The following is a 57,671-nucleotide window of genomic DNA, read 5'->3' on the forward strand; positions in this document are numbered from 1 at the left end:
GAAGCCCCACGACCCCGCATCCTCCACCGCCGTCGAACCCACCGCCCGCAGCGCGGCCAGGGCGGTGTCCATACCGGATTGCCCGACCGGGGCTGCACCCCGCTCCGTGCCCTCCGCCTCGTCCCCGCAGACGGTGAAATCCCTGATGAATTCCCTGACGGCTTCCATGGCTCGAGTCTATTTGAGGGCTCCGACAAAAGTGATGGGCACGGTTCCGCCTCGGAATGACTCCGGTACGGCGCACTCGGCCGAACCCCAAACGAACTGTGACCACGCACCCCGTTGGGTGCGTGGTCACAGTTGCGCGCCGAAAACAGCTGCGCGGGGCTAACGAACTAGAGCTTCAGGATGCCCGTGAGCCTCTCGGTGTCCTGCCGCGTCCGGGCCCTGCCGAGGTACACCACGGCCGCGATCGAGGCCGCAGTGCCCAAGACCATCGGCAGGATCCATGGGATCCAGGTCAGGCCCGGCTGGTAGCCGAATCCGGCCGCTATGAAGATGATCCAGCTGAGCATACCGACGGATGCAGCGACTCCCGCGGGGACGGCGACGCCGTACTTCTGGTGCCGCTTGTCGTTGGCCCACACCACGAAACCCGCAGCCACGGTCACCATGGCGACCACAATCAGGGAAAGCATTCAGGACACCTCACGATGTAGAAACTGCGATGAAGGACGGTGGTGGGAAGAACGGGGCTAGAGGGCACCGAAGCCGACGCGGCGGGCCTCTTCTGCGCCGATTTCCACGTAGCCCAGAACATTGGCGGGGACGATCACCAGGCGGCCTTTGTCGTCCGTCAGCCGCAGTTCGCTGCCCTTGGCGATCGCGTCGCCAACTACCTTGGCGACGGCTTCGGCATCCTGCGCCGATTCGAGGACAATTTCGCGGCCAATGTTTTGAATACCAATCTTTACTTCCACAGCAAGGCCTCCCAGCCAATCAACGTCCAAAAAATGTCTAAGGTCAATCTCTAGTTGTAGTCTAGGTCTCTTTGGGGAAGCGGGAGATTCCGCGCCAAGCTAAACGGTAGATGAGGTCACTGGCTACATCGAGATCCAGGTTCCCGTCCGTTTCCAGCCAATACCGTGCGCTCACGTGGGCCATGCCGGCGAGTCCGCGGCCCAGCAGCTGGGCCTCCAGCTCAGGCAGTTTGGTGTCCTCGGCGATGACGTGCGCGACGGCGTCGGCGAAGGTCTTGTTGAACGTTTCCAGCCGCGCGCTGACGTCGGGATCGTTAATCAGGTCCGACTCGAAGACGAGCCGGTGGGCCTGGTCGTCGTGCGCGATGAAGCGGAAGTAGGCGCGCATGACGGCCTGGACGCGCTCGTCATTGTCGGTGGTGGAGTTCAGGGCGCCAAGCAGGAGGTCGGTCAGCTTGCTGAGGTGGCTGTCCAGCAGAGCCAGGTAGAGGTCCCGCTTGGAGGGGAAGTGCTGGTACAACACCGGCTTGCTGACGTGGGCGGTCTCGGCGATCTCGTCCATGGCGGCACCGTGGTAGCCGTTCGCCACGAAAACTTCCTGCGCGGCCGCCAGCAGCTGAGCCCGGCGTTCGTCGCGGGGGAGGCGGGCCGAGCGTTGTCCGCTCCGGGGCTGCCCTGCCGTCGGCTTGCCGGACTCGTCCCGCTCCAACGGTGCCTGATGAACCACTGTCGGCCTTCTTTCCCTTATCCACCCCATTGCGCGCAATGGCAATCATTTGCATTTTGTACTGAACTACCTTGCACTCAATTACACCTTACGCGCGGGTAATATGACCTGGTGGTATCTTCGGGCATAGATTGAAGTATGGCTTCCAAGTTCACCGCCGCCGGTGCCCCCGCAACCCCCCAGACGAAGCTGGATCCGCAGCCCGGACCGCTGGTCGACCCGGCTGCGGACCTCAGGCCGGACGAGGTGGAACGCTACTCGCGGCACCTGATCATTCCGGAGATCGGCGCGATCGGCCAGCGACGCCTCAAGAACGCAAAAGTCCTGGTGATCGGTGCCGGTGGCCTCGGCTCCCCGGCCCTGCTCTATCTCGCCGCCGCGGGGGTCGGCACCCTTGGCATCGTCGATGACGACGACGTCGACCTCAGCAACCTCCAACGCCAGATCATCCATGGTGTCGAGGATGTGGGCCGGCCGAAAATCGAGTCCGCCCGCGACGCCATTAAGGCCCTGAACCCGCTCGTGGACGTCCGGCTGCACAACGTCCGGCTCGACGCGTCCAACGCACTGGAGCTCTTTGCCGGCTACGACCTGATCCTCGACGGCGCCGACAACTTTGCCACGCGCTACCTCGTCAACGACGCCGCCGCCATCCTCGGCAAGCCCTACATTTGGGGATCGATTTTCCGTTTCGACGGCCAGGTCAGCGTCTTTTGGGAACAGTTCGGGCCCACCTACCGGGACCTCTACCCGGAGGCACCCCCGCCCGGATCCGTGCCGTCCTGCGGCGAAGGCGGCGTGTTCGGCATGCTGTGCGCCGCCGTCGGAGCGCTGATGGTGACCGAGGCGGTCAAACTGATCACCGGCGTCGGCCGGTCCCTGCTGGGCCGGCTGGCGCTCTATGACGCTCTGGGCGGCACCTGGCGCGAGATCAAGGTGACCAAGGACCCGGCGGCAGCACGAATCACCGAACTCACCGATTACGAGGCCTTCTGCGGGATCACTCCAACGGCGGATGCCGGTACCGAGCACACCGTGACGGCGACCCAGCTCGCCACCATGCTGGCCTCCCGCAAGGCCGGCCTCAAAGACTTCCACCTCGTGGACGTGCGGGAGCAGGGAGAATACGAAATCGTCTGCATTGAGGGGTCGGAGCTGATCCCGCAAGGCCGCATCCTTGCCGGCGAGGCGTGGCAGGAACTGCCCCAGGATGCCGAAATTGTCTTCCACTGCAAGGCCGGAACACGATCCGCCGCCGTCCTGTCCGCAGCCCGCGCCGTCGGGTACGAGCGCGTCAGCCACCTCGAAGGCGGCATTCTCGCCTGGGTACGGGACGTGGAGCCCGGGAAACCGGTGTATTGAGCCGCGGCGGCCCATATGGCCAGCAAGGCCGCGATACCGCACAACATGCTCCGCCGAGCGGCGCCCTAAAACGAAAGGCCTGGTCATGAGCGAGGAAAATACAGTGACGTCCCAGCGCAAGATTGGCTCCGGGTTCGGCCGGGATTCGACGGCGGCCGACGTCATTGCCGGCATCGACCTGACCGGGAAGACCGCTATTGTCACGGGCGGCTACTCGGGGCTGGGCCTGGAGACCGTGCGGGCGCTGGCCTCCGCCGGCGCCGCCGTCGTCGTGCCGGCCCGGCGGCCCGAGCATGCCCGCGACGTCCTGGCCGCGGCGGGGCTGACGCCGGCAACGGCTGGCGGCGGCGTCAGCGTTGCCGAACTGGAAGTTGCCGAATTGGACCTGGCGGACCAGGACAGTGTGAAGGAGTTCGCCGCCGGCTTCCTGGCCGGTCCGGCACCTGGCGCGGCGCCGGGCTCAGGCCGCAGCCTGGACATCCTCATCAACAACGCCGCCATCATGGCAAGTCCGGAGCAAAGGGTGGGACCCGGCTGGGAATCACAGTTCGCCACGAACCACCTGGGCCATTTTGCCTTGACCAACCTGCTGTGGCCGGCGCTTGCCGCGGCGCAGGGAGCCCGCGTGGTCTCGCTGTCCTCGACCGGCCACAAGCTCTCGGCCATTCGCTTCGATGACATCAATTTCGACGCCGGCTACGACAAATGGCGTGCCTACGGCCAGGCCAAGACGGCGAACGCGCTCTTCGCCGTCCAGCTCGATGCCCTGGGCCGGAACTTTGGCGTGCGCGCCTTCGCAGTACATCCCGGCGGGATCATGACGGAGCTGCAACGGCACCTGCCGCGGGAGGAGATGATCGCCGCGGGCTGGATGGACGAGCACGGCAAGCTCGACCCGCGCTTCAAGACACCCGCGCAGGGCGCCGCCACCTCGGTCTGGGCCGCGACGGCGCCGGCGCTCGAAGGGATGGGGGGCGTCTACTGCGAGGACTGCGACATCGCCGAAGCCACGGTGCCGGGATCGCCCGAAGCCAGGATCAGGGGAGTGGATGCCCACGCCGTGGACCGGGAGGCGGCCACACGGCTGTGGCAGGTGTCGGCCGAAATGACCGGGATCAACGCTTTCCCCGGATAATCCAGGGATAAGCCGCGGTGCGGGGACGCGCGGGGCAGCTACGCGGTTTCGCGGATGTCGCCCGCTGCGGGGCCGGGGTTATGGGCACCGGGGTTGTGGACAGCGGCATTGTGGTCCACAGGGCAAGCCCCGGAACCGGCGGCACCTGCAACCGTTGCGCCGGCGGTGGGCTCCACCGTGATGCCGTACAGCGCCTCAAGACCGGCAATGTAGGCGTCCTGCTGTCCGTTGGAGGCCAGTTCGCGGGCCCGGACGGTGGGGACGTGGAGAAGCTGTTTCACCATGCGGCGCAGGGCAAATTCGACTTCTTCGGCGGCGGCCGTGCAGCCGTGCCGGGCCCGGACCTTTTCCATTTCCGCATCCAGGACGTTCATCGTGTGGCGGCGCAAGGCGACGATCGCCGAGTCGACGCTCCTGGCCTCGCGCTCCTGCTCGAAGGCGCTGGCCGCCCCGGCCACGATGCTGCTGGCCTGTTCGAGCGACTCGGCCTGTTCCTGCGGTGCGGCCAGCCGGACCGATTCCAGCGTCAGCAGTTCGACGCCGTCGAGGTCGCCGACGGCGGGGTCGAAGTCATGGGTCAAAGCGAGATCGATCGCGATCAGCGGCTGGGGCGAGTTCGCCCGGATCCGGGCGAGTTCGTCCGCTTCGACCCGGCTGTCGGAGCCGCTGCAGCCGATCATGACGTCGGCACCGGCAACTGCGCCCGGAAGCGTGTCCTCGTTCAGTGCCGTGCCGCCCCGGGTGGCGACGAAGCTGGCGGCGCGGCCGGAGGAGGAATAAACAGAGACATCGGTGCAGCCTCGTTCACGCAGCAGGGACATGGTGGCACCGGCGTAGGCGCCGGTCCCGAAGACGACGGCTTTCTTGGCGGACCAGTCCGGGTTTTCCGACAGGTCAGTGGCGAGGTCCAGGGCCACGGAGACGATGGAGAGCCCGCGCGAACCCAACGCCGTCTGGGCGCCGACGTCCTTCGCGGTCTTGGACGCGGCCTGGAACAGCCTGACCAGGCCGGAGCTGGCGGTGCCCTCGTGCTGGGCCGTGATCAAGGCGCGGCGCACCTGCCCGGCAATTTCCCGTTCGCCCACCACGGCGGAGTCCAGACCGGAGCTGACCGAGAAGAGGTGCTGGCTGACCTCGGCGCCGGTGCGGGTGCTGAAGGCGCGGGAGACGAGCTGATCGTTGAGTCCGCTGGCGCCGCTGATGTGGGTGATGAGGGCCGCCCGGGCGGCGGCGACGGCGTCCGGATGGGGGGCTTCGCCGTAGATTTCAAGGCGGTTGCAGGTGGCAAGGACAACGGCACCCGCCACGGCCGGCGATCCGGCGAGGGCGGATGTGGCGATCCCTGAAGCACCGGTGCTCAACTGAGCAACGGTTTCGAGGTCGATGTCGGCGTGTGTAGCCACCAATGAAAAAAGAACCACAGCATCACCATCATAGCTTTTTCGCGTCCGTGTAGAACAACTGTCCGGGCGTGGGCTCAGGCACCCTGGCCTGTGATTCCCGCCACGACGCGGCACTCGGGGCCGGTGTCAGAGCCGGCGTGACAGGCTGTCGTTATCTTTTAGGCACAAATTTGGGCACAATCGAAGTCATGACTCCAAGCGCTGCGGCACGTGCCGGCACGACCACATTCAGTACGTCCGACAACGGCGCAGCCGGCAATGCAGCCATTGACGGCGCCGCCCGCGGCCTCGATGCCGGCCACCCGCTGATGGACGGCCGCACCGCGGATTCGCCGCTGATCACCGCCTACCGCGGCGGCAAGCCCTCCCGCCGTCCCGTCTGGTTCATGCGCCAGGCCGGCCGCTCACTGCCCGAATATCTCAAGGTCCGTGAGGGCGTCGCGATGCTGGACTCGTGCCTGCGCCCCGAGCTCGCTTCCGAGATCACCCTGCAGCCGGTCCGCCGCCACGACGTCGATGCCGCCATCTTCTTCTCGGACATTGTCATCCCGCTCAAGCTGGCCGGCGTCGGAGTGGACATCGTGCCCGGCGTCGGACCCGTCCTGGACAAACCGGTCCGCACGGCCGCGGACGTTGCCGCCCTGCCGCAGCTGACCTGGGAGGCCTTGGAGCCCATCCGCGAAGCCGTCCGGCTCACGGTGGCCGAGCTCGGCAGCACCCCGCTGATCGGCTTCGCCGGTGCGCCCTTTACCCTCGCCGCGTACATGGTGGAAGGCAAGCCTTCCCGCGACCACCTCGGCCCGCGCACCATGATGCACGCCGACCCCGAAACCTGGACTGCCCTGGCCAACTGGGCCGCCGATGCCTCGGGGATGTTCCTCCGCGCACAGCTGGAAGCCGGCGCCTCCGCCGGCCAGCTCTTCGACTCCTGGGCCGGTTCGCTGGGACTGGCCGACTACCAGCGCTTCGTTGCGCCGGCGTCGTCCCGTGCCCTGGACCATGTCCGGCACCTGGGCGCACCCCTGATCCACTTCGGCACCGGCACCTCGGAACTGCTCGTCGCGATGCGCGACGTCGGCGTTGACGTCGTGGGGGTCGACTACCGGCTGCCGCTGGACGAAGCCAACCGCCGCCTCGGCGGCACCGTCCCGCTGCAGGGCAACATCGACCCGGCACTGCTTTCGGCACCGTGGGAAGTCCTCGAAGCCCACGTCCGAGAGGTGATCGCGTCCGGCTCCGCGGCGCCCGGGCACGTCCTGAACCTCGGCCACGGCGTGCCGCCGGAGACGGACCCTGAGGTGCTCACGCGCGTCGTCGAACTCATCCACTCCATCGCTCCGGAGTAGGGGCGTGGACGCAGGCGCCGCCGGGACTCCCGTGGAAGGTACCGCCGTCGTGATCGGGGGCGGGATTTCCGGACTGCTTGCGGCACGGGAATTCGCCCGGGCCGGGGTCCGCACCACCGTCCTGGAGGCCGGCGAGGCCTGGGGCGGCTGCGTCGGCAGCCATGTCGTGGCCGGACTGACCCTGGACAGCGGCGCGGAGTCTTTCGCCACCCGCACCGCCGCCGTAGCCGATCTCGCCGCGGAGCTGGGGCTGGCCGGCGAGATCGTTGCGCCGAACCCCGGCGGGGCCTGGGTCCAGTTGCCTGACGGCCCCCGGGAACTGCCTAAGACCGGTGTGCTGGGCATCCCGGCGAGCCCGTGGGACCCGGAAGTCCGCCGGTCGTTGGGCCTGCTGGGATCCCTCCGCGCCTCCGTCGACGCCGTGCTGCCGGCCTCGCTGGGCACCGCTGCCGGGGCAACGAGCGTGTCAGCCCTTGTCCGCAGACGGATGGGAAGGCGGGTCCTGGACCGGCTCGTCGCACCGGTGGTCGGCGGCGTCCACTCGGCCGACCCTTCAGTGCTCGACGTCGACATGGTGGCCCCCGGTCTGCGGGCCGGCATCCGCCGGCACGGTTCCCTCGCCGCCGCCGTCGCGGCCCAGCGCAGGGGAGCGGCGGCCGCCACGGGCAGACCCCCCGGACCAGCCGGACCGTCCGGAACAGGCCAGGCCGGCGGGCTCCAGAAGGCCGGTTCCGCCGTCGCCGGGCTGCGCGGCGGCATGCACACCCTCGTCGCCGCCCTGCTGGCCGATCTGCGTCAGCGCGGAGTCACCCTGCTGCCCGGCACCGCGGCCCGGTCAGTGCGGCGCACAGCCGACGGCTGGCGCGTGGCCACGGACGAGGCCACTTTCGACGCCGGGCTCCTCGCGGTTGCGGTCGAGGGTCCCGCCGCCGTCGGGCTGCTTGAGGAGTCCCTGCCGGAACTTGCCGGCCACCGCCCCGATGCCGGACCCGACGTCAGCCTTGTCACGCTCGTGGTGGACCTCCCGGCCCTTGACGCGGCGCCACGCGGCACCGGCGTGCTTGTTGCGCCGCAGAGCCCGGGTGTGCAGGCCAAGGCGCTGACGCACGCCACCGCCAAATGGGCGTGGCTGGCGGAGCAGGCAGGCCCGGGACGGCATGTGCTCCGGCTCTCCTACGGGCGGAGTGCAGCTCCAGGGGCTGTTACTCCCGGGGCGTTGCCCGAGCCCCGAGGCGGCGGACTGGCCGCGGCGCCGCGCTCCGACGATGAACTTTTCCGCGCAGCCCTGGCTGATGTGTCGGCCCTGCTGGCGGTGCCAGTCGGCGCCGGGGACGTGGCCGATTGGGACGTGGTCCGCTGGGCCGGCGCGCTGCCGTTTGCGTCCCTGGGCCACAGGCAGCGCGTCGCGGCCGTCCGGAGCGTCTGTGCCGCGGACGGCACGCTTGCCGTGGTGGGCGGCTGGCTGTCCGGCAATGGCCTGGCAGCGATCGTGGCCGACACCCCGCAGCAGGTCCGCGCCCTGTTGTCCTGAAAGTTGTCCTCAACGTCGTCCTCAACGTGGCTGCGCTGAATGTGGTTGCCTCAATGTGCCTGCGCTGAATTTGGTGACCCTGAATATGGCTGTCCGGAACGAGGTTCCTGAGTCCCAAGCACACCTTCAGTCACAGGAATCACAGCGGTTCCAAAGGCACCCTGAACCCCTCCGGTCCCGGCGGTTTCGTGCCGGAAATTCGCGGTTTTTGCAAGTTTTTCCTGCTGGTCGATTCCGGCTAGGCTCGATGACCATGTTTATTTTCAGGTCCAAGGTGTCAACAACGAAGACCGGCCGCCATCGGGGCCTTCGAAGCGGCGCGGCGGCGGTCGCGCTCGGGGCCGTACTGGCTGGCACCGCCGGGGCACCTGCCTCGCAGGCGGCCGCAGGGTTGTCCGCGGCGGCGTCCACCGCACCGTCCGCGCAGGGTTCGCTGACCCTCGGCCTCGGCGACGTGCTGGACAGCCTGCTGGGTTCCTCGACGACGCCGAGCCCCTCGCCGTCCGCCGGCTCGGGCGAGTCCTCCCCGTCGCCGTCGCACGGCAGCAGCCCGGAGCCCAGCGACCCCGAGCCCAGCGACCCGGAACCCAGCGACCCCGAGCCCACGGCCCCGCGCACCAGTACCCCACCGGCGTCGAGCACCCCGCCCGCGAAGGTTGCGCCGCCCGGCGGGCCGCAGGACCCCGCCGCGCCGCCCGCCGCCCCGTCTCCGGGAGCTCCCGCCGCAGGCGGATCCGCCGGGTCTGCTCCCACCGGACAGGCCCCGGGCCCGCCGGCACCGGGCAGCGCGGCCGCCGACCCGGCCGCCGATCCACAGTCCGGCACCGCGGTGCCGGCCGCGGGCAACGGTGCCGGCGCGCAGGCGTCGGCCTCGAAGTCGGCCACACCGCACCCGTCCCCAACGGGTTCAAACACAGCCGGCTGGACCCAGGCACCGGCTCCGGCCAAGGGCCACTCCGGCAACTCCTCCCTCGAGGCAACCTCGACGTTGGAACCGGCCGGCCTGTCCCCGCTGGTCGGCTGGGGCATCGGCCTGGTGGCGCTCTCGCTCGGCGCCGGCGCCGCGGTCCTCCGGATGCGCCGGAGCTGAGAGGACCCGCCTCCCCCGGATGCGCCCCCTCCCGCAGACCCGCCTCCCGCGGACGCGCCCCCACCTCCAGCGTCCCGCATGTGAAATAAAGCACTTCTACGCGCTGTAGAAGTGCTTTTTTTCGACTTAGCTGGGGAGAGGAGGCAGACTGGTATGCATGAGCCACACTTCTGCCGAATCTGTCACTAAAACCGGAATGTCAGCCCCCGGAGAATCAGTCGCCGGGGCATCGGCGCCCGAAGATTCAACTGAGCAGTTCTTCACCCTTTGGACCGTATTCAAGCGGTCAGCGGACATCCTGCGGGGCGCCGATGCCGCTGAGGACTTCGAGGCCCTGATGAAAAGCCTCGCCGACGCCGGAGTTGTCCACCGCGGCAGCTACGACGTCTCGGCGATGCGGGCCGACGCGGACATTATGGTCTGGTTGCACGGTCCCCGGCCGGAAGCGCTGCAGCGGGCAGTGCGGGACATCCGGCGCAGCAAACTGTTCGCCGGCACCGAGATCGTCTGGTCCGCCATGGGCGTGCACCGGGAGGCCGAGTTCGCCAAGAACCACACCCCGGCGTTTTCCCGCGGCGTGGAACCGGCGGAATGGCTCTGCGTCTACCCCTTCGTCCGCTCCTACGAGTGGTACCTGCTCCCGGACGCCGAGCGCGGCGCCATGCTCCGCGACCACGGCATGCTGGGCCGCGACTTCCCCCAGGTCATCTCCAACACCGTCTCCTCCTTCGCCCTCGGCGACTGGGAATGGATCCTCGGACTGGAAGCCCCCGAGCTCGTGGACCTCGTGGACCTGATGCGCCACCTGCGCGCCACCGAAGCCCGGCACCACGTCCGCGAGGAAATCCCCTTCTACACCGGCCGCCGCGTTACCGCCGCCGAGATTGCCGAGGTCCTGGCATGAGCCCGCTCGATCCGCAGGAATCCGCCGCCCCGGTAACCGCCGTGAACACCGTCACCGAGGCCGGCCGGATGGCCCCCAAGGAGTACGACGCAGTGCTCCTCGCCTCCTTCGGCGGACCCGAAGGCCAGGAGGACGTCATCCCGTTCCTCCGCAACGTCACCCGCGGCCGCGGCATCCCCGACGAACGGCTCGAAGAGGTCTCGCACCACTACCGCGCCAACGGCGGCATCAGCCCCATCAACGGACAGAACCGTCAGCTCAAGGCCGGCATCGAGGCCGAGCTTGCAGCCCGCGGCATCGCGCTGCCGGTGTTCTGGGGCAACCGCAACTGGGATCCGTACATCCCGCAGACCCTGCAGGAGATGTACGACGCCGGCCACCGCAAGGTGCTCATGCTCACCACGAGCGCCTACTCCTGTTACTCCAGCTGCCGCCAGTACCGCGAGGACATCGGCATGGCGCTGACCGAAACCGGGCTCGACGGCAAGCTCGAGGTCGACAAGGTGCGCCAGTACTTCGACCACCCCGGGTTCGTGGAGCCCTTCATCGAGGGCACCGCCGCCGGCCTCGCCGACGTCCGTGCCCAGCTGGCCGCCGCCGGCACCCCGGACGCCCCCGTGCACATCCTGTTCGCGACGCACTCCATCCCGACCCGCGATGCCGAGGCCGCCGGCCGGTCCGAGGGCGAGCCGCGCACTTTTGAGGAAGACTCCGCCTACGCCGCACAGCACCTGGCCTCCGGCACCGAGATCATCCGCCGGGTGGAAGACGCGACCGGCCTGACCGCACCCTGGTCCCTCGTCTACCAGTCCCGCTCCGGCGCCCCGCACGTGCCGTGGCTCGAACCGGACATCAACGACGCCATCGAGGAGCTCGCAGGCCAGGGCGTCAAGGGCATCGTGATTGTGCCGCTGGGCTTTGTCAGCGACCACATGGAAGTGGTCTGGGATCTGGACACCGAGGCGCTTGAGACCTGCGCCCGGCTGGAACTGGCCGCAACGCGCGTCCCCACACCCGGAACGCACCGCAAGTTTGTCGCCGGACTTGTGGACCTCATCTGCGAGCGGACCGTCGCGAACAACATTGCCGAGCGGCCGCACCTGACCAAGCTCGGCCCCTGGTACGACGTCTGCCGCCCCGGCTGCTGCGCTAACTTCCGCGGCGAAAAGCCCACCATCGCCGGAGCCGACACCACCGTCGGGACCGGACACGATCCCTACCCGGCCGCCCCCGCGGCGGCGGGAAGGGCAGCCGCGGCTGCTGCGGCGGCGGGCCAGGGAACCGCATGAGCGTCCGGATCGGCACGCGCGCCAGCAAACTCGCCCTGACCCAGACCCAGCAGACCGCGGACCAGCTGGCCGCCGTCGGCGGGTTCCCCGTGGAGCTGGTCCATATCCGGACCGACGGCGACGTCCTCAAAGGCTCGCTGTCCCAGATGGGCGGTACCGGCGTCTTCGTCGCCGCGCTCCGCGACGCCCTGTTGCAGGACATCTGCGATATCGCCGTGCATTCGCTCAAGGACCTCCCGACCGGTCCGGCCCTCGGCCTGAGCCTCGCGGCCACACCCCAACGCGTCGACGTCCGGGACGTGCTGTGCGCCCGCGACGGGCTGAAGCTCGCCGACCTGCCGAGCGGCGCGAGCGTCGGCACCGGCTCCCCGCGCCGCGCGGCCCAGCTCCGCGCCGTGCGTCCGGACCTGGACATCCGCGACATCCGCGGGAACGTGGACACCCGGCTGGGACGCGTCCCCGGGCTGTCGGGCAACACGAACGACGCCGTCGTTGACGGCAAGTCAAACGACCTCGACGCCGTCGTGCTCGCAGCCGCCGGACTGCACCGGATCGGCCGGCTCGACGCGGTCAGCGAATACCTCGAGACGGACATCATGCTGCCAGCCGCCGGGCAGGGTGCCCTGGCGATCGAATGCCGCACCGCCGACGCTCCCCGCCGGGCCGGGTCCACGGAAGGCTCCCAGGGCGTGCTGGCGCAGGCCCTCGCGGCCCTCGATGATCCGGACACCCGGCTCGCCGTCACGGCCGAACGGGCTTTGCTGGCCCGGCTGGAGGCCGGATGCGCCGCCCCGGTGGGCGCCTACGCCTACCGCAAGGGCAGCATGCTGCACCTCGAGGCGGTGGTCTGCGCCGTCGACGGCACGGCAACCGTCCGCGACAAGAAAGCCACCGACGGCCTCACCGAGGTCGGGGCAACGCTGCTCGGGATCGAGCTGGCGGAAGTCCTGCTGGCCCGCGGCGCCGCGGACATCGCGGACCTGGCAGCTTCCTGAACCGCGGATCCACCACTTCATGGCACGGCACAGCGACCGCAACCACACGGGCGGCCCAACCGGCATGAGGGTGCCGGAGGGCGCCCGCGTGCTGGTTGCCCGCAGCCCGGACCGCGCGGGGGAACTCGTCACGGCCCTCCGCCGTGTCGGCGCCGAGCCGTTGCTGCTCCCGCTGATTGACTTTGAGCAGGCCAGCGACCAGCACTCCCTCGACGTCGCCCTCGACGCTCTCGGCGCCGGGGCCTACACGTGGCTCGTGATCAGCAGCGTGACCACGGTCCAGGCACTTGAGGCGAAAGCCGCGGAACGCGGCGCCTCCCTCAGCAGCTGGCTGCCCGGCAGCATCCTCGTGGCCACGATCGGCCCGGCGACCCGCCGTGAGCTGGAGTCCCGGGGCATCAGCGTCGACCTTGCACCCACGGGCCAGCAATCCGGCACGGGCCTGCTCGACATCTGGCCCGCGAACCAGGGCAGCGTGCTCTTGCCCCAGGCGGACATAGCGGACCCGCGGCTCCGCAAGGGCCTCGAGGCCCGCGGTGCGGCCGTCCAGGCCGTCACCGCGTATAACACCGTCGACTATCCTGCCGATCCGCGCCGGGCACTGCCCGCATTCCCGCCGGCCCCGCCGCAGGCGACCTTGTCGCAGGGGATCAGTCCGGCCGGGCAGGACGCGCCGCCGCCCACCGTGCTCACCACGTCCGAGGCGAAAGCCGAAATCGGGGCCGGCCGGCTGCACGCCGTCGTCGCCGCCTCCCCGAGCGCCGCCCGCCGCATCCACGCGGACCTCGGCCCGCTGGGCACCTGCCGTTTCGTCGCCATCGGACGCTCGACGGCGGCCGAGGCGGCATCCCTCGGACTCAGCGTCGACGCCGTCGCCGAAGAGCCGACGGCGTCCGGCCTGGTTGCCGCCGTCGTGCGGTCCCTTGACCAACAGCAGCCCCCACCGCCTCCGTCAGCCGCAGAGCCCTCAGCAAAGGACACCATATGAGCTTCCCGACCCACCGCCCCCGCCGGCTCCGCACCACCCCGGCCATGCGCCGGCTGACGGCTGAACACCGGCTCTCAGCCTCGGAGCTCATCCTGCCGGCCTTCATCCGCGAAGGCCTGAGTGAGCCCAACCCGATCGCCTCGATGCCCGGCGTGCAGCAGCACACCACCGATTCGCTCAGGCGTGCCGCGGCCGAGGCTGTCCAGCTGGGCGTCGGCGGCATCATGCTGTTCGGCGTCCCCGCCGTCCGGGACGCGCGCGGGACGGCGTCGCTGGACCCCGACGGCGTGCTGAACAAGGCCATCCGGGACGTCCGCGCCGAGGTCGGCGACGACCTCGTGGTCATGAGCGACGTGTGCCTCGACGAATTCACCGACCACGGCCACTGCGGTGTCCTGGACGCCAACGGCTACGTCGACAACGATGCCACCCTGGAAATCTACGGCCAGATGGCGGTTGCCCAGGCCGACGCCGGCGCCCACGTCCTGGGCCCGTCGGGCATGATGGACGGCCAGGTCGCCGTGATCCGGCAGGCCCTGGAGGACGCCGGGCACGCCAACACCGCGATCGTGGCCTACGCCGCGAAATATGCCTCCGCGTTCTACGGCCCGTTCCGCGAGGCCGTCGACTCACAGCTGACCGGCGACCGCCGCACCTACCAGATGGACGCCGCCAACCGCCGGGAGGCCATCCTCGAGGTGGACCTGGACCTGGCCGAAGGCGCCGACATGGTCATGGTGAAGCCTGCCATGAGCTACCTGGACATCCTCGCCGACGTCGCCGCCATGAGCCCGGTCCCCGTGGCTGCCTACCAGATTTCCGGCGAGTACTCGATGATCGAGGCCGCCGCCGCAAACGGCTGGATCGACCGCCGGGCCGCCATCACCGAGTCCGTCCTGGGCATCAAACGCGCCGGCGCCAACATGGTGCTGACCTACTGGGCGAGCGAGCTCGCCGGCTGGCTGAAGGAAACCCGATGAACACGGCCCCCGAATCCGCGGACGCCCCGCTCAAGTCCACACCCACCGCGCCGGTGGGGCCCAACCACATCCTCCTGGGCCTGAACACGTTCGGCGACGTCGGGGTCTTCCCGGACGGCCATCCCGTCCCGCACGCCCAGGTGCTGCGCCAGCTCCTGGAACAGGCCGAACTCGCGGACCAGATCGGCCTGCACGCCTTCGCGGTGGGGGAGCACCACCGCCGCGACTTCGCTGTCTCCGCCCCGGAAGTATTCCTGGCCGCGGCGGCTGCCCGGACCAAGAACATCCGGCTCGGCTCCGCCGTGACAGTGCTCAGCTCCGATGACCCAATCCGGGTGTTCCAGCGCTTCGCCACCGTGGACGCCATCTCCGGCGGCCGGGCAGAGGTCATGCTGGGCCGCGGGTCCTTCATCGAGTCTTTCCCGCTGTTCGGCCTGGACCTTGCGGACTACGAGGTCCTGTTCGAGGAAAAGCTCGAGCTCTTCGACAAGGTCCGGGCGCAGAAACCGGTCCACTGGGAGGGACGCACCCGGCCGGCCATCAGCGGCCTGAGCGTCTACCCGCCGCTGGAACACCACCTCCTTCCGACCTGGATCGGCGTCGGCGGCACGCCCGAGTCGGTGCTGCGCTGCGCCGAGTACGGCTACCCGATCATTTTCGCGATCATTGGCGGCCAGCCGCGGTCCTTCGCGCCCCTGGCCAACCTCTACCGTGAGGCCATGGCCAAGTACGGGCACCCGATGCAGCAGATGGCCACGCATTCGCCCGGCCACGTTGCCGCCACGGATGAGGAAGCCCGCGAGGAGTTCTTCCCGCACTGGCTACAGCAGCGGAACCGGATCGGGGCCGAACGCGGCTGGGGCCCCGCCAGCCGGGGCGAGTTCGACGCGATGTGTACGCCCGAGGGAGCCCTCTATGTCGGGTCGCCGGAAACCGTGGCCGCGAAGATTGCCCTGCTCAAAAAGAACCTGGGGGTGGACCGTTTTGACCTCAAGTACAGCAACGGCACCCTGCCGCACACGGCCATGATGCGCTCCATTGAACTGTTCGGCACCGAAGTGGCGCCCCGCGTGGCCGCGTTGCTTAGCGCCAACTGAACTGGCCGCGAACAGACCTCGCCGCGAACTGAAAGAATAGAAACCATGACTTCCAGCATGCCTCGCAACGAGGAACTCTTTGACCGTGCCCGCCAGCTGATGCCGGGCGGCGTGAATTCGCCCGTGCGCGCCTTCGGCTCCGTGGGCGGGACGCCGCGGTTCATGGTGTCCGCCAAGGGTGCCTACCTGACCGACGCCGATGGTGCCGACTACGTCGACCTCGTCTGCTCCTGGGGCCCGGCGCTGCTGGGGCACGCCCACCCGGAGGTCCTGGCGGCCGTGCACGCCGCCGTCGACCGCGGTCTCTCCTTCGGTGCCTCCACGCCGGACGAGGCCAACCTTGCCGCAATCGTCAAGGAGCGCGTCCCGGCCGCCGAGCGCGTCCGGATGGTCTCCACCGGCACCGAGGCGACCATGACGGCCGTCCGGCTCGCCCGCGGCTTCACCGGCCGCAACCTGATCATCAAGTTCGCCGGCTGCTACCACGGCCACCTCGACGGCCTCCTCGCCGCCGCAGGCTCCGGCCTGGCGACCCTCGCGCTGCCCGGCTCGGCCGGGGTCACCGCCGCGACCGCCGCCGAGACGCTCGTGCTGCCCTACAACGACCTCGGCGCCGTCGAAGCCGCCTTCGCCAAGCACGGTGACAGCATTGCCGCCGTCATCACCGAAGCCGCTCCCGCCAACATGGGCGTGGTCACCCCCGGCGACGGCTTCAACGCCGGCCTCTCCCGGATTACCCGCGAACACGGTGCCCTGCTGATCCTCGACGAGGTCCTGACCGGCTTCCGCACCGGCTACTCCGGCTACTGGGGCCTCACCGGCGGCGCCGCCGGTGCCGCCCAGCCGTGGACCCCGGACCTGCTGACATTTGGGAAGGTGATTGGTGGCGGCATGCCGACGGCGGCTCTCGCCGGACGCGCGGAGGTCATGGACTACCTGGCGCCGCTGGGCCCCGTCTACCAGGCCGGGACTCTGAGCGGTAACCCGGTGGCCATGGCCGCCGGGGTCGCGACCCTCACGCACGCCACCCCCGAGGTCTATTCGTTCGTGGATGCCCGCTCGCTGGAACTCTCCGCGGCGCTGTCCTCCGCACTCGATGCTGCCGGCGTGGACCACTCCATCCAGCGCGCAGGCAACCTGTTCTCCGTGGCCTTCGGCACGGGCGCCCGGGGTGTCCACAACTACGAGGACGCCCAGGGCCAGGAAGTGTTCCGCTACGCCCCGTTCTTCCACTCCATGCTGGACTCCGGCGTCTACCTGCCGCCGTCGGTCTTCGAGGCCTGGTTCCTCTCCGCCGCGCACGACGACGCCGCGATGAACCGGATCTTCGACGCACTGCCGGCCGCGGCGAAGGCGGCGGCCGGCGCCAAGCCATAGCCTCAGCCCTTAAATGACTGATGGCACCCGCCGTTGCGGGTGCCATCAGTCATTTAAGCTGCCGTGATGCTGGAGCGAACTACAGAACGTCCGCGAGGAACCCCTGCAGCCGCTCGGTCCGCGGGCTGGTAAAGATCTGTTCCGGGGGACCGGACTCGACGACGACGCCGGCGTCCATGAACGTCACGGTGTCCGAGACATTGCGGGAGAAGCCCATCTCGTGGGTCACCACCACCATGGTCATGCCGCCCTTGGCGAGGTCGGCCATCAGCGCCAGCACACCCTTGACGAGCTCGGGGTCGAGGGCGGAGGTGGCCTCATCGAAGAACATCACCTCCGGCTTCATGGCCAGGGCGCGGGCAATGGCGACACGCTGCTGCTGGCCGCCGGAGAGGTTGGCAGGACGCGCGTCGGCCTTGTGTTTGAGCCCCACCAGGTCGAGCTGCTCGAGTGCCTCGGCCCGGGCCTGCTCCGCCGGCAGCTTGCGCAGCTTCCGAAGCGCCAGCGAGACGTTGTCCACCACGGTCTTGTGCGGGAACAGGTTGAACTGCTGGAACACCATGCCGATCCGCTGGCGCAGCTCGTCCGGGTTGTCCTTCAGGACCGAGCGGCCATCGAGCAGGATGTCGCCCTGGTCCGGTTCGATCAGACGGTTCATGACACGCAGCAGCGTCGATTTTCCTGAGCCGGAGGGCCCGATCACCGAGGCAGTGGTGCCCTTCTCGACATGAAGGTCGATGCCGCGGAGGACATGGTTCGTGCCGAAGGACAAGTGCAGGTTCTTGCCGGTCAGCGAGCCGGAGGCGAATTCGCTCATGGCTGTGCTCCCTTCCCGATCAAGGCCGCGGCGTCGTCAGGCTGACGCTTCTCCGGACGGCCGGTGCGCAGACGCTTGTCGATGTAGTTGACCAAGTGGGTGAGCGGAACGGTCAGGATGAGGTACATGAACGCGGCGGCAACCAGTGGCGAGAGGTTTCCCGTATTGGCGGCGGCGTCGTTACCGATCCGGAAGATCTCGCGCTGGCTGGCGATCAGGCCCAGCAGATAGATCAGGGACGAGTCCTTGATCAGCGCGATGAACTGGTTGACCAGGGCCGGGAGCACGCGCCGGACGCCCTGTGGAATCACCACGAGGCGCATAGACGAGCCATAGCTGAAGCCCAGGGCCCGGGACGCCTCCAGCTGGCCCTTTTCCACGCTCTGGATGCCCGAGCGGAAGATCTCGCCGATGTAGGCCGCAGCCATGAGCGTCAGGGCGAAGATGGCCAGCGGGAACGGGTTCGTGGATCCGGTCGCTACCCGGACTATGGGTCCGAGCCCGAGGCCGATGAGGAGGATGATGACAATAGCCGGAACGCCGCGGAAGATGTCCGTGTAGATCCGGGAGAGCCACCGCAGCGGCGTCAGGCGGGACGTGCCCATGACGGCCAGGACCATGCCCAGGATGCACCCGAGCACGCCCGAGGAAACCGCCAGGATCAGGGTGTTGGGCAGGCCGAACATAATCATGTTCGGCAGGACGGCTGCCATCGCCTCCCAGTCAAAGAAGGTCTTTACGAGTTGATCGAGTGCATCCATGGACTAGGACTTCGGAACTGTGACAGCCTTGGAGCCCGGGGACCACGTGGCCGGGGTCTCGCGGTCCGGGTACCATTCCTTGGTCAGCTTGGACCAGGTGCCGTCGGCAATCACGGCGTCGAGGCCGGAGTTCAGCGCGTCGATGAGCGGCTGGTTTTCCTTGTTCACGGCGTACGCGGTGAAGTTCTGGGTGTTTACAACCGACTCGGCGATGACCGTGCCGTCGCCTTCCTTGACCTGGCCGGTAGCCTGCTGGGACGGAGCGACCCAGGCGTCGACCTGGCCGTTCTTCAAGTTGGCATACGCGGTGTTGTAGTCCTCGAAGCGGACGGGCTCGATCTGGAGGGTGTTGGTGACGTAGTCATCCTGCACCGTGCCCTGGACCACGGCGATGCGGGTGTCCTTGGTCAGGTCCTTGAACCCCTTGATGTTGGAGTCCTTCTTGGCGACCACGGCCATGTAGCCGAAGTCGTAACCGTTGGTGAAACCCACGGTCTTGCGGCGCGCGTCAGTGGTGGAGATCGAGGAGGACCCGAGGTCGAACTGCTTGTTCTGAACCTGGGCGAGCAGCGAGGCGAAGCCGGTCGCCTTGAACTCCACCTTGAGGCCCAGCTTGTCCGCAATGGCGCGCAGGAGCTCGTTGTCGTAGCCGGTGAACTTGCCCGACTTGTCGATGTAGATGTTCGGCGGGGCGTCCGAAAGGGTGCCCACAGTCAGGGTTCCGTCGCTGATCAGGCCGAGCTTGGACTTGTCAATCTGGTCCAGGGGAGTGACGTCCTTGGTCGTGTATTTGTCCAGGGACTTCTGGTCGCTGCCCTGGAGGGCATCCGTCGGTGACGCCGTTGACTGGGCCGAACCGCCGCCGCAGGCTGCAAGGGAAACCGCCACGGCGATGGCCACGGGAACGGTGGTCAGCCACTTCAAGGCTTTGCTTTTCATCACGCAATCACTTTCGTCTGAAATTCAGTGGGTCGCGGGAGGCTCATCGGGCCCCCGGCCGCTGGCTTGGGCGCCGGGTGGAGCAGACACGCCGCGAAAGATAATTGTGTCATCCGACGTGGGCGCCCATTCAATCCGAACAAATCAGAGATGATGTGTGCGTTCTGCGAACTATCTTCAGGATCGCGTGTGATCGGCGCTGATCCTGATAGTGCTGGCGGGGTGGCGCGGAATCATCGGCGCCGGAGCGGGCGGCAAGTGGAAGCCCCGGGCCGTGTGACCTCCGTCGCAATCACTGGATTTGCGCGCAGCGGGGGACTAGTTAAGCCGTTCCGCCGGCGAACGTTTCGTTTTAAGAAGTGCTCCCGCGCCGGGGCCCAGCGTCCGGAATCCCAGCGTCCGGAAATCCTAGAAGTCGCCCCGGCTGGCGTCCTCGGGAGGCAGGACGGGCCAGTCGCCTTCGATCACGGCGGCCGGCTTCGTCTTGCGCAGGTAGCTTTGGAAGTCCGCGGCCTGGGCAGAGGCCCATTCGACCTGGAGTTGGTGCAGGTTGCCCGCCGGCATCCTGAGCTTGGGGAATTTTCCGGCCATGGCATCGAGCATCCGAAGGGTTGCCAGGGCATCGGCCGCGGAGGTATGCGCGTTGTCCAGATTGACGCCGTACTCCTCGCACAAGGCGGTGAGCGTGCGCTTGCCCTTGCGGTAGCGGTCCACCTGTTTGTTCATGACGTACGGATCCAGCACGGGGAAGCGGCTCAACTGAGGGACGCCGTAGCGGGCAGACTCGGCGGCGAGCACCGTGAAGTCGTAGCTGGCGTTGAAGGCGATGACCGGCACACCCGTGTCGAAAAGCTCCTGGAGCACGGCGGCGACCTCCCGCGTCACTTCCGCGGCGGGGCGGCCTTCGCTGCGGGCCTTCTCGGTGGTGACGCCGTGGATGTCGCTGGCCTCGGTGGGAATCTCAACCCCGGGGTCCGCGAGCCACTCGTGTTCCTGGACAATCCCGCCGTCGGAGTCCACCACGGTGATGGATGCTGTGACAATCCGCGYCGCGCGGGAGTTCCGCCCGGTGGTTTCGAGGTCGAAGGCTGCGCGGGGGAGGGTGTTCCAAGTGCTCATGCTTCAACGCTACCTGCTGCCACTGACAGTTCCTGACCGGGGTGGCGGCGTGCCGCCCGGGCACGGTTCCGGAGTCCGGAACGGCTAGGCTGGACCGATGCGGACGGAGTATGTGGAGGCGGTGCTGGAGCTCGTGGCGTTGATCCCGGCCGGCACGGCGGTGGCCTACGGCGACGTTGCGGAACTCCTCGGCGCCGGCGGCCCGCGCCAGGTCGGATCGGTCATGAGCCACTATGGCAGCAGCGTGCCCTGGTGGCGTGTCCTGAAATCCAGCGGAGACGCCCCGCCCGGCCTGGAGCACGAGGCATTGGGCCTTTATCTGCAGGAGGGGACGCCGCTTCTGGGCCGCTACGAGGACTTCCGCCGGACCGGCGAGGGGCGCTGGCGTGTTGACCTGGCCTCCGGCCGGTGGGCGCCCACCGACGCCGATTTCGACCGGATCGATGCCATCGCGGAGCGGCTCGAGCGGGAGTCGCATAAATTGTCGGTACCCGATGATGAAATGACTGTGTGAGTACCCCCAGCCACCTTGAACCAAGCCTGCAGCGGTCCGGGTCCCGTCCCCTTCCCGGGGCGGGGCGCGCAACGGGAGCGGGGCTGCGCCTGTTGCCGCCCCGGACCCAGCACAGCGCGGTGCCGGTGCTGTCACCGGACCAGCTTGCCGCCGTCGAGGTCCCGCCCGGCTCCGGCCCCGTCCTGGTGCCCGGCGCGCCCGGCACCGGCAAGTCGACGGTCCTTGTCGAGGCTGCCGTCCGCCGCACCCTGCGCGATGGTCTGGATCCGGAGCGGATGCTCATCCTGGCTCCCGGGCGGCTCGCCGCGGATACGCTCCGCGACCGGTTCACGGCCCGCCTGGACCGGAGCCTGAGCACGACGCCGGCACGGACCTGGGCGTCATATGCCTTCGATCTGATCCGCCGTGCCAAGGCCGAAGGCCTCCTGCCGCTTCCGCGCCAGCCGAAGCTGCTCTCCGGCCCGGAACAGGACCTGATCATCAAGGAACTGCTGGAGGGCCATGCGCTGCCCGGCCTCGAGCTGCCCTGGCCCGAGGACCTGGGCGCCGCCCTGCAGACCCGCGGTTTCCGGCAGGAAGTGCGCCAGCTCTTTGACCGGATCATCGAATCCGGGCGGACCGCCGAGGACCTTGTGGCCTTGGCCCGGCAGTGCAACCGGCCGGACTGGATTCCGGCGGCCGCCCTGTACTCCGAATACCGCGATGTCCTGGACCTGCGCATGCCCGAGGCCTTCGACCCCGCCGGCATCATCACTGCCGCGCGCCAGATCTTCCAGGACTCACCCGATTTCCTCGCCGCCGAACGCGACCGCCTGCAGCTGATTCTCGTGGATGACATCCAGGAGGCGAACCCGGCGGTCTTCGAATTGCTCGCCGACATCGCCGCCGGCAAGGATGCCATCATCACTGCCTCGCCCGACACCGTGGTTCAGGGCTTCCGCGGGGCACGCCCCGATCTCGTGGCGGAGCTTCCCGGCCTCCTGGCACCTGACGGGACGATCCTGGAACGACCCCTGTGGACGGCGCATCGGCAGGACCCGGCAGTGGCGGAGGCATGGCTGTCAGTGGCCGGGCGCATCTCCCGCAGGTCCGGCGGGCAGTCCGCCCGCCGGCTCGAACAGCCCGGACCGGTGCCGGCGCCGGACGGGCAAGCAGTCCCGACACCGGACAGAGCCGCCGGCGCCCGGGCGGGGACGGTCGAGGCCCACCTGCTGCCGTCCCCGGTCCACGAGCTGCGGTATGTGGCCCAGCGGATCCTCGAAGCCCAGCTGAACGACGACCGGGAACTCGGGGACATCGCCGTGATAGTGCGCAACGGCGGCCAGCTCAGCCAGTTGCAGCGGTACCTGGCCGGCCAGGGGATCCCGGTCCGGATTCCCGTCGCCGAATCCGCCGTCCGGGACGAGGTCGCGGTCCGTCCGCTGCTCGATGCCTATGCGGTGGCCCTGGACCCTGCCGTGCTCACACCCGAGTCAGCGGTGTCCTTGCTGACATCCCGGATAGGCGGCGCCACCGCGATTGAACTGCGGAGGCTGCGGCAGTCGCTGCGCCGGGAGGAACTCCTGGGCGGCGGCGGGCGCACCAGCGACGCGCTCCTGGTCGAAGCCCTGCTGGAGCCGGGAGCGCTCGCAACGCTGGGCATCGAGGGTCACTCGGCCCGCCGGATTGCCCGGATGATCGCAGCGGGCCGGGACGCCGCCGGTGCCCCCGGAGGCAACGCCGAGACCGTGCTCTGGGCGCTCTGGCATTCCACCGGCCTGGCCTCCCGCTGGACCGACGCCGCCCTCGCCGGAGGCTCAGCCGGTGCCCGGGCCGACCGTGACCTTGATGCCATGATGGCGCTGTTCCATACCGCGGAACGCTTTGTGGACCAGCTGCCGGGTTCCGGCCCGGAGCAGTTCCTTGAATACCTGCTCAGCCAGGAACTTCCCATGGATACCCTGGCCGCCCGGGCGCAGCTGGAAGACGCGGTGGAGCTCATGACCCCTGCCAGCGCGGCCGGCCGCGAATGGCCGGTGGTCATTGTGCCCGGACTTCAGGAAGGCGTGTGGCCCAACACCCGGTTGCGCGGAGAACTGCTCGGCAGCACGTTGTTCGCCGACGCCGTCGAGCACGGCGTGGAGTATGCCCTGCGACTGGATCCGCAGAGCCGGCTGCGCGAAATACGCTATGACGAGCTCCGGAGCTTTTCCACGGCAGTGTCCCGCGCCCGGGAGGTGCTGATCTGCACGGCGGTGTCCTCGGAGGACGAGCAGCCGTCCTCGTTCCTGGACTATGTGGCGCCGTTGCGGCCCGGGCAGGACCGCCGGGGCTTTACCCCGGTCGAGCGTCCGCTGACCCTCCGGGCGCTGGTCGCGGAACTGCGGCAGTACGCCCAGCTCGACCCGAGGGCGGCCGAATCGGCGGAAGCCGCGGCCGTCCTGGGGGGCCTGGCCACGGCCCAGCCGCCGGTTCCGGGCGCGCACCCCGCGAGCTGGTGGGGGCTGGCGGAGTTGTCCTCGGAGGAGGCGGTGGTTCCGCCGGGCGGTACCGTGTTCGTGTCGCCCTCGAAGGTCGAAACCGTGCAGAAATCTCCGCTGGACTGGTTTGTCCAAGCCGCCGGCGGTGAAGCCGCCACCGATTTTGCCCGCAGCCTCGGAACGCTGGTCCACGCCATTGCGCAGGACCTCCCGGACGCCTCGGGAAGCGAATATGTCGCCGAACTGGTCCGGCGCTGGCCCACGCTGGGGATGAAGGACAACTGGGAAGGCAAACTGGACTTCCAGCGAGCCGAGTCCATGGTCCGCAAGCTCGCCCAGTATGTCCTCGTGATGCGCAGCGAGGGCCGGAGCCTGATCGGCGTCGAACAGGACTTTGAGGTGAAGCTGCCGGACGTTCCGGCGGAGGCCGCTTCCACACAGGCCGGATCCGATCCGGGCGAGGGCGGAAGCGCCGGTCCGGCGCGGCCCGCCGTGCTCAGGGGCCAGGTCGACCGGCTGGAGATCGACGCCGAGGGCCGGCTGGTGATCATCGACCTCAAGACCGGCAAACGCCAGCCCGGCAAAGCGGATCTGGACCGGCACCCGCAGCTCGGTGCCTACCAGGCCGCCGTGCTGGCCGGCGGCTTCGCGGGTCCCGACGACGGTCCGCCGCCGCTGCCGGGCGGCGCCGTCCTGGCCCAGCTGGGCACCACCACCAAGAGCCCCGGCATCCAGGCCCAGGCACCGCTGGATCCGCAGGACAACTGGGCACTGGAGATGGTCGGCGACGCCGCCCGCGTGATGTCCGGCAGCGTTTTCCAGGCCCGCCACGATCCGTCCAAGGGAGGCCATGGCGGCCACGGCTGCCGGCTCCCTGAAGTGTGCCCGCTGTGCGTGCGGGGAAAGCAGGTTACTGAATGAGCCCCGAGGCGCCGGCAAGCGGCCCGACCGACCCGCATCCGGCACCGGCTCCCCTCCCCGAGCCCCTTCCTGAGCCGCGGTTCAGCCCGGAAGAGCTGTCGGCACTGCTGGGGGAGGGGAACAGCCCCACGGCCGAACAGTCCCTGATCATTTCCTCGCCCCTCACGCCGCGGCTCGTGATCGCCGGGGCGGGCTCGGGGAAGACCGCCACCATGGCGGACCGGGTAGTGTGGCTCGTCGCCAACGGCTGGGTCCGGCCGGAGGAAGTCCTCGGCGTCACCTTCACCCGCAAGGCCGCCGGTGAACTCGCCTCGCGGATCCGGGCCAAGCTGGCCGCGCTGGCGCGCATCGCGGCGGCCGACACCGGGAACACGCTCTTCCCTGCCGGGCTGCTGAGCGCGGATGCGCTCGAACCCAAGGTCTCCACCTACCACTCGTATGCGAGCGGCATTGTGTCCGACTACGGTCTCCGCCTCGGCGTCGAACGCGACGTCGTGCTGCTCGGCGGCGCCCAGTCGTTCCAGCTCGCCAGCGAGGTGGTGGAAGCCTTTGACGGGGACTACGAACACTTCCGGTCCGCCAAATCAACGCTCGTCAAGGCCGTGATCCAGCTGGCGGGAGAGTGCTCCGAGCATTTGCAGGACCCGGCCCAGGTCCGTGGCTGGCTCTTGGAGCGGGTCGCCGCGTTCGAGTCGCTCCCGTATGTCGCAGAAGCCAAGAAGAACCCCACCCAGGCTGCGGGCGAGCTCAGCGCGATGCTTCGCACGCGGGCCAGCGTCGCGGACATGGTGGGCCGCTATTCCGAGGCGAAGCGCGCCCGCGGCGCCCTGGACTTCGGTGACCTGGTGGCCCTGGCGGCGCGGGTGGCCAGTGAGATTCCGGTCGCCGCCCAAACAGAGCGCCAGCGTTACAAGGTGGTGCTTCTCGATGAGTTCCAGGACACCTCGCACGCCCAGTTGGTGCTGTTCTCCCGGCTCTTCGGCGACGGCCATGCGGTTACCGCGGTGGGGGACCCGAACCAGTCCATCTACGGATTCCGGGGAGCGTCCGCCGGGCAACTCTTCCATTTCGTCCGCGAATTCCCGATCCTCGTCAGCAGCGAAGGCACCGACACCGCCCACGGCGGCGAGGGGGACCGGGACAGCTCGCGGGACCGGGGCAGCGGGCAGGCCCGGCGCTTTGCCGTGGCGCCCACCTCCTACTTGACTACAGCGTGGCGCAACGGACGCAACATCCTGGCCACGGCCAACCTCATTTCGGCGCCGCTGAGCAAAGCGGCGGCGAACCTCGGGGCCGCCGGGGCCCGGGAAAGCGCCGACGCCGTCGAGGTCCCGCCACTGCAGCCCAGCCCGGCCGCGGTGGACGGCAGGGTGGTGATGGGACGGTTCGCCACGGACGAAGCCGAGGCCGCGGCGATCGCAGGCGACGTGCTGAAATTTCGCGTGACGGACTTCGACGCCGCGCACTCCGCCGACCCGGTTCCGCCGGCCATGGCTGTCCTGTGCCGGCGCCGGGCACAGATGGAATGCATTCGCCGCGAGTTCGAAGTCCGGGGCATTCCCTATGAAATCGTTGGGCTCGGCGGGCTGTTGGACACGCCGGAAATCATCGATCTTGTCGCTACGCTCCGGGTCCTGGCCGACCCGGGCCGCTCGGACTCCCTCATGCGCCTGCTGGCCGGCGCGCGGTGGCGGATCGGCCCGGCGGACCTGATGGCCCTGCGGGACTGGTCGAGTTTCCTGGCCCGCCGTCGGGGTCGCCCCGGCGGCCTGGAGGCCGGCGACGCCGGACAGGGTGCCGAGGATGACGGGCGTGCCGCCGAGGACGCGCTGGATGACGCTGTGATCGAAGGCGACATCACGGACGCCGCCAGCCTGGTCGAGGCCCTGGACTGGCTGCCCCGCGACGGCTGGACCTCGGCGCACGGACGCAGACTGAGCCCGGAGGCCCGGGACCGTCTGCAGCGGCTCTCGGACGAGCTCCGGCAGTTGCGCAGCTACATGGGGGACGACCTCACCACTTTGCTCGGGGAGGTCGAACGGGCGATGCTCCTGGACATCGAAGTTGCGGCCCGGCCCGGGATCAGCATCCATCAGGCCCGCCGCAACCTGGACGCCTTCCAGGACGCGGCGGCCGGGTTCCTGCACACCTCCCAGCGGGTAGATGTCCTGGCGTTCCTCGCATGGCTGGAAGCTGCGGCGGCCGAGGAAAACGGTCTGGATGCCGCAGCGCCGGAGGTGAACCACGAAGCCGTCCAGCTGCTGACCGTGCATGCCTCCAAGGGGCTGGAATGGGATGTCGTGTTCGTTCCCGGGCTCAATTCCGGGGCGTTCCCCAGCAGCCGCGACTCGCGGTGGAGCAGCGGCAGTGCGGCACTGCCGTGGCCGTTGCGCGGCGATCGCACCGATTTGCCCCAATGGGACCTGGACCAGCAGGACCAAAAAGGCTGGCTTGACGCCGAGAAGGAGTTCAAGTCTGCCGTCCAGTCGCACGGCGAGGCCGAGGAACGGCGCCTGGCCTACGTGGCGTACACCCGTGCCAAACACGTGCTCTGGCTATCGAGTGCGGCGTGGGTGGGGTCCCGGGCCGGTTTGGCGGAGATGTCTCCCTTCCTTGCCGGGCTCGAGGGCCTCACCGCCGACGGCGCGGCCGAAATCCATCCGCTGTCCGTCAGCGAGGACGCGCTGCCGGCCGAAAGCCCCCTGACCTCTGAACTCGAAGTCGCCGCCTGGCCCTATGATCCGCTGGAGGGCCCGCATGACCCCCGGACGGGAAAACGGCTGCGGCTTGTCCCGGGCCGGCGGGCGGCCATGGAATCCGCAGCGGCCCGCGTCCTGCAGGCAATGGCATCCGGCCCGGATGGAGCGGACGCCGGAAAACGTCCCGTCCTGCGCGGTCCTGCCGCCGGGTGGGCGCAGGAGGCGGCCACTTTGCTGGAACGCCGCTCCCGGCGTTCGGTGGTCCAGGATGTGCATCTGCCCGGGCACATCTCGGCGTCGACTCTCGTTGACCTGGAAGATGACCCAGGCTCCGTTGTGGCCCGCCTGCGCAGGCCGATCCCGCGCGAACCGGGGATGTCGGCGCGCAAGGGCACGGCCTTCCACGCCTGGGTGGAGGAATACTTCGGCGCCGCCGGGATGCTGGACCTGGGTGAGGCAGCCGGCGCTGACGACCACATCGACGAGGCCTACGGCCTGGATTCCATGGTGGAAACTTTCCGTCAGTCCGAGTGGGCCCACCGCGCCCCCGCCCACGTCGAGGTCCCGGTCGAGACACGGATCGGCGACGTCGTGGTCCGGGGCAGGATCGACGCCGTGTTCCGCGACGCCGACGGCCGCTGGGATCTTGTGGACTGGAAGACCGGCCGCCGCCCCTCGGCGGCCCAACTGAAGGTCAAGGCAGTCCAGCTCGCCGTCTACCGGCTGGCCTGGGCCCGGCTCAAGGGGGTCCCGTTGGAGGACGTCCGGGCCGCTTTCTACTACGTGGCCGACAACCAGGTGGTCCGCCCCCATGACCTTGGATCAGCGGAAAAGCTTGAGGAAATCGTGTCGGCGGCGCTAGGGAGGACAGCGACGCACAGCGGCGCCTAGCGGATGTCAGCCGGCCGGAGAAAGCCCGCCGAACGGAGCCGGCCGGGGCAGTACACCTGAACCGGCCGGCAGCCGGCGCTAGCGGGACGCGGAGTCGACCACCGTGATCGCGGCGGTTGACGTGTTGTCACCGGACCCGGGCTGGACGACGGCAATCGATTGCGTCGATGTGTCGGTACCGGCTGGAACCGCGGCCCCGGCGTCGCTGTCACCGGCCTCACTGACCTTCCCGGAATCCGGGTCGGGGGCCGCCGCCTGCGGGGCGCCGTCCAGCGCGGCATCAGCGCTGGAGGGCACGGAGGACTTGGCGGCGCCGGGGATTGCGGTGATGTCGGCGGACGCACCTGCGGCCTTACCGGCGCCCGGCTCGGCGCTTGCCTGGTCGCCTGCTTCAGCGGCTGCGGCTGTGTCTGCGACGGGCTGGGGGACAGCCGCCGGTGCGTCAGCCCCCGTTTCGCGGGGGATAGGCGTGACGTGCACAGCGGGCCTGGCACTGATGCCGGCAGTGGCATCATCAGCCGGAGTGCTGCCCGTGACCGGCTCCATCGGCAGCAGCGTGACCTTGCTGACGGCGGGCGCCGTCCCGTTGGCCGCTGGGGCCGGCGCGGCCGGGACCGTCGGCGCATCGACATGAGCACCGGCGTCGGCAATGGCTTGTTCTGTGCCGGGTTCGGGTGCCGCGACCGGCTGCGGCAGCGGTTCCACGCTGATCGGCTGGCCGCCGTGTTCGGCCACGTCCTCGGCCAGCGTGGCGAGCATGGATTCCGCCTCGTCGATCATTTCCTGGTTGCCGGCGGCCATGCCTTTGACCAGATACTGCGCCAGGGCGAATTCGGCGGAGAGCGCGGCCCGCCGCAACAGGTGCGCATCGGGCGCGTCGCGCCGGCTGGAGGTGTAGTGATCCAGGACCGCATTCACAAAGTCCTGTTCGTTGGAGGCGACCAGCCAGGCCATGTCGTCCGCCGGGTCACCGATGCGCAGGTCGGTCCAGCCTGTCACTGCGGTCACACGCTCACCCTCGACCAGCAGGTTGTCCTCGTGGAGGTCGCCGTGAACGACGCAGGGATTGAAGCGCCAGAGCGAGACGTCTTCCATGGCGTGTTCCCAGCGCCGCAGCAGCAGCGGCGGGATTTTTCCGGTCGTGGCCGCCTGGTCCAGTTCATTGAGGCGCCGCTGGCGGAATTCGTTGGGCGTGTAGCTGGGCAGATCGGCGTTGCTCACGATTGACCGTGGGAGGTCATGGATCGCGGCCAGGGCCGCCCCGATTTCGCGGGCCAGCGCGGGAGAGCCGTTGCTGAGCTCGTCCAGGGAGCGGGTGGCGCCGGCCAGGTGCGAATAGACAAACGTGCTGAGCTGGCCTTGCCGGACCGTTCCCGCCACTGTGGGCATGAGGAACGGGAGCTCGGCCCGGATGCCGGGAGCGAACGCACGCAGCACCAGGAATTCGGTTTCCAGCCGGGCGCTCGCTTCGGCATGCCGGGGGGAGCGGACGCGCCAACGCTTGCCCTCAGAGTCCAGCAGGAGGGCCGCGTCGAAGTCCGCCGGATCGTCGGGCGCAGAGCTGACGGCGGTCGGGGTCAGGCCGGGTACCGCCGCCGTTGCTACAGCTGCCAGTTCGATTGGTTTCCTTCTCACCCTTCCACGGTAGATTGAGCGGCGCCCAAGTCGGCGATGCACTCCGGCGAGTCTTGAGATCGGGGACAAATCGGAGGGAAATAGGCGCTGAATCCGGGGCAGGCGGCTTGTCCCGCACATGCTGTGGAGCGCCCGGCGGCATGGTCGGCAAATGTCAATTGTCTGCCCGAGTCAGTACGGTGGGTGTATGAGTCTTGCGGAGTCAGCGGCATCTTCATCGGCATCACAGCAAACACCCTCCGAATCCCCGGCATCCGACGGTGCGGCGCCGCCGCCGCATCTCCTGCCGGCAAACCACCTCATGGAGACGGTCCTTCCCGTGCGCCCGGCCCTGATCGACCGCGGATCCGCCGCGCGGGTGAAACCCGGAATGCTCGCGGAGCTGGTCGGTTCAGGCGCGGCGCAGGCCGTGGTGCTCTCCGGCAGGCAGGCCCTCGTCAGCGGCAACAGCCTCGTGCTCCTCAACGCGGCCGAGCTCTCCGGGCACCTGGCCAACACCCCGTACGCTCCCGAACACGTGATTTACCTCGGTTCCGCCCTGGCCGGTTCGGACCTCGACGCCGGCACCGAGCTTGTCCTCTTTGTCCTCCCGCTTCAGTTCGAAGTCCAGGCCGAGGAATTCGAGGCTCACGTGGCCGGCGTTCCGAGCGATGCGCAGTGGGTGGGTTTCCGCGAAGTCGCGGCACGCCTGAACGCCACGGACACTGCGCTGTTCATCGAAGCCAGCGCCATCGCCAACTGGCATTCCACCCACACTCACTGCCCGCGCTGCGGCACTCCCACGCAGCCGGAAGCCGGTGGCTGGGTCCGGCGCTGCCCGGCCGATAACTCCGAGCACTTCCCCCGGACGGATCCGGCCATCATCGTCACCGTGGTGGGCCCCGACGGGAGACTGCTGTTGGGCGGAGGCGGCCCACTCGACGCCCGGAACTATTCGACCCTCGCCGGCTTCGTCGAACCGGGGGAGTCGCTCGAACAGGCCGTGCAGCGCGAAATCAGCGAGGAAGTCGGGGTCCGCGTCACCGCGTCCCAGTACCTTGGATCGCAGTCCTGGCCGTTTCCCGCCTCCCTGATGCTCGGCTTCACGGCCACCACGCCGGACACCGAAGCCCGGCCCGACGGCGTCGAGGTCACCAGGGCACGGTGGTTCAGCCGGAGCGAACTGCAGGACGCCGTCCTCAGCGGCGAGATCGTCATTTCCAGCAGGCTCTCCATCGCCCGGTCCCTTATTGAACACTGGTACGGCGGCATCATTCAGGACGCCGCGGACAGCGCCTGACACTGCCCCATACAGGCTGACACCGCCTGCCCCTATCCGCAGGACACCGACTACCGACTGAGCAGCAAAAGTGACCACAGAGAAATTGAACTTCAGCACCATCCCCGGCGGGGAACCGTCGGGCGGCACGACGTCGGGCGATGCCCCGCCTGCCGATGCCCCGGAACCTGACGGCCGTTCGCTGGAGGAACGGATCCTCGGCGGCCTCGACGCTGAGCAACGCGAGGTTGCCAGCACCCTCCAGGGGCCCATGTGTGTCCTGGCCGGTGCCGGGACCGGCAAGACCCGCGCCATCACGCACCGGATCGCCTACGGCGTGCACTCAGGGGTGTACAGCCCGCAACGGCTCCTCGCTGTCACCTTCACGGCCCGGGCTGCCGCCGAGATGCGCAGCCGGCTCCGTGACCTCGGCGTCGGCAACGTTCAGGCCCGTACCTTCCACGCCGCGGCGCTGCGCCAGTTGCAGTTCTTCTGGCCGCAGGCTGTCGGCGGCACCCTGCCCAATCTGCTGGACCACAAGGCACAGATGATTGCCGAGGCCGCGCGGCGGCTCCGGCTCAGCACGGACCGCGCCTCCATCCGGGACCTCGCCTCCGAAATCGAGTGGGCCAAGGTATCCATGCTGACCCCGGCGAACTATCTGGAGAACGCCCAGGGCCGGGGCAATCCGGGCGGCTTCGACCTGACGGCCGTGGCACGGGTCTTCCAGTCCTATGAGGACGTCAAGACCGACCGCAACGTCATCGACTTCGAGGACGTGCTGCTGATCACCGTGGGGATCCTGCAGGAGGACCCAAAGGTGGCAGCGACCGTCCGGGAACAGTACCGGCACTTCGTCGTCGACGAGTACCAGGACGTCTCGCCGCTGCAGCAGCGGCTCCTGGAGCTGTGGCTCGGCGGACGCGACGAGCTCTGCGTCGTGGGCGACGCCAGCCAGACCATCTACTCCTTCACCGGCGCCTCCCCGAAGCACCTGCTCGGGTTCAAAGCGATGTATCCCGAGGCCCACGTCGTTAAGCTGATCCGGGACTACCGGTCCACGCCCCAGGTCGTCAGGCTCGCCAACGACCTCCTCGCCGGCCGGCGCAGCGGCGGCCCGGTGGCGGACGCCGCCTGGGCCACGCCTTTGCAGCTCGTGGCGCAGCGGCCGGCGGGCCCGGTGCCGCGGTTCACCGAATGCTCGGATGACGAGGCGGAGGCCGCCACTGTCGCCGCGCGGATCCGTGAACTCCTCGACGCCGGAACACCGGCGAGCCAGGTCGCCGTGCTCTTCCGCACCAACGGGCAGTCCGAAGCCTACGAACAGGCGCTGGCCTCGGCGGGGATCGGCTACCAGCTGCGCGGCGGTGAGCGGTTCTTCGCGCGGAAGGAGGTCCGGGACGCCATCCTGCAGCTCCGGGCCGCGACCCGGGCGGTGGCTGAAACTGCCACGCCCGAGCCGCTCGGGCAGCTGGTCCGTGACATCGTCGCCTCCCTGGGCTACACGGACGCGGCCCCGCACAGCGGCGGCGCTCTCCGGGAGCGCTGGGAATCGCTGGCCGCCCTCGTGGCGCTGGCCGACGAACTCGTGATCAGCAGGGGCCCGCAGTTCTCGCTCCCGGACTTTGTCAACGAGCTCCAGGAACGGTCCCTGGCCCAGCACGCTCCGACTGTGCAGGGCGTTACCCTGGCATCCCTGCACGCCGCCAAGGGCCTGGAATGGGACGCCGTGTTCCTGGTCGGGCTGAGTGAGGGCCTCGTGCCGATCTCGTTCGCGGACACTCCTGAAGCGGTGGACGAGGAACGCCGGCTCCTGTACGTCGGAATCACCCGCGCCCGCGAACACCTGTCCCTGTCCTGGTCCACTGCCCGGACACCCGGCGGACGCGCCAACCGCAAGCCCTCGCGCTTCCTGGACGGCCTGCGCCCCGACTCGGTGGCCAGCTCCCACCTGCGGGGCAAGGGCCCGGCGCCGCGCCGGAAGGCGGCCGTTCCGGCGTCGTGCCGGGTCTGCGGCAGCATGCTCTCCAGCGGCGCGGAGCGCAAGGTGGGCCGCTGCAACCAGTGCCCGCCCAGTTACGAGGAACAGACGTTCGACGCGCTCAGGCAGTGGCGGAAGGACGTGGCCCTTGAGGCGGACGTCCCGGCATTCGTGGTGTTCACCGATGCCACCCTGACCGCCATCGCCGAGGCGCGCCCCGAGTCGCTGGAGCAGTTGGCCAAACTCGCCGGCGTGGGTCCATCCAAACTGGAGAAGTACGGCGAGGCCGTTCTGACAGTCCTGGCCGAAAGCACGGTTCAGTGATGCCCGGTTCAGTGATGCCCGGTTCAGGTCCGGCGGCCATTCCGCTGACCACCGCCGACGGAACCCCGGTAGTGGTCCGCCGCTCTGCGCGCCGACGCCGCACGGTCGCCGCGTTCTGGGAGGACGGCACCGCCGTCGTCGCCATCCCCGCGTCCTTCAGCAGGGCGCAGGAACGGGAGTGGGTCCATCGCATGCTGGAGAAACTCCGGCGCCAGGGGGACCGGGCGGCGCGGGGTTCCGGCCGGCGCCGCCCCCGCAGCGATGCCGATCTTGCCGCCCACGCCGCGGATCTGTCGGCGAAGTACCTGGGCGGCAGGGCGGTGCCCTCCTCGGTCCGCTGGGTCACCAACCAGAATTCGCGCTGGGGTTCCGCGACGCCGTCCGAAGGGACCATCCGGCTCTCGGCGAAGCTGCAGCCCATGCCGCAGTGGGTGATCGACTACGTGCTGCTTCACGAACTGGCCCACCTCCTGGTGGCCGGCCACGATGCCGCCTTCTGGCGGTTGCTGACGGCGTACCCGGAGACTGAGCGTGCCAAGGCCTTCCTGGAAGGGGTCTCGTTTGCGACCTCACGCGGCCTGGCGCCCGACGGCGGATACGACGAAGCCCCGGACGGAACCGAAATCCCGGCCGGGGCCTACTAGCGTTCGGCTAGGCCTTGGGCGTGCCGCCGTCGTCCGGTCCGCCGTCCTGACGGTCGTCGTCCTTGGCCGCCGGTTCGTCCGTGCCCTCTGAATCCGCCGTGCCTTCTGAATCCGCGGTGCCCTCGGTGTCCGTGGTGCCCTCTGAATCCGGAGTGCCCTCTGAATCCGCCGTGCCCTCGGTGTCCGTGGCATCGGCGCCGGCCGGCTCGTCGAACCCTCCGCTAAGCAGTTTCTGCAGGGCGTCGTCCACTTCGCTGTCGCTGGCTTCGGCGAGTTTACGGCGTTCGCTGAAGCCTTGCGGATCTTCCAGGTCCTCTGCCGTGGGAAGCAGGTCGGGATGCTGCCAAACGGCGTCGCGGCCGTCGACCCCACGCTCTTCCTTGAGCAAGGCCCACAGCGTAGCGGCCTCGCGGAGCCGGCGCGGCCGCAGTTCGAGTCCCACGAGGGAGGAGAACGCGTGCTCCGCGGGGCCCCCGGTGGCCCGGCGCCGCCGGACGGTTTCGCGCAGTGCGGCGGCGGACGGCAACATCTTCTCGGTTGCACCCCAGGTGAGTTCGTCCACCCAGCCTTCCACCAGGGCCAGCGCGGTCTCCAGCTTTTCGAGGGCCTGCTCCTGGGCGGGAGTGCGCTGCGGCATGAAGACTCCCTGCGAGAGCGCCTCCTGGATGCCCTCGGGGTTGCTGGGATCGATCTCGCGTGCCAGTTCTTCGATCTTGGACGTGTCGATGTGGATGCCGCGGGCGTAGGCCTCGATCGCGCCGAGCAGGTGCCCGCGCAGCCAGGGGACCTGGACGAAGAGACGGGCGTGTGCCGCCTCGCGCACGGCCAGGAACAGGCGGATGTCGTTCTCCGGCAGGCTGAGGCCCTCACCGAATTTCGCCACGTTGGCCGGCAGGAGCGCCATTTCGAGGTCTGCGAGGGGCACGCCAATGTCCGTCGAGCTGACCACTTCGGCCGAGAGCGCGCCGATAGCCTGGCCGAGCTGCATGCCGAAGATCGCCCCGCCCATGTTCTGGATCATCGAGGAGGCGCCGCCCATCATGGACTTCATTTCCTCGGGCATCTGCTCGGTCATGGCGGCCGAGAGCGCATTGGCAATGCTGTTGGCCACGGGCTCGGTCAGCCGCTTCCACGTCCCAAGGGTTTCCTCGACCCATTCGGCGCGGGACCACGCCCGGCCGATCAGTCCTGTGGCCGGAAGCCCGGTGACCTGGTCGAGCCACAGTTCGGCCAGCCGAAGGGCCTCATCGACCTCCCGCGACTGATGCGCCGTGACCGAGGGGTCGGTTCCGCTGGCGGCGACGCGCCGGGCGTTGTCATGTGCCAGCTGCCAATTGACGGGCCCCTCCGAGGGGGCGCTCATCATCGCCTGCACCTGGGAGAACATCTGGGCCAGGAGGTTTGGATCGTCCGGGAGGCCTGCTGCCTTGGCGAGCTCGGCGGGGTCGATATTGCCCATGCCCTGCCCGCCCATCAGGTTTTTGAGCATTTCGGCCAAGGGATCCTTGGGTTCCTCGTCGCCATTGGACGGATTGAGTGGGTTGGAGGTCATGATCCCGCCGATCGTCGGTGTGGCTGCTTCTCAACTTCACGGTACCCCTGTGCAAGAGTGGCTGTCTGCCGAAACCGCGCCACGTTCGCTGTAGGCAAAGAGCGGTCCGGGGTCCCAAGCGCGTAGGCTTGGAAGTTGGAATATTTGCACGCGGCAGCCTCGGGTTAGGCTGCGGCCCTGGTGCGTGGTCGCGGTGTCCTCTCGGGCTTGTCCTGGCAGGGCCGCAGCCCCTCGTGCCGGCACGGAGAGGTCGTTCAATGACAATCACCCACGGTGAGCAGCCCGCCAGCGACCCAGCGGCCGGCCCTGCCCGGGGCAGGTGGGCGCGACTGGCTGGCGCCGGCGTGCGGCGCCCGCGCAACAACCGGTCTTCAGCCATGCTTGTCTCGGGGCTGCTTGCCGCCGCACTGGGCATCACCGCGGTGAGCCTGCCCGTGCCCTACGTGATCGAGTCTCCCGGCCCCACCTTCAACACCATCGGCCAGGACAACGGCAAACCGGTGATCAGCGTCAGCGGCCATGAGTCGTTTCCCGCCAAGGGCAGCCTGGACCTGACCACTGTCTATGTCGACGGCGGTCCCAATGGTCCGGTCAGCGTCTTCGAGGCGTTCTCGGCATGGCTGAACGGGACCAAGGCCGTCTACCCCCAGGAACTGCTCTTCCCCACCGGCGTCACCAAGGAACAGTCCCAGCAGGAGAGCGCCACCGCGATGACCACCTCCCAGGAGAACGCCATCGCCTCGGCACTGAAGGAACTGAAGATTCCGTTCGGGCAGAAAATGCAGGTGGCCGGGCTCCCGGACGACTCCGCCTCGAAGGGACTGCTGCAGGCAGGGGACGAACTTGTCTCCATCAATGACAAGCCCATCACTGCGCTCGGCGTGGTCCAGGCGGAACTGGCCGCCGGCAACGGAAAGCCCGCCAAGGTTATCGTCGAACGCGCCGGCGCCCGGGTGCCAGTCACCATTACGCCGGCCAAAAACAGTGCGGGCCGCTACATCCTGGGCGTCTTGCTGCAGTACAAGTTCACCTTCCCGTTTGATGTCACCATCTCGCTCGACAAGGTCGGTGGCCCCAGTGCGGGCATGATGTTCGCGCTTGGCATCATTGACACCGTCACTCCCGGGGACCTGACCGGCGGCAAGCACATCGCCGGAACCGGAACCATCACCCCGGACGGTGCCGTAGGACCCATCGGCGGGATCGCCCAGAAGATGCAGGGGGCGCGGTCCGGCGGGGCCACGCTGTTCCTGGCTCCGGCGGCCAACTGCGAAGACGTCCTGGGCCACATCCCCGACGGCCTGCAGGTGGTCCGGGTCGAGAACCTCACCGAGGCCCGCAAGGCAGTTGAACTGGCCGCGTCAGGCGGCGACACATCGGGACTGCCTGTCTGCACCAACAACTAGACTGGCCGCGGAACTAAGCGCCGTCCCCACTCGTGGCACTAATTGACGGCCGCGCCGTCCCGCCGGCACCCTGCTGCAGGGCCCTGACGGAACGGCGGTGACGGCCGTTAGAATGCATCAACCTGAAACACCGGCACTTGGTCGCCAGACTGAGCCACAGCAGCGACTGATATCTAAAAACCAGCAGTAGACGACCAGCTATGAGGTACCGAGTTTGTCCCGTCCCGCCAGCACTGTCCCGCCCGGAAGACCCCAGACACGACGCGGCGCCCTGACGCCGACGCTGATCATCGTGGCCCTGATCGTGGTCGGATTCATCTTCTTCGCCAATGTCTGGACGGATGTCCTCTGGTACCAGCAGCTCGGCTACTTCGAAGTGTTCCTGACCGAGAACCTGGCCAGGATCGTGATCTTCCTGACAGGTTTCGCTGTCATGTTCCTGGCCGTCTTCTTCGCCATCAGGATTGCCTACCATGCGCGGCCGGTATACGCCCCCGATTCGGAAATCCGGGACAACCTCAACCGCTACCAGGCGCAGCTCGAACCGATCCGCCGCGTCGTGATGGTGGGGCTTCCCATCCTCTTTGGCCTGTTCGCCGGCAGCGCCGCGGCCAGCCAGTGGCAGAAAGTCCTCCTGTTCCTGAACCAGGAGGCATTCGGCCAGAACGATCCGCAGTTCGGGCTCGACATCAGCTTCTACCTCATGACTCTTCCCTTCCTCGGCTTCGTCACCGGGTTCCTCATCAGCGTCACGGTGATCGCTGGCCTTGCCGGCATCCTCACCCACTACCTCTACGGCAGCATCCGGATCATGGAACGCGGGATCTTCACCAGCCGCGCCGCACAGATCCACCTGGCTGTCACGGGCGCCGCCTTCCTGGTGCTGATGGGCCTCAACTTCTGGCTGGACCGCTACTCCACGGTGCAGAATAACGGCGGGCGCTGGGCCGGTGCGCTGTACACGGACGTGAACGCCGTCATTCCGACCAAGGCCATCCTGGCCGTGGCCGCGGCCATCGTCGCCGTGCTGTTCATCGTCGCGGCGGTCATCGGCAAGTGGCGGCTGCCGGTGATCGGCACCGCCATGCTCATCATCACGGCCATCCTGGCCGGCGGCGTCTACCCGTGGGTCATCCAGCAGTTCCAGGTCCGGCCCTCGGAGCAGACGCTGGAAAACGAATACATCAAGCGGAACATCGCGATGACCCGTGCCGCCTACGGCCTGGATAAGGTCCAGGAAAAGCGGTACAACGCCACCACCAACGCCACCACCGGCGCGCTGGCCCCCGATGCGCAGACCACCGCCAACATCCGGCTGCTGGATCCGAACCTGATCTCGGATGCGTTCTCGCAGCTCGAACAGTACCGGCCTTACTACCAGTTCCCCAGCGCCCTGAACGTGGACCGCTACGAGATCGACGGCAAGATCCAGGACACGGTCATCGCCGTCCGCGAACTCAACCCGGACGGGCTCGCCACGAACCAGCAGTCCTGGCTGAACCGGCACGTTGTCTACACCCACGGCTACGGCGTCGTCGCCGCCAAGGGCAACAAGTTCACCGTGGACGGCAAGCCGGATTTCCTGCAGGCGGGCATCCCGTCCACCGGCGCGCTCGGCAACGATTCGACCTATCAGCCCCGCGTCTACTTCGGCCAGGACTCGCCCGACTACTCGATCGTGGGCGCCCCGGACGGTGCACCGCACCGTGAGCAGGACCGGCCCGCGGCCAAGGAAGGCGACGGCGAGACGCAGTACACCTTCACCGGCAACGGTGGGCCGAACGTGGGCAGCTTCTTCAACAAGATCCTTTACGCGATCAAGTTCCAGTCCTCGGACCTGCTGCTTTCCGACGGCGTGAACGCCGAGTCCCAGATCCTCTACGACCGCAACCCGCGGGACCGCGTCGAAAAGGTGGCGCCCTACCTGACTGTTGACGGCAATCCGTACCCCGCCGTCGTCGACGGCAGGGTGAAATGGATCGTGGACGGGTACACCACCAGCCCGTACTTCCCGTACTCCCAGCAGGAGCAGCTCTCTGCCGCCACGGCCGACTCACAGACCGCCGCGAACCGGACAGTAGCCCTGCCAAACAGCTCGGTGAACTACATCCGCAACTCGGTCAAGGCCACCGTGGACGCCTATGACGGCTCCGTGACGCTGTACGCCTGGGACGACCAGGATCCGGTCCTGAAAGCCTGGCAGAAGATCTTCCCGACGTCGGTGAAGCCGTATTCGGAGATGTCCGGTGCCCTCATGAGCCACGTGCGCTACCCGGAGGACCTGTTCAAGGTCCAGCGCGAGCTTCTGGGCCGCTACCACGTGACCAACCCGGACAGCTTCTACACCAACATTGACGCCTGGTCCGTTCCCAACGACCCCACCGTCAAGGACGAAGTCAAACAGCCGCCGTACTACATGTCGCTGAAGATGCCCGACCAGGACAAGCCGGCGTTCCAGCTGACCTCGTCGTTCATCCCGCAGGTGGTCAACGGCAACGCCCGCAACGTGCTCTACGGCTTCCTGGCCGCGGACTCCGACGCCGGCAACCAGAAGGGCGTCAAAGCGGACAGCTACGGCCAGCTGAGGCTCTTGCAGATCCCGCCGGAGACCCAGGTCCCCGGACCGGGCCAGGCGCAGAACAAGTTCAACTCCGACCCCACCGTTTCGCAGGCCCTTAACCTGTTGCGCCAGGGTGCGTCGGCGGTGCTCAACGGCAACCTCCTGACCCTGCCGGTTGGTGGCGGCATGGCGTACGTCCAGCCGGTCTATCTGCGCTCCACGGGGGAGACCTCCTACCCGACGCTGCAGCGGGTCCTGGTGGCGTTCGGCGACAAGATCGGGTTCGCGCCCACACTGGACGAGGCCCTGAACCAGCTCTTCGGCGGAAATTCGGGTGCCGCAGCAGGTGACTCGGCCAACAAGGGACAAACACCGGCCACGCCCACCACGCCAGGTGGGGCAACTCCGCCGCCCGGCACTACCGACGCGAAGGCAGACCTGAAGGCCGCGCTGGACGAGGCCAATGCGGCGATCAAGGCCGGCCAGGACGCCCTCGCGAAGGGCGACTTCGCGACCTACGGTGAGCAGCAAAAGAAGCTGAACGCTGCCTTGCAAAAGGCACTCGAGGCCGAAGCAAAGCTGGAAACCCCGGCCGCGCCGGCGGGCGCCGCCACACCGTCGCCCACACCGTCGGCGACGGCGGGCGGTTAACGCTGCGCAGCTGACCCTGGCAGGTCCTTGCGCGCTGCGCGAGGGCCAGGCGCAGGCTGTGAACGGTGCGACAGGCCGGGTTTGCCCCTACGGAGGGGCAATCCCGGCCTGTGGCGTAGACGGACCGGATTCGATCCCTGTGCGGCCCTGGCCGGACGGGCCCGGGAGACCGGGGCGGACGCTCCCGCGGGCGGCGAGATGCACATCACGTCGCTTCGATTTGGCCTCAAGTTCACCGGCAGGTAGAGTTGATCTTGCGACGCGGGGTGGAGCAGTTCGGTAGCTCGCTGGGCTCATAACCCAGAGGTCACAGGTTCAAATCCTGTCCCCGCAACTTGAGAAAAGGTCCGGAACACTGGAAACAGTGTTCCGGACCTTTTGCTTTAAGCCGCTGGGGGGCGGTCCGGAAGCCGGGAACCGGGAAACCGGTCATAGGACAAAGGGGCGACCGCTCGAGCGGCTCGCCCCGCAGACCATCGCCTCGCAGTCCATCGATCTGGATGTGCCGGACTGGACGGCGGCCGGGCACGTGGTCAAGGCGGTCCGGAAACTAGGGTAGAGTTGATCAAGCGACGCGGGGTGGAGCAGTTCGGTAGCTCGCTGGGCTCATAACCCAGAGGTCACAGGTTCAAATCCTGTCCCCGCAACTGGAGAAAAGGTCCGGAACACTGGAAACAGTGTTCCGGACCTTTCGTTTTAAGTCCGCGGCGGCGGCCTGCGCTGCGTCTGCCCTGAGCCGCCCCCGTGCCGGCTCTCAGCCGTCCTTGAGCCGCTGATAGGTTGCCAGCGCCCGCGCCCGGGACTCGGCAAGGTCCACGATCGGTGCGGGGTAGCCGGGGGCGGCGCTGTCGGCCTTCCAGGGCTCGTGGACGGTTTTGTCATCCAGCGCGGCGAGCTCGGGAATGTACCCGCGCAGGTAACGACCGGCGGCGTCGAACTTCTTGCTCTGCGTGACCGGGTTGAAGATCCGGAAGTACGGCGACGCGTCGGCACCCGAGCCCGCCACCCACTGCCAGTTGGCCGGATTGCTCGCGGCATCGGCGTCCACCAGCGTGTCCCAGAACCAGGCCTCGCCCAGCCGCCAGTCGGCCAGCAGGTTCTTCACCAGGAAGGACGCGGCCGCCATCCGCACGCGGTTGTGCATCCAGCCCGTCTGCCAGAGCTGGCGCATGCCCGCGTCCACCATCGGGTAGCCCGTACGGCCCTGCTGCCAGGCCTGGAGCTCGTCGCCCGACGCCGGCTGCCATTGAAAGCGGTCGAACTCCGGCCGGTAGTTCTGTGTCGCCAGATCCGGATTCTCGTACAGCAGCTGCCAGCAGAATTCCCGCCAGCCAAGTTCGGAACGGAAGATCCCGACGTCGGCCGGCGCCCCCGCCGCAAAGCTGTGGCGCAGCGTGTGCCAGATCCGGAAGGGGCTGATTTCGCCAAAGCGCAGATGCGGGGAGAGCCGGCTGGTGCCCTCGACGCCCGGGACGTCGCGGCCGGTGCCGTACTCTGCGGCCGGGCCATCCACGAAGTCCTCGAGGCGGCTGAGGGCGCCGGCTTCTCCCGGCGTCCAGGTGTCGGCCAGCCCCAGGCTCCAGTCCGGGCTCCGGGGGAGCAGGCCCCAGCTTTCGAGCGGTTCGCTCGCCGGCAGGCCGCCGCTCTGGGTGCGTGCAGGGCCCGGCAGCTGGTCCGGAGCCGCCAGCGGCTGCCGGGGCTCGGCACCGGCCAGGCAGGCCTTCCAGAACGGCGTGAAGACCTTGTAGGGGCCCCCGCCGCCGGTGCGCACGGTCCACGGCTCGAACATGAGGTTCGCTTGGAAGCTCGTGGCGTTGAGGCCCTCCCCGCCGGCCCAGCTCTTCAGGCCGGCGTCGACGGCGCGTTCAGGGCCGCCGTAGCGGCGGTTCCACAGCAGGGCGTCTGCCGACGTTTCCACCGCGAGGTCCTGGATGACCCGGGCGGCGGGGCCGCGGCGGAGCACCAGCCGCGAGCCAGTGGCCTCCAGCGCGGCGGCCAGGCCGGCCAGGGAATGGTGGAGCCACCACTTCACCGCGCCGCCCAGCGGCCGGATGCCGGGTGACTCCTCATCCAGGACATAGACGACGGTCAGGGGTTGGTGCAGGGCAGCGGCCTCCGCCAGAGCCGGATTGTCATCCAGCCGGAGGTCATCACGGAGCCACACAAGGGTCGCAGACATGGATCCACGGTACACGCGCGCCCGCCGCCGCGGGCGCCTGTGCGGTGAGACATGGGGCCATGCAGGGCACAACGAGGGCCGGGCCCCGGCGGGCGATCCTGAGGTGTCAGGTTCGTCCGCCGGAGCCCGGCCCCGGGCCCGAAGCGTGCAGCAGTCCTGCGGAAGCGCCGGACCGGCGGGTCAGAGCTTGTCGAAGTCGGCCTCCTCGACCGTGGAACCGGACTCGGCGCTCTTTTCGCCGGTGCCGATGGCAGCGGGGGCGCCGCCGGACTTCAGCGCTGCCAGCCGGGCTTCGATCTCGGTCTGCTCGCCAAGATCTTCCAGCGAATTGAACTGGGCGTCCAGGCTCGACTCGGCGAGCTCCTGCTGGCCGCGGACCTTGGCTTCCTCGCGGCGGATCTTCTGTTCGAAGCGGCCCACCTCGGAGGTGGGGTCCATGATGTTGATGCTCTTGAGGGCATCGTGGACCTGGCTCTGGGCCTGCACGGTCTTGGACCGGGCCACCAGCTCATTGCGCTTGCTGGTCAGTTCGTTGAGCTTGCCCTTCATCTGGTCGAGGCCGTGCTTGAGCTTGTCCACCACCTCGGTCTGGGACGCGATGCTCGGCTCGGCGGCCTTGGCCTCGTTCTCGGAACCCATCTGGCGCTGCAGGGCCACCTTGGCCAGGTTGTCGAACTTCTCGGCATCGCCGACGTCGCCCTTCGCCCGGTATTCGTCGGCCTTGCGCGAGGCTGCGAGGGCCTTTCTGCCCCAGTCCTGGGCGTTGCGGACGTCCTCGTTGTAGTCGTCCTGGAGCATGCGCAGGTTGCCGATGGTCTGGGCCACGGCGGACTCCGCCTCCGCGATGTTGTTCGTGTAGTCACGGACCATCTGGTCCAGCATTTTCTGCGGATCTTCGGCCTGGTCCAGCAGCGAATTGATGTTTGCCTTCGCCAGCTGCGCCATGCGGCCGAAAATGGACTGCTTAACCATGGTGTTACCTTTCGTCCTGCTCCGTTGTCTCACTGATTCCAGTGATCGATGATGTATCGCATCTATCCGCTGTCCGGGCCCTTGCGGCCGGCGCGTGGTCTGTCGAGTTTCCTGCTACTGCTTTCCCACTGTGTCCCCTGCGGGGTGGCGAACAGGCTAGAAACTTCCGGAGTCCCCGCCACCGAAGTCTCCGCCGCCGCCAAAGTTGCCGCCGCCCCAGCCGCCGCCGGAGTCATCGCCGCCTCCGCCGCCGCCCCAGCCTCCGCCGCCTCCGCCGTGGAGGATCGAGTTGATGAGGATTCCGCCGAGGATCGCGCCGCCGAGGCCGCCCCCGCCGCTGCCGCCGAACATGCCGCCCCGACCGTAGCCTTGGCCCTGGTTGGCGTAGCCGCCGAATTGGTCGACGTCGGACTGGGCCAGCTGCGCGGCCTGTGCCGCCAGCGCGTAGGCCTGCTGTGCGTACTGCAAGGCCGTGACGGGGTCGGTGCGGGAAATGGAGAGCGCATAGTCCAGGTTCCGCTGGGCTTCCGCCAGGCGTGTGCGCGCGTCGGTGCCTACGCCGCCGCGGCGGGCGGTGATGTAGTCCGACGTCGCGCTGATCTGGGCCTGGGCCGACATGATGCTCTGCTGCAGTGAGGCCTGGGCCCGGCGCGCCTGGTCCTGCTGGTCGCGGATTCCGGCCAGGGACTGGTCGAGTGCCTGGTGGGCCGTGACGACCCGTTCCAGCGTCGCGATCGGATCAATCTTGCCGCCCTGGATTTCCGTTTTGACCTGGGCGAGCGCGGCTTCCGCCGCAGCCACGGGGCCGGCAAGTTCCGGATGGGCGCCGGACTGGATCATCGCCTTCGCCTGGGCCAGGTCCTGCGCGGTATCGACGACGGCGGCTTCGAGGCTGTTGCGTGCCCCGTCGAGGCTGCCGGCCACCTTGGTGATGGCGCCGATCAGCACGTTCGTCTGGTGCAGGCTCTCCTCGGCGGCGCGGACGGCGACCGCGGCGAGGCTGCTTTCACCCGCGGCGAGCTTTTCCTGCGCCGCCGTGGAGGCATTCTGCACGAAGTCGAGACGTTCCTTGGCCTGTTTGATGTTGTCCGCGACCTGGACCAGGGCGCTCTCGGCGTACTTGGCCCGCAGATCGGTCAGTGACTGTTCGGCGGCGGCAAGCTTTGCCTGGGCGTCCGCGGCGCCGGCGCCGACGGCGGCGAGGGCCTGCGGGGCGTTCTTTTCCAGCTCCCGGAGGGAATCGAAATCGGCTTTCTGTTCCTGCAGCGATGCCAGCGCGGCTTCGGAGCGGCCGATGATTTCAACGAGCCAGCTCCGTTGCTGCTCCTCGGTGTCGGGGATGTGGTCGTCAAGCTGCTGCTGCAGCTTGAACGATTCCGTCATGTGGCCCTTGGCCTCCTGCAGAGCCTTGGTGAAATTGCCCACCGCGGCGTCCCCGTATTGGGCCTGGGCGAATCCCAGCTCCTGCTCGCTGGACTTGATGGCGTCATCGGCCTCGATCAGCAGCGAATCGCTCTTCCGGCGCAGCTCGGCCACGCTGAGCCCCGCCAGCGGGTCCGGCTGCCCGCCCTGGGCCCCGGCTGACGCCCCCGAACTTTGCAGGGCCTTCTTCCGGCGGCTGCGCAGGTACAGATACGTTCCCGCACCGCCCACAGCCACGACGCCGACTCCCACGAGGACGGCGCTGCCCGCTCCGGCGCCGGACGGCACCGTTCCGCTGCCGCCGCCCGCCGCGTCGCCCACCGCAGCGGCCGTGTCAATGGCTGCCTGGGCGAAGTCGCGCTTTCCGCCGGCCAGGTTCGGCACGATGGCGTTCTGGACGATGGTGGACGTCTTGGGATAGATGGCGCTGGCCGAGCTGGGGGAGAAGTAGTACTTGCCGTCGTCGGACATGGTCAGGATGACGTCGGCCTTGCCCATGCCCTTGTTGGTCGCGACGGCCTGGGCCCACGCCTTGGGTTCGGCCGGATTCTCGAACGTCTTTGCCGTGATGACGTAGAGGTTGTACTTGTGGTCCTTGAGGAGCTTCTGGATGGCGTCCTGGACTTCGGCCTTGCGGCTGCCGAGCACGTTCGCACTGTCCACGATGTTCTGCCCGGACGGAATGGCCACCGGATCTTCGGCGAGGGCCGGAGCGGCGGGGAGCGCCAGCAATCCAGCGACGCCAAGGACGGCGAGGAAACGATTCAACTTAGACCGCATGTGCAACCCTTCAGCACTTCTGGGACCGGTTCGGTCGAACCAGCCGTCACAGAAAGCAGCAGCGCCCCCACGCAGATGTAAAGCCGCAGGTCGCTGTGGCATTTCCATTTGATTCTATGGTGCACCCAAAAGGCAGTCCACCTAGGGGAATATGCCACCAGCGAAACGGGCTTAAACTGGGAAACACGGGCCCGCAGGCCGCAAACTGTCCGTTCAGGAACCTCCCAGCAAATGTCCGCTCTAGTGTCAGCCTGAGCGTTCATAGTTATAGGCAGACGAGGACGAAAGGAAGTCTCATGACTGAGAACCCAGTGCCGGGTGTGTCACCGGAGCCGACACAACAGAACCAGGAACCGGCGGGAGTGCGGGAGGGCTCGCCGGAGCAGCCGCATGCCGGCCGCGCGCCTGAGGCGGCACCGGGAAGTCCGGCATCCGAAAGCACGACGTCCGAAAACTCAGTAGTCGGAAGCCCGGCGCCCGAGAACCCGACCCTCCGGCTGGACCGCGCCGAGGACGGCGCGCCGCGTCCGGTGTACCAGCAGCAACAGCCCTCCGCCGCGGATACCCAGCAGATCGGCGCCCCGGCCCAGCAAACCGGCCCGTACGGCGGGTTCTCCCAGTCCGGCCAGGGCCAGCCCGCCCAGCCCGGCCACCCGCCCTACGGCCAGTCCCAGCAAACCCCGTACGGGCAGTCGCCGCAAACCCAGTACGGCCAGGCCCACTACGGCGCCAACCCTTACGGCGGCCAGCCGCAGCCGGGTCCGTCCTACCCTTCCGGCCCCGGCTTTGCGAACGACCCGGCGCACGCCCCCAAACGCAAGGCGGCATTCGGCGTCCCCACCCTCGTGGCCAGCATCGTGGCCGCCGGCCTGATCGGCGGCGGCGTGGTGGCCGGCAGCAACGCCCTGCTGGGCGATCGCCTTTCCCCGTCCGCCGCGAGCAACACGAGCCAGGCCGGTCCGGTGATCGTCAACAACAGGGAAGACGTCAACGCCATCAGCGCCGCCGCCCTCAAGGCTTCCCCCAGTGTGGTGACCATCAAAGCGACCAGCGGCAGCGACGGCGGCACCGGCAGCGGGATCATCCTCGACACCCAGGGCCATGTGCTGACCAATACCCACGTGGTGACGCTCGACGGCAAGGCCGCGAACGCCACCATGGAGGTCCGGACGAGCGACGGCAAGGTCTACTCCGCGAAGATCGTCGGTACCGACCCGCTTTCCGACCTCGCCGTGATCAAGATCGACAACCCCTCGGGACTGGTCCCGGCAACTCTCGGTGACTCGGGCAAGCTGAACGTCGGTGACACCGCCGTCGCCATTGGATCGCCGCTGGGACTTACCGGCACAGTCACGGACGGCATCGTCTCAACCCTGAACCGGACCATCAGCGTGGCATCCTCGGCTGCGCCGAAGGGCGGTGCGGACAACTCCCAGGGCGGTGACCAGGGCTTCCAGTTCGCGCCCCCCGGCGGCGGCGAGACTCCGAGCACCGCGGATCAGGGATCCATCTCGATCAACGTAATCCAGACGGACGCGGCCATCAACCCGGGTAACTCCGGCGGCGCGCTGGTGAACACCAAGGGCGAAATCATTGGCGTCAACGTCGCGATCGCCTCCGCCGGCGGCGACGCGGCCAGCGGAAGCAGCAGCGGCAACATCGGCGTGGGCTTCAGCATCCCCATCAACAACGCCAAGCGCGTGGCCCAGGAGATCATCAGCGCCGGCAAAGCCACCCACGGGCAGTTCGGGGTCAGCGTGAAGCCCAAGGCCGCAGGCTCGTCCTCCTCCGGGTTCTCGGTGGGCGCGGAGGTCGCGACCGTCGAGTCCGGCTCGGCCGCAGACAAGGCCGGCATCAAGGTCGGCGACGTCGTGACGAAGTTCCAGAACCTGACCATCAGCGATCCCAACCAGCTCACCGCGGCGGTGCGGGAACAGGCCGCCGGGGCCACGGTCAAGGTGACGGTGCTGCGCGGTGGCCAGCTCAAGGACGTCGACGTGACGCTCGGCGCTGCAGCCGAGCAGTAGAGCTGGGCGGAAGCAAACAGCGCAGCTGTAAATCAAGGCAGCAGCAAACAGGCCGGGCGGCACCGAAAAGGTGCGGCCCGGCCTTTGCCGTCCCGGGCCAGTTCACTGACACAGACCTTAACCCTGGCCGCGCTGCCCGGCGGCTATATGGTTAGCTAGGAACAGCCCGGCTGCCGGGCATTCCGTGGCCATGACCCCGTCAGGGGCGGCTGTCCACCCGCATGGAAGGCTGCTGTAGACACAGTGGAAGAAACTCTGAAAATCATTGTGCTGGTCAAGCACGTCCCGGATGCGCAGTTCGACCGCCACCTCACAGGTGAGGCCAACACGGTGGACCGCTCCGAAAGCATCCTGTCCGAACTGGATGAATACGCCCTGGAAGCTGCGCTGCAGCTGACCGAGGCCCGCGGCGGAGAAGCGGCCGGCAACAAGGTCATTGCGCTGAGCATGGGCCCGGCCGGGGCAGTCAATGCGGTGAAGAAGTCCCTCCAGATCGGCGCCACGGAAGGCGTGCACCTCAGCGATGAGGCCCTGGCCGGTTCGGATGCCGCGGCCACGTCGCTGGCGCTGGCCGCCGCGATCCGCCACCTGGGCGCGGATGTCCCCGCGGACCTCATCCTCACCGGAATGGCCTCCACGGACGGCGAGACCTCGCTGGTCCCGGCACAGCTCGCTGAGCGGCTGGGCCTCCCGCAGGTAACCTTCGCCGCGTCCCTCGAGCTCGACGCCGGCAAGCTCACCGCCCGCCGCGACGGCGACACCCACGCGGACACCATCGAGGCCACACTCCCGGCCGTCGTTTCCGTCACCGACCAGATCAATGATCCGCGGTACCCGAACTTCAAGGGCATCATGGCGGCGAAGAAGAAAACCATCACCACCTTGAGCCTTGCCGACATCGGCGTGGACGCCGCCCAGGTGGGCCAGGCCGGTTCCTGGACCGCCGTCGAGACCGCAGAGGCCCGCCCGCCGCGGACGGCCGGCACCATCATTACCGACGAAGGCGACGCCGGCATCCAGCTGGTCGAGTTCCTGGCCGCCCAGAAGCTGCTCTAAAGGGGATTATCCGAACATGGCAAAAGTACTCGTTTTCATCGACAACCCCGGTGCGGCGCTGAAGAAGTCGAGCCTGGAACTGCTCACCATCGCCCGGTCCCTGGGCGAGACCGTCGCCGCCGTCAACGGCGAACTGCACGACGACGCCGCCTCGACCCTGGCCGCGTACGGCGCCCAGGCACTGTACCGCCCGTCCGCCACGGACCTCGACGACTACCTCGTCGGACCCAAGGCGGCATTCCTGGCCGCGGCCGCCGCCGCCGCCGGTGCGGGCGTGGTCCTGGCCGAGAACTCGGCCGAGGGCAAGGAAATCGCCGCCCGGCTCGGCATCAGGCTCGGCGCCGGCGTCATCACCGACGTCGTGGCCGTGGATCCCGACGGAACGGCGCACAAGTCGGTCCTGGCCGGGTCCTACACCAGCGCCGCGAAGGCGGTGACACCCGTTTCCGTGCTGACCGTGAAGCCCAACAGCATCACGCCCGAGCCCGCGGTCACCGGCACGGCGCCGGAGAGCATCACTGTCCAGGTTCCTGACGTGACCGCGGCTGCCGCACGGGTTACGGCGCGCACCGACAAGCCTGCCAGCGGACGCCCCGATCTGTCCGAGGCGCGGATCGTCGTGGCCGGCGGCCGTGGCGTGGACGGCAACTTTGGTCCGCTGGAGGAACTCGCCGACGCCCTCGGCGCAGCCATCGGAGCCTCGCGGGCGGCCACGGACGCCGGCTGGATCGGCCACGACGCGCAGATCGGCCAGACCGGCAAGACCGTCGCACCGCAGCTCTACATCTCCGCGGGCATTTCCGGAGCCATCCAGCAGAAGGCAGGCATGCAGACCGCGAAGGTGATCGTGGCCGTGAACAAGGACGCCGAATCGCCGGTTTTCGAGATCGCGGACTTCGGCATTGTGGGCGACCTCTTCCAGGTCCTGCCGCAGGCCACCGCCGAAATCAAGAAGCGCAGAGGCTGACCGCATGAGCACCACCGCCGTCCCGGCACAAAGCCCGTTCGACCCGGAGACCACCCGGATTGAGCGGGTGCTTTGTTTCACGGCCCACCCGGACGACATCGATTTCGGCGCAGCCGGCACGGTTGCAGCCTGGACCGCCGCCGGAGTCCAGGTCAGCTACTGCATCATGACCGACGGCGACGCCGGCGGCTTTGATCCGGAGCAGCGCGAGGAAATTGTGCGGCTGCGCGTTGCGGAGCAGGAGCGCGCCGCCGCCCTGGTCGGCGTCACAGACATCCATTACCTGCACCAGCGTGACGGCTACCTCGAACCCTCGCATGAGGTGATGCGCGAGGTGGTGCGCCTGATCCGGCAGCTCCGGCCCGACGTCGTGCTCTCCATGCATCCGGAACGCAACTGGAACCGGATCCAGAAGAGCCATCCGGATCATCTCGCCGTGGGGGAGGCGGTGACCCGCGCCGTGTACCCCGCGCTGGAAAACCCGTTCGCATACCCGGAACTGGCCGAGTCCGGGCTGGAGGCCTACAAATTGCCCTGGCTGTGGCTCTTCGCCGGGCCGGAAGAGCGCGAAAACCACTTCGTGGACGTCACCGGGCATGTGGAGAGCAAGCTGGCCGCCATCCACATCCACGTCAGCCAGCACCCCGACGTCGACGCCATGGAGCGCACGGTCCGCGCCCTCATGCTCGGCACCGGGGCCCGGGCCGGACTTCCCGCCGGGCGCAGCGCCGAGGCCTTCCATGTCGTAACAGTCAACGGCCAGGGGACCATCGCCGGTTTCTAGTGTTGCTGCAGCACAACCTCTGCCATATGCTGGCCTCTGTTTAAATCATATTTATTGATGGAAGGCAGACTTTGATGGCGAAGACTGCGCAACACCCCGTTCTTGTGATCATGGGCGTCTCCGGATCCGGCAAATCAACTGTCGCGGGACTTCTGTCCGGCAGGCTGGGCTGGGACCTGGCCGAGGGCGACGACCTGCACCCCGAATCAAACGTGGCAAAGATGCACGCAGGACAGCCGCTGACCGACGAGGACCGGTGGCCCTGGCTCGAAAGCATTGCGGACTGGATCCGGGCCCACACCGGCGCCGGGAATCCCGGCGTCGTGACCTGTTCGGCGCTGAAGAAGCGCTACCGGGACGTTCTGCGCGGCGAAGGGGTGGTTTTCGTGTTCCTCGAGGGATCACGGGACAAGATCTCCGACCGGCTGGCCTCCCGCCACGGGCACTTCATGCCCCCGGCCCTGCTGGAGTCCCAGTTCGACGCGCTCGAAGCCCCCACGGCAGACGAAAACTTCATCTCCCTGTCCGTCTCCGCAACGCCGGCGGAAGAAGCGCAGGAAATCATCACCCGACTTAATCTCGACGCCGCCGACGCCAGGCCCTGAGCCTTCCCGCGTTTCGCCGCGACCAAGGAATTTTTTGTGAAATCACTGATAGCAATGCAGCTTCCGGCTGCCGTTGAGGCCGGGACCGGCGTCAATACCCAACTACTGATCATCGCGGGTCTGGGCATCGCCCTGCTCGTGGTCCTGATCGCCAAATTCAAGTTCCATCCCTTCCTGGCCCTGATTCTGGGGTCAGGATTCGTCGGCCTCGCTGCCGGTGTGGAACCAGCCAAGGTGATCATCAACTTCGAGGACGGCGTGGGCGGCGTCCTGAAGGAAGTCGGTCTGTTGGTCGCCCTTGGCGCGATGCTGGGCAAGCTGCTAGCGGACTCCGGCGGCGCGAACCGGGTGGTCGACACCCTCCTGGCAAAGGCCACCGGAAACAAGCTGGTCTGGTCCATCACGCTCGTAGCCGTGATCATCGGCCTGCCGATGTTCTTCGAGATCGGGCTCGTCCTGCTGCTGCCGGTGATCGTCCTGGTCACGCAGCGCTCCAAGATGCCCCTGATGCGCATCGCCATCCCGGCGCTGGCCGGCCTGTCCGTGCTGCACGGGCTGGTGCCGCCGCACCCGGGACCGCTGATCGCGATCAGCGCCGTCAAGGCTGAACTGGGCACCACCCTGGCCCTCGGCATCCTCATCGCCGTCCCCACGGTGATTATCTGCGGCCCGCTCTTCTCCCGCCTGGCGGCCCGGTGGGTCCCGGTGGGTGCCCCCGCCGTGGCCGGCGGCGTCGATACCGTGCACGGCGCGGACATGGAGGGCGTCAAGCGCCCGCCGAACTTCACCGTCACGCTGTTGACCATCATCTTCCCGGTGGTCCTCATGCTGCTCAGGGCCGTTGTGGACATCATCTGGCCGGACCCCAAGACGGCCCCCGCGATCCGGATGTTCTTCGACTTCGTCGGGCAGCCGCTGGTGGCGATGACCCTGGCCGTCCTGCTGGCCATGGTGACCTTCGGCTACGCCGTGGGCCTCAACGGCGCCAAGATTACGAGCAAGATCGCTGCCAGCCTGGGCCCGATCGCGGGGATCATCCTGATTGTCGGCGCAGGCGGCGGCTTCAAGCAGACGCTGATTGGTGCCGGCGTGGGTGACTCGGTGAAGGCCTGGGCCGAGGGGACCAACATGTCCGTGCTGGTGCTCGGCTTCATCGTGGCCGTTGCCCTGCGCCTGGCGACAGGCTCAGCCACCGTCGCCACCGTGACGGCCGCCGGCATCGTGGCACCGCTGGCCAGCTCGCTGTCGCCGACGCACGCCGCCCTCCTGGCCCTCGCGATCGGCGCGGGCTCGCTGTTCTTCTCGCACGTGAATGACGCCGGGTTCTGGCTCGTCAAGGAGCTGTTCGGACTCACTGTGGGCCAGACCTTCAAGACCTGGTCCGTCATGGAAACCCTGATCTCCGTGGTGAGCTTCGGCCTGGTCATGCTACTCTCGCTGGTCATTTAGCCGGGCGGGAAGCCGGCTTGCCGGGACGTCCGCCGGCCACAACACAAAGCCGCCCGGGCCTTGAGTCCTTCTACGGAAGGAGTCAAGGCCCGGGCGGCTTTGTGTGTGCGGGTGGCTTGCTGTCTCCTGCGGGTGGCTAGGCGTCCAGCGGTGCGGCGGCGACGGTCGGCAGGGTAGGCGACGCGGATCCGCCTTCGGGCTCCACGGTGATGCCCAGCGCGGCCGCGGAACCGATGCCCTTGACCACCGCGGGCTTGGACAGGGCTTCAGCGTCCATGAGGCCCTGCGAGACCGGGGCCGAGCCGTCCTTGGGGATCAGCCACATCTGGTAGACCTTGCCCACGGGCGGGGCCGGGACGCCGTTCATTTTGACGACGGCGGCATCCTTGGACGGGGAAATCGACACGGTGGCGGTGCCGCCGCCGTTGACGTCGACAGTAGCCTGGCGGACGTCGCTGGCCTGCATCACCTGATTTAGGGGATCGTTCTGGTTGGCCACGTAGGCTCCGACGCCCACACCGCCCAGGGCGATCACGGCTGCTGCGGCGACGCCGATAAGCCAGTTCCGCATGCCCTGCGGGCGGCGGCGCTCTTCCCTGCGCTGGCGGGCCGCACCGAGTTCGTCGGTGGCGGGCAGCGCGGAGCCGTCACGTACCGGATGCGGCAGCACCGGCGTCGCTTGCGGACCCGTGCCGGGAAGCGGCACTGCGGCGGGGGACTGCGCTGCGGCCTGCTCTGCTGTCTGCGCAGGCAAGGATGACATGATCCGGTCCAGCAGCCCGGGCGGAGGCTCTTCCTCTGCGGTGAAGCTGGTGGCCAGGGTCTCCCGGGCCTGCCGGACCCGCTCGTTGAAGGCAGCCCTGTCTGCTGCCGGTGCGGAGGCGAGGAACTGCTCGATTGCGGCGCGTTCGGCGTCGTCCACGGCGTTGAGGGCATAGACCTCGGCAAGGTCCACCACGCGGCCGGACGACAGGTCGGTGGCGATCTCGGCGGTGAAGCCGCCGGGGAGGCGGTTGTTGTTCTCATGTGCGTTCATATCGGTCAATTCAGCTCACCCCCAAGCAGGTCTTCAGTCGGATGAGTCCATCGCGGATGCGGGACTTGATGGTAGGTACCGCGGCATTCAGCCGCTCGGCCACTTCCCGGTAGGTGAGGCCGCCGTAGTACGCCAGCCGGACGGACTCCTGCTGCGTATCGGTCAGCGTCTCCATGCACCGGACCACGGCCTCGGCCTCGAGCCGGCTGCCGACTTCGTCCGAGACGGAATCGTGGTCGATCTCCTGGCTGCTGGCACCGTATCTGGCTTCGCGGTCGGTGGCGGACTGCGAGGACCGGACCTTGTCAACGGCGCGTCGGTGCGAGATCGTCATGAGCCAGGCGAGCGGACTGCCGGCGGCGGGATTGAATTTGGCGGCGTTCTGCCAGACCTGCAGGAAGACTTCCTGGGTGGTGTCCTCACTGAGTTCGGTATCGATCAGGACCCGGCGTGCCATGCCGAAGACGCGCCTGGAGGTGAGGCTGTAAAATTCCGCGAACGCCGTCTGGTCGCCCTGGGCAATCAGTGCCAGCAGGCTGCTGAGCCGGCCGTTGATGTCGGCTGAGGTGTCCGCCGGTGCGGCGGCCTCGGGGTTCGGGGCATTCGGAGTTTCCATCACTCCCAAGCATAGGGCGCTTGCAGCCCAACGCGGGCCAATCGGTGCGGCATGCGTCGAGGGGCCGTCCCCTGCCACGCGGGCAGAGGATCTGTCCAGATGTACTGTTCTCACCTGCCGCTCCTCGCTCCCTTCCGTTTCTCCGCACTATGCCCGGTAGACACAATGTGAGTGGGCGGATTGGTGTCCGCCTTCAGAAGTGATTCGGTGCGCCCCGGCATCTGGATGGGCGTGCTGCGCGGGAATTCTTTCCCGCGGGCCGCCCAGGGGGCCGCCGCACGTCCTGGCGGGCCTTCGCGGCGGACCGCTACAACTTGGCCCCTGCAAACCCGTTCTGGCGCCACGCCTCGTAGACGGCGATGGATGCCGCGTTGGCCAGGTTCAGTGACCGGAGGGCTGGGAGCATCGGCAGGCGCACCCGGGACGTCACCCGGGGACTGTGTTTGACTTCCTCGGGCAGGCCTACGGATTCAGGACCAAACAGGAGGACGTCGCCGGCACGGTAGCGGATGTCTGTGTACGTGGTCTCGCCGTCGGAGGTGAAGGCAAATACCCGTTCCGGCTCGAGAGCGGCCCACGCCGCGTCGATGTCCGGGTGGACGGTCACGACGGCGAGGTCGTGGTAATCAAGGCCCGCCCGCCGGAGTTTGGCGTCGGAGAAGTCAAAGCCCAGGGGCTCCACCAGATGCAGTTCGGCCCCCGTAATGGCAGCCAGCCTGATGGCGTTTCCCGTATTGCCGGGGATTTCTGGGGTGTGGAAGAGGATGCGGAACACCGTCCCATCCTAGCGAGCCGCCGGCGTCGAACGCGCCTCGGGCCTTCCCCCCCCCGGGCGCAGGGGAGCGCCTGGGCGGAATCTAGTGCATTCCGCGCAGCAGACGGGCCAGCACGGGAACGTTGACGGTGTTGGGCGCCGGTCCCGAGCCGAGGAACAACTTCAGGCCGCGGGCCAGGCCCGCGGCGTTGACCACCTCGACAAGGCCCGAGCCTTCCCCGTACCCGCTTCCCTGGCCGCCGGGGGCGCGACGGTGCCGGTCGATGACCGGTTGATGCAGATTGCCGTCCGTGCTGTGGACGACAATCCAGCCGGTGACATTGAGCTCGGGAAATATGTCCTGCATCCGGCGCACGATGTGGCCCAGCTGGGGCGGGGCGACGGAGCGTCCGCCGTGGGTCAACGTGCTGCCGTTCCATGCGTAGGCACCCGGCGGCAGCAGCATGGATCCGACAATCGCGAGACGGTACCCGGCAAGGACCGCGTGGTCGATGTGGCTGTTGTCCGCCGGGGACTGCAGCCCGTTGACAAGGCGCGCCGCCGGGATGGTGGTCAGGATCTGCCGGCTGATGAGCTGCACGGTGCGCATCTCGCGTTGGATCCGGGCTTCGGCGCCGAAGATGCCGCGCTTGCGGGGCATGCCGTGGACCTGCTGCCGGGCCACGCTGGCGGGAATCAGCGGCACTGCCGACCCGCCGTCAAACTGCTCGAACGGGGGAACGTAGACGGGTGGATCTGCGGCCGTATTCCGCGGCGTGTTCGGCCGGCGCACGTTGGCGGAGGCCCGGCTGCCCGCGGCGGGCGCGTCGAAGTGGGCGCCCTCATCGCCGGCGGGAGACGAATACGCGCCGCCGGATGCGCTGCCGTAGGAGCGGTCGTAGTCCGCGCGGCGCTTGGTGTCGATGAGGGTCTCGTACGCGAGCGTGACGCGCCGAAACGCTGCAGGGTCGCCGCCATGGTCCGGGTGGGCGGTCCGGGCGGCCTTGCGGTACGCGACTTTGATGTCCTTCTCCGTCGCCGTCACGGGGATCCCGAGGACCTGGTAATGCGAGCTGCTGCCCTGCGTCAAACAGAGATCCTTTTCGTTGATGGTGCCGGCGGTGGGAATGCCGGACCGTTCGTGGGCGTCCGGCGTGCCCAGTTTAACCGGCTGGAGGAATAACGACTGCGTGCACAGGGATGGTTCCCGGCGGCTGGCATAATTCAGCGCATGCTGATCGCCGTCGCCGTCAACCCGCGCGCATCCTTTGGCCGGGCGCGGCACGCCGGGAAGGACGCGGCGGCGTATTTCCGTGCAGCCGGGGCGGAGGTCCTGCTGCTGTGCGCGGACAGTTATGCCGGGCTCGCGCAGGCAGTTGAGGATGCGCTGGAGTCGGGCGTGGATGCCCTCGTGGTAGTGGGCGGCGACGGCATGGTCCACCTCGGGCTTAACGCGATAGCAGGTGCAGGTGCCGGAGCAGGTGCCGGTGCCCGCCGGCGGGTTCCGCTGGGCATCATTCCCGCCGGGACGGGCAACGACACGGCCCGTTCGCTGGGCCTGCCGCTGCACGACCTCCCGGCGGCCTGTGAACGGGCCCTGGAGTCTTTGGCCTGCGGCGGCCGGATGATTGACGCCGGCAGGATCACCGCCGGAGGATCCTCCCGCTTGTTTGCGGGCGTGGTCTCGGCCGGGTTCGATGCCGCAGTCAATGAGCGGGCCAATGACTGGCGCTGGCCGCGCGGCAAGATCCGCTACCAGCTCGCCATGCTGCGGGAACTGGCGTCGTTCCGGGCCATCGATTACACGGTGACTGCCGACGGCGAGAAGTGGCAGCAGGGCGCCATGCTGATTTCCGTCGCCAACGGCCAGTCGATCGGCGGCGGGATGAGGATCGTCCCGGGAGCCGCCCTTGATGACGGCTACCTGGACCTCTTCATTGTCAACCGGCTGTCCCGGACCCGGCTGCTGGCCGTGTTTCCCAAGGTCTTTGCCGGCAAGCACGTGGGCCACCCCGCCGTGCAGCTTCGCCGGGTCCGCACCGTGGAACTGTCTGCCGGCAATATCGTGGCCTACGCCGACGGCGAGCGGATCGGGGCGCTCCCGATGACCATTGAGGTCGTTCCGCGGGCCGTCTGCGTCCTGGCGTAGTGGCGTGGCCCGGCGTCTTCGCCCAGCTGCCGGGACCAGTTGCCGGGACCCGCCGTCTGGCCTAGCTGCCTGGCGTCGCGGCCGGCACGGCCTTGCGCGGGGACAGCCTGTTCAGCGCCAGGGCACCCACGAGCAGCCCGAAGTCACGCAGAGCGACATCGTAGAAGCCGCCGAGGACGATCAGGTTGATGATGATGCCCAGCAGCCAGGCGGCCACGAGCACCGATCCGAAGCGCGGGCGCAGCGCCACCGCCACGCCGGCGACGATTTCCACCACGCCAACGATGTACATGATCGTCTGGGCCGGTAGCGGGACCACCTGGGTCACCACGGGCGCCAGGTACATCGTCCAGTCGGTCAAGAGGTTCGTGAACTTGTCCAGGCCGAACAGGATCGGCGCAACCGTAAAGACGGTCCGCAGCAGCAGGAAGGCCTGACGGTCCGCCGTGAGCTGCTGTGCGGGATTGGCGAGGGCTGGGGAAACTTTCATGGCACTGCTCCTTCTAAAAATAGATATCTCGATTTTAGAGGGCCCCGCAGCAATTAAGCAATGATTCTTGTTTTTAGAGATATTCTTGTGTCATGACCAAGCTTCCGTGG

At 68.3% G+C, this 57,671-nt stretch carries 45 protein-coding genes, 2 tRNA genes and 1 pseudogene (1 of these 48 running past the window's edge); 30 read left to right on the forward strand and 18 right to left on the reverse strand.

Features of this window, described 5'->3' with window-relative positions:
• Positions 1 to 335 precede the first annotated feature (335 nt).
• The 3 genes from AC1D1A_RS00005 to AC1D1A_RS00015 all read right to left on the reverse strand — a co-directional run bounded on the left by AC1D1A_RS00005 (position 336) and on the right by AC1D1A_RS00015 (position 1,677).
• Entirely contained in the window at positions 336 to 638 is a 303-nt protein-coding gene (locus AC1D1A_RS00005; protein ID WP_476848746.1) for a hypothetical protein, read from the reverse strand.
• A 57-nt stretch (positions 639 to 695) separates the two neighbouring features.
• Positions 696 to 920 (reverse strand): DUF3107 domain-containing protein, encoded by a 225-nt coding sequence (locus AC1D1A_RS00010; protein ID WP_028278253.1) that lies wholly within the window; start codon positions 918 to 920, stop codon positions 696 to 698.
• Positions 921 to 981: 61 nt separating this feature from the next.
• Positions 982 to 1,677 (reverse strand): TetR/AcrR family transcriptional regulator, encoded by a 696-nt coding sequence (locus tag AC1D1A_RS00015; RefSeq protein ID WP_374208359.1) that lies wholly within the window; start codon positions 1,675 to 1,677, stop codon positions 982 to 984.
• 108 nt (positions 1,678 to 1,785) lie between these two features.
• Between AC1D1A_RS00015 and moeB the strand changes: the two genes are divergently transcribed.
• The gene (moeB, locus tag AC1D1A_RS00020) at positions 1,786 to 3,009 is read left to right on the forward strand and encodes a molybdopterin-synthase adenylyltransferase MoeB (protein ID WP_476946851.1); all 1,224 of its coding nucleotides are present in this window, start codon (positions 1,786 to 1,788) and stop codon (positions 3,007 to 3,009) included.
• Positions 3,010 to 3,094: 85 nt separating this feature from the next.
• Positions 3,095 to 4,144, forward strand: a complete 1,050-nt coding sequence (locus AC1D1A_RS00025) for an SDR family NAD(P)-dependent oxidoreductase (protein ID WP_476946852.1) — start codon at positions 3,095 to 3,097, stop codon at positions 4,142 to 4,144.
• Positions 4,145 to 4,182: 38 nt separating this feature from the next.
• On the opposite strand, the gene AC1D1A_RS00030 is transcribed toward AC1D1A_RS00025, so the two are convergent.
• Complete coding sequence (locus AC1D1A_RS00030) at positions 4,183 to 5,565, reverse strand: glutamyl-tRNA reductase (protein ID WP_476946853.1); 1,383 nt, start codon at positions 5,563 to 5,565, stop codon at positions 4,183 to 4,185.
• A gap of 170 nt (positions 5,566 to 5,735) precedes the next feature.
• Between AC1D1A_RS00030 and hemE the strand changes: the two genes are divergently transcribed.
• The 10 genes from hemE (at position 5,736) to hemL (ending at position 17,144) form a co-directional block, all read left to right on the forward strand.
• The gene (gene hemE, locus AC1D1A_RS00035; protein WP_476873237.1) at positions 5,736 to 6,893 is read left to right on the forward strand and encodes a uroporphyrinogen decarboxylase; all 1,158 of its coding nucleotides are present in this window, start codon (positions 5,736 to 5,738) and stop codon (positions 6,891 to 6,893) included.
• Between the two features lie 4 nt (positions 6,894 to 6,897).
• Positions 6,898 to 8,424, forward strand: coding sequence for a protoporphyrinogen/coproporphyrinogen oxidase (locus AC1D1A_RS00040; RefSeq protein ID WP_476946854.1), 1,527 nt, complete (start codon positions 6,898 to 6,900; stop codon positions 8,422 to 8,424).
• A gap of 253 nt (positions 8,425 to 8,677) precedes the next feature.
• Positions 8,678 to 9,514, forward strand: a complete 837-nt coding sequence (locus tag AC1D1A_RS00045) for a hypothetical protein (RefSeq protein WP_476946855.1) — start codon at positions 8,678 to 8,680, stop codon at positions 9,512 to 9,514.
• Between the two features lie 157 nt (positions 9,515 to 9,671).
• Entirely contained in the window at positions 9,672 to 10,418 is a 747-nt protein-coding gene (gene hemQ, locus AC1D1A_RS00050; RefSeq protein WP_028277195.1) for a hydrogen peroxide-dependent heme synthase, read from the forward strand.
• Positions 10,415 to 11,707, forward strand: a complete 1,293-nt coding sequence (locus AC1D1A_RS00055) for a ferrochelatase (RefSeq protein ID WP_476946856.1) — start codon at positions 10,415 to 10,417, stop codon at positions 11,705 to 11,707. The genes hemQ and AC1D1A_RS00055 overlap by 4 nt, the downstream gene beginning before the upstream one ends.
• A complete protein-coding gene (gene hemC / locus AC1D1A_RS00060) occupies positions 11,704 to 12,702 on the forward strand; it encodes a hydroxymethylbilane synthase (RefSeq protein WP_476858905.1) in 999 nt (332 codons plus the stop codon). Before AC1D1A_RS00055 ends, hemC begins: the two co-directional genes overlap by 4 nt.
• Before the next feature lie 19 nt (positions 12,703 to 12,721).
• A complete protein-coding gene (locus tag AC1D1A_RS00065) occupies positions 12,722 to 13,690 on the forward strand; it encodes a uroporphyrinogen-III synthase (RefSeq protein WP_476946857.1) in 969 nt (322 codons plus the stop codon).
• The gene (gene hemB, locus AC1D1A_RS00070; RefSeq protein WP_223913922.1) at positions 13,687 to 14,670 is read left to right on the forward strand and encodes a porphobilinogen synthase; all 984 of its coding nucleotides are present in this window, start codon (positions 13,687 to 13,689) and stop codon (positions 14,668 to 14,670) included. Before AC1D1A_RS00065 ends, hemB begins: the two co-directional genes overlap by 4 nt.
• Positions 14,667 to 15,767, forward strand: coding sequence for an LLM class flavin-dependent oxidoreductase (locus AC1D1A_RS00075; RefSeq protein ID WP_476946858.1), 1,101 nt, complete (start codon positions 14,667 to 14,669; stop codon positions 15,765 to 15,767). The genes hemB and AC1D1A_RS00075 overlap by 4 nt, the downstream gene beginning before the upstream one ends.
• Positions 15,768 to 15,812: 45 nt before the next feature.
• Positions 15,813 to 17,144 (forward strand): glutamate-1-semialdehyde 2,1-aminomutase, encoded by a 1,332-nt coding sequence (hemL, locus tag AC1D1A_RS00080; protein WP_476946859.1) that lies wholly within the window; start codon positions 15,813 to 15,815, stop codon positions 17,142 to 17,144.
• Positions 17,145 to 17,223: 79 nt separating this feature from the next.
• Here the strand turns inward: hemL and AC1D1A_RS00085 are convergent, their stop codons facing one another.
• From AC1D1A_RS00085 to AC1D1A_RS00100, 4 genes are all read right to left on the reverse strand, one after another.
• The gene (locus tag AC1D1A_RS00085; RefSeq protein WP_028277189.1) at positions 17,224 to 17,961 is read right to left on the reverse strand and encodes an amino acid ABC transporter ATP-binding protein; all 738 of its coding nucleotides are present in this window, start codon (positions 17,959 to 17,961) and stop codon (positions 17,224 to 17,226) included.
• Positions 17,958 to 18,722 (reverse strand): amino acid ABC transporter permease, encoded by a 765-nt coding sequence (locus tag AC1D1A_RS00090; RefSeq protein WP_028277188.1) that lies wholly within the window; start codon positions 18,720 to 18,722, stop codon positions 17,958 to 17,960. The genes AC1D1A_RS00085 and AC1D1A_RS00090 overlap by 4 nt, the downstream gene beginning before the upstream one ends.
• A gap of 3 nt (positions 18,723 to 18,725) precedes the next feature.
• Positions 18,726 to 19,661, reverse strand: a complete 936-nt coding sequence (locus AC1D1A_RS00095) for an ABC transporter substrate-binding protein (protein WP_223913927.1) — start codon at positions 19,659 to 19,661, stop codon at positions 18,726 to 18,728.
• A gap of 408 nt (positions 19,662 to 20,069) precedes the next feature.
• Positions 20,070 to 20,780: an exonuclease domain-containing protein gene (locus AC1D1A_RS00100; protein ID WP_476946860.1), complete on the reverse strand. Its 711-nt coding sequence runs from the start codon at positions 20,778 to 20,780 to the stop codon at positions 20,070 to 20,072.
• Between the two features lie 97 nt (positions 20,781 to 20,877).
• On the opposite strand from AC1D1A_RS00100, the gene AC1D1A_RS00105 reads away from it, so the two are divergent.
• The 3 genes from AC1D1A_RS00105 to AC1D1A_RS00115 are packed head-to-tail and all read left to right on the forward strand — an operon-like array spanning position 20,878 to position 28,264.
• Positions 20,878 to 21,294 carry an MGMT family protein gene (locus AC1D1A_RS00105; RefSeq protein WP_028277185.1) on the forward strand — a complete coding sequence of 139 codons (417 nt, stop codon included), beginning with the start codon at positions 20,878 to 20,880 and terminating at the stop codon, positions 21,292 to 21,294.
• 26 nt (positions 21,295 to 21,320) lie between these two features.
• Positions 21,321 to 24,674: an ATP-dependent helicase gene (locus tag AC1D1A_RS00110; protein WP_476947060.1), complete on the forward strand. Its 3,354-nt coding sequence runs from the start codon at positions 21,321 to 21,323 to the stop codon at positions 24,672 to 24,674.
• Complete coding sequence (locus AC1D1A_RS00115; RefSeq protein WP_476946861.1) at positions 24,671 to 28,264, forward strand: ATP-dependent helicase; 3,594 nt, start codon at positions 24,671 to 24,673, stop codon at positions 28,262 to 28,264. The genes AC1D1A_RS00110 and AC1D1A_RS00115 overlap by 4 nt, the downstream gene beginning before the upstream one ends.
• A 393-nt stretch (positions 28,265 to 28,657) precedes the next feature.
• On the opposite strand, the pseudogene AC1D1A_RS00120 reads toward AC1D1A_RS00115, so the two are convergent.
• Positions 28,658 to 29,899 (reverse strand): annotated as a pseudogene (locus tag AC1D1A_RS00120) (macrolide 2'-phosphotransferase); the annotation flags it as partial.
• Positions 29,900 to 30,086: 187 nt separating this feature from the next.
• On the opposite strand from AC1D1A_RS00120, the gene nudC reads away from it, so the two are divergent.
• The 3 genes from nudC to AC1D1A_RS00135 all read left to right on the forward strand — a co-directional run bounded on the left by nudC (position 30,087) and on the right by AC1D1A_RS00135 (position 34,106).
• The gene (gene nudC / locus AC1D1A_RS00125) at positions 30,087 to 31,178 is read left to right on the forward strand and encodes an NAD(+) diphosphatase (RefSeq protein ID WP_476871341.1); all 1,092 of its coding nucleotides are present in this window, start codon (positions 30,087 to 30,089) and stop codon (positions 31,176 to 31,178) included.
• A 181-nt stretch (positions 31,179 to 31,359) separates the two neighbouring features.
• A complete protein-coding gene (locus tag AC1D1A_RS00130) occupies positions 31,360 to 33,462 on the forward strand; it encodes an ATP-dependent DNA helicase UvrD2 (RefSeq protein WP_223913982.1) in 2,103 nt (700 codons plus the stop codon).
• Positions 33,462 to 34,106 carry a M48 metallopeptidase family protein gene (locus tag AC1D1A_RS00135; RefSeq protein WP_476946862.1) on the forward strand — a complete coding sequence of 215 codons (645 nt, stop codon included), beginning with the start codon at positions 33,462 to 33,464 and terminating at the stop codon, positions 34,104 to 34,106. Before AC1D1A_RS00130 ends, AC1D1A_RS00135 begins: the two co-directional genes overlap by 1 nt.
• A 7-nt stretch (positions 34,107 to 34,113) precedes the next feature.
• Here the strand turns inward: AC1D1A_RS00135 and AC1D1A_RS00140 are convergent, their stop codons facing one another.
• Positions 34,114 to 35,658 (reverse strand): zinc-dependent metalloprotease, encoded by a 1,545-nt coding sequence (locus tag AC1D1A_RS00140; RefSeq protein WP_476946863.1) that lies wholly within the window; start codon positions 35,656 to 35,658, stop codon positions 34,114 to 34,116.
• Positions 35,659 to 35,915: 257 nt separating this feature from the next.
• Between AC1D1A_RS00140 and AC1D1A_RS00145 the strand changes: the two genes are divergently transcribed.
• The 4 genes from AC1D1A_RS00145 to AC1D1A_RS00160 all read left to right on the forward strand — a co-directional run bounded on the left by AC1D1A_RS00145 (position 35,916) and on the right by AC1D1A_RS00160 (position 40,922).
• Positions 35,916 to 37,064 (forward strand): YlbL family protein, encoded by a 1,149-nt coding sequence (locus AC1D1A_RS00145; protein ID WP_476858897.1) that lies wholly within the window; start codon positions 35,916 to 35,918, stop codon positions 37,062 to 37,064.
• Positions 37,065 to 37,278: 214 nt separating this feature from the next.
• Entirely contained in the window at positions 37,279 to 40,275 is a 2,997-nt protein-coding gene (locus AC1D1A_RS00150; RefSeq protein ID WP_476871337.1) for a UPF0182 family membrane protein, read from the forward strand.
• A gap of 260 nt (positions 40,276 to 40,535) precedes the next feature.
• Positions 40,536 to 40,609, forward strand: a tRNA-Met gene (locus AC1D1A_RS00155).
• A gap of 239 nt (positions 40,610 to 40,848) precedes the next feature.
• Positions 40,849 to 40,922 (forward strand) — tRNA-Met (locus AC1D1A_RS00160).
• A gap of 107 nt (positions 40,923 to 41,029) precedes the next feature.
• Here the strand turns inward: AC1D1A_RS00160 and AC1D1A_RS00165 are convergent.
• The 3 genes from AC1D1A_RS00165 to AC1D1A_RS00175 form a co-directional block, all read right to left on the reverse strand.
• Positions 41,030 to 42,454 (reverse strand): cryptochrome/photolyase family protein, encoded by a 1,425-nt coding sequence (locus tag AC1D1A_RS00165; RefSeq protein ID WP_476856667.1) that lies wholly within the window; start codon positions 42,452 to 42,454, stop codon positions 41,030 to 41,032.
• A 180-nt stretch (positions 42,455 to 42,634) separates the two neighbouring features.
• Positions 42,635 to 43,426 carry a PspA/IM30 family protein gene (locus AC1D1A_RS00170; RefSeq protein ID WP_223913934.1) on the reverse strand — a complete coding sequence of 264 codons (792 nt, stop codon included), beginning with the start codon at positions 43,424 to 43,426 and terminating at the stop codon, positions 42,635 to 42,637.
• A 156-nt stretch (positions 43,427 to 43,582) separates the two neighbouring features.
• On the reverse strand, positions 43,583 to 45,628 hold the full coding sequence (locus AC1D1A_RS00175; protein WP_476946864.1) for a TPM domain-containing protein: 2,046 nt from the start codon (positions 45,626 to 45,628) through the stop codon (positions 43,583 to 43,585).
• Positions 45,629 to 45,924: 296 nt separating this feature from the next.
• On the opposite strand from AC1D1A_RS00175, the gene AC1D1A_RS00180 reads away from it, so the two are divergent.
• The 6 genes from AC1D1A_RS00180 (at position 45,925) to AC1D1A_RS00205 (ending at position 52,516) form a co-directional block, all read left to right on the forward strand.
• On the forward strand, positions 45,925 to 47,655 hold the full coding sequence (locus AC1D1A_RS00180) for a S1C family serine protease (protein WP_476848767.1): 1,731 nt from the start codon (positions 45,925 to 45,927) through the stop codon (positions 47,653 to 47,655).
• Positions 47,656 to 47,910: 255 nt separating this feature from the next.
• Positions 47,911 to 48,711, forward strand: coding sequence for an electron transfer flavoprotein subunit beta/FixA family protein (locus tag AC1D1A_RS00185; protein ID WP_230008547.1), 801 nt, complete (start codon positions 47,911 to 47,913; stop codon positions 48,709 to 48,711).
• Between the two features lie 16 nt (positions 48,712 to 48,727).
• Complete coding sequence (locus AC1D1A_RS00190; RefSeq protein WP_223913937.1) at positions 48,728 to 49,678, forward strand: electron transfer flavoprotein subunit alpha/FixB family protein; 951 nt, start codon at positions 48,728 to 48,730, stop codon at positions 49,676 to 49,678.
• A 4-nt stretch (positions 49,679 to 49,682) separates the two neighbouring features.
• Entirely contained in the window at positions 49,683 to 50,462 is a 780-nt protein-coding gene (locus tag AC1D1A_RS00195; RefSeq protein WP_476946865.1) for a PIG-L deacetylase family protein, read from the forward strand.
• Between the two features lie 74 nt (positions 50,463 to 50,536).
• Positions 50,537 to 51,067 (forward strand): gluconokinase, encoded by a 531-nt coding sequence (locus tag AC1D1A_RS00200; RefSeq protein ID WP_476946866.1) that lies wholly within the window; start codon positions 50,537 to 50,539, stop codon positions 51,065 to 51,067.
• Positions 51,068 to 51,121: 54 nt separating this feature from the next.
• Positions 51,122 to 52,516: a GntT/GntP/DsdX family permease gene (locus AC1D1A_RS00205; protein ID WP_223913985.1), complete on the forward strand. Its 1,395-nt coding sequence runs from the start codon at positions 51,122 to 51,124 to the stop codon at positions 52,514 to 52,516.
• A gap of 136 nt (positions 52,517 to 52,652) precedes the next feature.
• Here the strand turns inward: AC1D1A_RS00205 and AC1D1A_RS00210 are convergent, their stop codons facing one another.
• The 4 genes from AC1D1A_RS00210 to AC1D1A_RS00225 all read right to left on the reverse strand — a co-directional run bounded on the left by AC1D1A_RS00210 (position 52,653) and on the right by AC1D1A_RS00225 (position 56,012).
• Complete coding sequence (locus tag AC1D1A_RS00210) at positions 52,653 to 53,552, reverse strand: anti-sigma factor (RefSeq protein ID WP_043436603.1); 900 nt, start codon at positions 53,550 to 53,552, stop codon at positions 52,653 to 52,655.
• 10 nt (positions 53,553 to 53,562) lie between these two features.
• The gene (gene sigK, locus AC1D1A_RS00215) at positions 53,563 to 54,168 is read right to left on the reverse strand and encodes an ECF RNA polymerase sigma factor SigK (protein WP_223913940.1); all 606 of its coding nucleotides are present in this window, start codon (positions 54,166 to 54,168) and stop codon (positions 53,563 to 53,565) included.
• Positions 54,169 to 54,475: 307 nt separating this feature from the next.
• Positions 54,476 to 54,943: a tRNA (cytidine(34)-2'-O)-methyltransferase gene (locus tag AC1D1A_RS00220; protein ID WP_026538402.1), complete on the reverse strand. Its 468-nt coding sequence runs from the start codon at positions 54,941 to 54,943 to the stop codon at positions 54,476 to 54,478.
• Positions 54,944 to 55,025: 82 nt separating this feature from the next.
• The gene (locus tag AC1D1A_RS00225; protein ID WP_476848771.1) at positions 55,026 to 56,012 is read right to left on the reverse strand and encodes a J domain-containing protein; all 987 of its coding nucleotides are present in this window, start codon (positions 56,010 to 56,012) and stop codon (positions 55,026 to 55,028) included.
• Positions 56,013 to 56,153: 141 nt separating this feature from the next.
• Here AC1D1A_RS00225 and AC1D1A_RS00230 point away from each other — a divergent pair, with 141 nt between their 5' ends.
• A complete protein-coding gene (locus tag AC1D1A_RS00230; protein ID WP_476946867.1) occupies positions 56,154 to 57,071 on the forward strand; it encodes a diacylglycerol/lipid kinase family protein in 918 nt (305 codons plus the stop codon).
• 61 nt (positions 57,072 to 57,132) lie between these two features.
• Here the strand turns inward: AC1D1A_RS00230 and AC1D1A_RS00235 are convergent, their stop codons facing one another.
• Positions 57,133 to 57,561 (reverse strand): hypothetical protein, encoded by a 429-nt coding sequence (locus AC1D1A_RS00235; protein ID WP_476856673.1) that lies wholly within the window; start codon positions 57,559 to 57,561, stop codon positions 57,133 to 57,135.
• A gap of 92 nt (positions 57,562 to 57,653) precedes the next feature.
• Between AC1D1A_RS00235 and AC1D1A_RS00240 the strand changes: the two genes are divergently transcribed.
• Positions 57,654 to 57,671 carry the beginning of a helix-turn-helix transcriptional regulator gene (locus tag AC1D1A_RS00240; RefSeq protein WP_476946868.1) on the forward strand. 753 nt of this gene lie beyond the right edge of the window, so only the first 18 of its 771 coding nucleotides appear in the window; the start codon lies at positions 57,654 to 57,656; the stop codon falls past the right edge of the window.

It is taken from the genome of Arthrobacter sp. P1_B9, from assembly GCF_056406495.1.

Bases quoted from the DNA above. Each gene is read 5' to 3' on its own strand.
- AC1D1A_RS00005 (WP_476848746.1), bottom strand. From the start codon at position 638: ATGCTTTCCCTGATTGTGGTCGCCATGGTGACCGTGGCTGCGGGTTTC.
- AC1D1A_RS00015 (WP_374208359.1), bottom strand. From the start codon at position 1,677: ATGGGGTGGATAAGGGAAAGAAGGCCGACAGTGGTTCATCAGGCACCG.
- moeB (WP_476946851.1), top strand. From the start codon at position 1,786: ATGGCTTCCAAGTTCACCGCCGCCGGTGCCCCCGCAACCCCCCAGACG.
- AC1D1A_RS00025 (WP_476946852.1), top strand. From the start codon at position 3,095: ATGAGCGAGGAAAATACAGTGACGTCCCAGCGCAAGATTGGCTCCGGG.
- hemE (WP_476873237.1), top strand. From the start codon at position 5,736: ATGACTCCAAGCGCTGCGGCACGTGCCGGCACGACCACATTCAGTACG.
- AC1D1A_RS00045 (WP_476946855.1), top strand. From the start codon at position 8,678: ATGTTTATTTTCAGGTCCAAGGTGTCAACAACGAAGACCGGCCGCCAT.
- hemQ (WP_028277195.1), top strand. From the start codon at position 9,672: ATGAGCCACACTTCTGCCGAATCTGTCACTAAAACCGGAATGTCAGCC.
- AC1D1A_RS00055 (WP_476946856.1), top strand. From the start codon at position 10,415: ATGAGCCCGCTCGATCCGCAGGAATCCGCCGCCCCGGTAACCGCCGTG.
- hemC (WP_476858905.1), top strand. From the start codon at position 11,704: ATGAGCGTCCGGATCGGCACGCGCGCCAGCAAACTCGCCCTGACCCAG.
- AC1D1A_RS00065 (WP_476946857.1), top strand. From the start codon at position 12,722: ATGGCACGGCACAGCGACCGCAACCACACGGGCGGCCCAACCGGCATG.
- hemB (WP_223913922.1), top strand. From the start codon at position 13,687: ATGAGCTTCCCGACCCACCGCCCCCGCCGGCTCCGCACCACCCCGGCC.
- AC1D1A_RS00075 (WP_476946858.1), top strand. From the start codon at position 14,667: ATGAACACGGCCCCCGAATCCGCGGACGCCCCGCTCAAGTCCACACCC.
- hemL (WP_476946859.1), top strand. From the start codon at position 15,813: ATGACTTCCAGCATGCCTCGCAACGAGGAACTCTTTGACCGTGCCCGC.
- AC1D1A_RS00085 (WP_028277189.1), bottom strand. From the start codon at position 17,961: ATGAGCGAATTCGCCTCCGGCTCGCTGACCGGCAAGAACCTGCACTTG.
- AC1D1A_RS00090 (WP_028277188.1), bottom strand. From the start codon at position 18,722: ATGGATGCACTCGATCAACTCGTAAAGACCTTCTTTGACTGGGAGGCG.
- AC1D1A_RS00095 (WP_223913927.1), bottom strand. From the start codon at position 19,661: ATGAAAAGCAAAGCCTTGAAGTGGCTGACCACCGTTCCCGTGGCCATC.
- AC1D1A_RS00105 (WP_028277185.1), top strand. From the start codon at position 20,878: ATGCGGACGGAGTATGTGGAGGCGGTGCTGGAGCTCGTGGCGTTGATC.
- AC1D1A_RS00115 (WP_476946861.1), top strand. From the start codon at position 24,671: ATGAGCCCCGAGGCGCCGGCAAGCGGCCCGACCGACCCGCATCCGGCA.
- nudC (WP_476871341.1), top strand. From the start codon at position 30,087: ATGAGTCTTGCGGAGTCAGCGGCATCTTCATCGGCATCACAGCAAACA.
- AC1D1A_RS00135 (WP_476946862.1), top strand. From the start codon at position 33,462: ATGCCCGGTTCAGTGATGCCCGGTTCAGGTCCGGCGGCCATTCCGCTG.
- AC1D1A_RS00140 (WP_476946863.1), bottom strand. From the start codon at position 35,658: ATGACCTCCAACCCACTCAATCCGTCCAATGGCGACGAGGAACCCAAG.
- AC1D1A_RS00145 (WP_476858897.1), top strand. From the start codon at position 35,916: ATGACAATCACCCACGGTGAGCAGCCCGCCAGCGACCCAGCGGCCGGC.
- AC1D1A_RS00165 (WP_476856667.1), bottom strand. From the start codon at position 42,454: ATGTCTGCGACCCTTGTGTGGCTCCGTGATGACCTCCGGCTGGATGAC.
- AC1D1A_RS00170 (WP_223913934.1), bottom strand. From the start codon at position 43,426: ATGGTTAAGCAGTCCATTTTCGGCCGCATGGCGCAGCTGGCGAAGGCA.
- AC1D1A_RS00175 (WP_476946864.1), bottom strand. From the start codon at position 45,628: ATGCGGTCTAAGTTGAATCGTTTCCTCGCCGTCCTTGGCGTCGCTGGA.
- AC1D1A_RS00180 (WP_476848767.1), top strand. From the start codon at position 45,925: ATGACTGAGAACCCAGTGCCGGGTGTGTCACCGGAGCCGACACAACAG.
- AC1D1A_RS00190 (WP_223913937.1), top strand. From the start codon at position 48,728: ATGGCAAAAGTACTCGTTTTCATCGACAACCCCGGTGCGGCGCTGAAG.
- AC1D1A_RS00195 (WP_476946865.1), top strand. From the start codon at position 49,683: ATGAGCACCACCGCCGTCCCGGCACAAAGCCCGTTCGACCCGGAGACC.
- AC1D1A_RS00200 (WP_476946866.1), top strand. From the start codon at position 50,537: ATGGCGAAGACTGCGCAACACCCCGTTCTTGTGATCATGGGCGTCTCC.
- AC1D1A_RS00205 (WP_223913985.1), top strand. From the start codon at position 51,122: ATGCAGCTTCCGGCTGCCGTTGAGGCCGGGACCGGCGTCAATACCCAA.
- AC1D1A_RS00210 (WP_043436603.1), bottom strand. From the start codon at position 53,552: ATGAACGCACATGAGAACAACAACCGCCTCCCCGGCGGCTTCACCGCC.
- sigK (WP_223913940.1), bottom strand. From the start codon at position 54,168: ATGGAAACTCCGAATGCCCCGAACCCCGAGGCCGCCGCACCGGCGGAC.
- AC1D1A_RS00230 (WP_476946867.1), top strand. From the start codon at position 56,154: ATGCTGATCGCCGTCGCCGTCAACCCGCGCGCATCCTTTGGCCGGGCG.
- AC1D1A_RS00235 (WP_476856673.1), bottom strand. From the start codon at position 57,561: ATGAAAGTTTCCCCAGCCCTCGCCAATCCCGCACAGCAGCTCACGGCG.